Annotated in this window: 62 protein-coding genes, 1 tRNA gene and 4 riboswitches (2 of these 67 cut by a window edge); of the genes, 23 read left to right on the top strand and 40 right to left on the bottom strand. The window is 61.9% G+C overall.

Going from position 1 to position 54,942, the window contains the following annotated elements; all coding sequences use genetic code 11:
- The 10 genes from parC to rpoZ form a co-directional block, all read right to left on the bottom strand.
- Positions 1-1,747 carry the 5' portion of a DNA topoisomerase IV subunit A gene (gene parC, locus MTX23_RS16115; protein ID WP_280977659.1) on the bottom strand. It extends 509 nt beyond the left edge of the window, so only the first 1,747 of its 2,256 coding nucleotides appear in the window; it begins with the start codon at positions 1,745-1,747; its stop codon lies off the left edge, out of view.
- A 72-nt stretch (positions 1,748-1,819) separates the two neighbouring features.
- Positions 1,820-2,569 carry a DNA repair protein RecO gene (gene recO / locus MTX23_RS16110; protein WP_280977658.1) on the bottom strand — a complete coding sequence of 250 codons (750 nt, stop codon included), beginning with the start codon at positions 2,567-2,569 and terminating at the stop codon, positions 1,820-1,822.
- Positions 2,570-2,749: 180 nt separating this feature from the next.
- On the bottom strand, positions 2,750-3,130 hold the full coding sequence (locus tag MTX23_RS16105; protein WP_280977657.1) for a hypothetical protein: 381 nt from the start codon (positions 3,128-3,130) through the stop codon (positions 2,750-2,752).
- Between the two features lie 15 nt (positions 3,131-3,145).
- Positions 3,146-4,069: a GTPase Era gene (gene era / locus MTX23_RS16100; RefSeq protein ID WP_280977656.1), complete on the bottom strand. Its 924-nt coding sequence runs from the start codon at positions 4,067-4,069 to the stop codon at positions 3,146-3,148.
- Positions 4,062-4,883, bottom strand: a complete 822-nt coding sequence (gene rnc, locus MTX23_RS16095) for a ribonuclease III (protein ID WP_280977655.1) — start codon at positions 4,881-4,883, stop codon at positions 4,062-4,064. Before rnc ends, era begins: the two co-directional genes overlap by 8 nt.
- On the bottom strand, positions 4,880-5,638 hold the full coding sequence (lepB, locus tag MTX23_RS16090; protein WP_280977654.1) for a signal peptidase I: 759 nt from the start codon (positions 5,636-5,638) through the stop codon (positions 4,880-4,882). The genes rnc and lepB overlap by 4 nt, the downstream gene beginning before the upstream one ends.
- Before the next feature lie 286 nt (positions 5,639-5,924).
- Entirely contained in the window at positions 5,925-6,341 is a 417-nt protein-coding gene (gene acpS / locus MTX23_RS16085) for a holo-ACP synthase (protein ID WP_280977653.1), read from the bottom strand.
- Positions 6,338-7,108 (bottom strand): pyridoxine 5'-phosphate synthase, encoded by a 771-nt coding sequence (locus MTX23_RS16080; RefSeq protein ID WP_280977652.1) that lies wholly within the window; start codon positions 7,106-7,108, stop codon positions 6,338-6,340. Before MTX23_RS16080 ends, acpS begins: the two co-directional genes overlap by 4 nt.
- 156 nt (positions 7,109-7,264) lie before the next feature.
- Positions 7,265-9,556: a bifunctional (p)ppGpp synthetase/guanosine-3',5'-bis(diphosphate) 3'-pyrophosphohydrolase gene (locus MTX23_RS16075; RefSeq protein ID WP_280977651.1), complete on the bottom strand. Its 2,292-nt coding sequence runs from the start codon at positions 9,554-9,556 to the stop codon at positions 7,265-7,267.
- A 214-nt stretch (positions 9,557-9,770) separates the two neighbouring features.
- Positions 9,771-10,163, bottom strand: coding sequence for a DNA-directed RNA polymerase subunit omega (gene rpoZ, locus MTX23_RS16070; protein ID WP_024512695.1), 393 nt, complete (start codon positions 10,161-10,163; stop codon positions 9,771-9,773).
- 357 nt (positions 10,164-10,520) lie between these two features.
- On the opposite strand from rpoZ, the gene MTX23_RS16065 reads away from it, so the two are divergent.
- Together MTX23_RS16065 and MTX23_RS16060 are read left to right on the top strand one after the other, a co-directional pair.
- Positions 10,521-11,159, top strand: coding sequence for an NYN domain-containing protein (locus MTX23_RS16065; RefSeq protein WP_280977649.1), 639 nt, complete (start codon positions 10,521-10,523; stop codon positions 11,157-11,159).
- Positions 11,140-11,799, top strand: a complete 660-nt coding sequence (locus MTX23_RS16060; protein ID WP_280977648.1) for a uracil-DNA glycosylase — start codon at positions 11,140-11,142, stop codon at positions 11,797-11,799. The genes MTX23_RS16065 and MTX23_RS16060 overlap by 20 nt, the downstream gene beginning before the upstream one ends.
- Positions 11,800-11,888: 89 nt before the next feature.
- Here MTX23_RS16060 and MTX23_RS16055 read toward each other — a convergent pair whose 3' ends face one another.
- From MTX23_RS16055 to dapA, 4 genes are all read right to left on the bottom strand, one after another.
- Positions 11,889-12,470, bottom strand: coding sequence for a peroxiredoxin (locus MTX23_RS16055; RefSeq protein WP_280977647.1), 582 nt, complete (start codon positions 12,468-12,470; stop codon positions 11,889-11,891).
- 146 nt (positions 12,471-12,616) lie between these two features.
- A complete protein-coding gene (gene smpB, locus MTX23_RS16050; protein WP_066513928.1) occupies positions 12,617-13,093 on the bottom strand; it encodes an SsrA-binding protein SmpB in 477 nt (158 codons plus the stop codon).
- 1 nt (position 13,094) lies between these two features.
- On the bottom strand, positions 13,095-13,511 hold the full coding sequence (gene mscL, locus MTX23_RS16045) for a large conductance mechanosensitive channel protein MscL (protein ID WP_280977646.1): 417 nt from the start codon (positions 13,509-13,511) through the stop codon (positions 13,095-13,097).
- A 59-nt stretch (positions 13,512-13,570) separates the two neighbouring features.
- Positions 13,571-14,461, bottom strand: coding sequence for a 4-hydroxy-tetrahydrodipicolinate synthase (dapA, locus tag MTX23_RS16040; protein WP_280977645.1), 891 nt, complete (start codon positions 14,459-14,461; stop codon positions 13,571-13,573).
- Positions 14,462-14,753: 292 nt separating this feature from the next.
- On the opposite strand from dapA, the gene MTX23_RS16035 reads away from it, so the two are divergent.
- Both MTX23_RS16035 and MTX23_RS16030 read left to right on the top strand, forming a co-directional pair.
- A complete protein-coding gene (locus tag MTX23_RS16035) occupies positions 14,754-16,970 on the top strand; it encodes a lytic transglycosylase domain-containing protein (protein WP_280977643.1) in 2,217 nt (738 codons plus the stop codon).
- A gap of 272 nt (positions 16,971-17,242) precedes the next feature.
- A tRNA-Ser gene (locus MTX23_RS16030) sits at positions 17,243-17,336 on the top strand.
- A gap of 253 nt (positions 17,337-17,589) precedes the next feature.
- On the opposite strand, the gene MTX23_RS16025 is transcribed toward MTX23_RS16030, so the two are convergent.
- The 13 genes from MTX23_RS16025 to MTX23_RS15965 form a co-directional block, all read right to left on the bottom strand.
- Positions 17,590-20,019, bottom strand: coding sequence for a glycosyl hydrolase family 28-related protein (locus tag MTX23_RS16025; protein ID WP_280977641.1), 2,430 nt, complete (start codon positions 20,017-20,019; stop codon positions 17,590-17,592).
- 326 nt (positions 20,020-20,345) lie between these two features.
- Positions 20,346-20,639 carry a hypothetical protein gene (locus MTX23_RS16020; RefSeq protein WP_280977640.1) on the bottom strand — a complete coding sequence of 98 codons (294 nt, stop codon included), beginning with the start codon at positions 20,637-20,639 and terminating at the stop codon, positions 20,346-20,348.
- 12 nt (positions 20,640-20,651) lie between these two features.
- The gene (locus tag MTX23_RS16015) at positions 20,652-20,873 is read right to left on the bottom strand and encodes a hypothetical protein (RefSeq protein WP_280977639.1); all 222 of its coding nucleotides are present in this window, start codon (positions 20,871-20,873) and stop codon (positions 20,652-20,654) included.
- A gap of 28 nt (positions 20,874-20,901) precedes the next feature.
- Positions 20,902-21,081, bottom strand: a complete 180-nt coding sequence (locus tag MTX23_RS16010) for a hypothetical protein (RefSeq protein ID WP_280977638.1) — start codon at positions 21,079-21,081, stop codon at positions 20,902-20,904.
- Complete coding sequence (locus MTX23_RS16005) at positions 21,078-21,518, bottom strand: hypothetical protein (RefSeq protein ID WP_280977637.1); 441 nt, start codon at positions 21,516-21,518, stop codon at positions 21,078-21,080. The genes MTX23_RS16010 and MTX23_RS16005 overlap by 4 nt, the downstream gene beginning before the upstream one ends.
- Positions 21,515-22,234: a hypothetical protein gene (locus MTX23_RS16000; RefSeq protein WP_280977636.1), complete on the bottom strand. Its 720-nt coding sequence runs from the start codon at positions 22,232-22,234 to the stop codon at positions 21,515-21,517. Before MTX23_RS16000 ends, MTX23_RS16005 begins: the two co-directional genes overlap by 4 nt.
- Before the next feature lie 117 nt (positions 22,235-22,351).
- Positions 22,352-22,780: a hypothetical protein gene (locus MTX23_RS15995; RefSeq protein WP_280977634.1), complete on the bottom strand. Its 429-nt coding sequence runs from the start codon at positions 22,778-22,780 to the stop codon at positions 22,352-22,354.
- Between the two features lie 610 nt (positions 22,781-23,390).
- Complete coding sequence (locus MTX23_RS15990) at positions 23,391-24,596, bottom strand: AAA family ATPase (protein ID WP_280977633.1); 1,206 nt, start codon at positions 24,594-24,596, stop codon at positions 23,391-23,393.
- The gene (locus MTX23_RS15985) at positions 24,572-25,042 is read right to left on the bottom strand and encodes a hypothetical protein (protein ID WP_280977632.1); all 471 of its coding nucleotides are present in this window, start codon (positions 25,040-25,042) and stop codon (positions 24,572-24,574) included. Before MTX23_RS15985 ends, MTX23_RS15990 begins: the two co-directional genes overlap by 25 nt.
- Positions 25,039-25,317, bottom strand: coding sequence for a transcriptional coactivator p15/PC4 family protein (locus MTX23_RS15980; protein ID WP_280977631.1), 279 nt, complete (start codon positions 25,315-25,317; stop codon positions 25,039-25,041). The genes MTX23_RS15985 and MTX23_RS15980 overlap by 4 nt, the downstream gene beginning before the upstream one ends.
- 2 nt (positions 25,318-25,319) lie before the next feature.
- Positions 25,320-25,541: a DNA-binding protein gene (locus MTX23_RS15975; protein WP_280977630.1), complete on the bottom strand. Its 222-nt coding sequence runs from the start codon at positions 25,539-25,541 to the stop codon at positions 25,320-25,322.
- Between the two features lie 91 nt (positions 25,542-25,632).
- Positions 25,633-26,127, bottom strand: coding sequence for a hypothetical protein (locus MTX23_RS15970; protein ID WP_280977629.1), 495 nt, complete (start codon positions 26,125-26,127; stop codon positions 25,633-25,635).
- A 324-nt stretch (positions 26,128-26,451) separates the two neighbouring features.
- Positions 26,452-27,609, bottom strand: a complete 1,158-nt coding sequence (locus MTX23_RS15965) for a hypothetical protein (RefSeq protein ID WP_280977628.1) — start codon at positions 27,607-27,609, stop codon at positions 26,452-26,454.
- A 506-nt stretch (positions 27,610-28,115) separates the two neighbouring features.
- Here MTX23_RS15965 and MTX23_RS15960 point away from each other — a divergent pair.
- The 4 genes from MTX23_RS15960 to MTX23_RS15945 all read left to right on the top strand — a co-directional run bounded on the left by MTX23_RS15960 (position 28,116) and on the right by MTX23_RS15945 (position 29,759).
- Positions 28,116-28,382 carry a hypothetical protein gene (locus MTX23_RS15960; RefSeq protein WP_280977627.1) on the top strand — a complete coding sequence of 89 codons (267 nt, stop codon included), beginning with the start codon at positions 28,116-28,118 and terminating at the stop codon, positions 28,380-28,382.
- A 107-nt stretch (positions 28,383-28,489) separates the two neighbouring features.
- Entirely contained in the window at positions 28,490-28,861 is a 372-nt protein-coding gene (locus MTX23_RS15955; protein WP_280977626.1) for a hypothetical protein, read from the top strand.
- A complete protein-coding gene (locus MTX23_RS15950) occupies positions 28,858-29,160 on the top strand; it encodes a hypothetical protein (RefSeq protein ID WP_280977625.1) in 303 nt (100 codons plus the stop codon). Before MTX23_RS15955 ends, MTX23_RS15950 begins: the two co-directional genes overlap by 4 nt.
- Before the next feature lie 56 nt (positions 29,161-29,216).
- Positions 29,217-29,759, top strand: a complete 543-nt coding sequence (locus MTX23_RS15945) for a hypothetical protein (protein WP_280977624.1) — start codon at positions 29,217-29,219, stop codon at positions 29,757-29,759.
- Positions 29,760-29,925: 166 nt separating this feature from the next.
- Here the strand turns inward: MTX23_RS15945 and MTX23_RS15940 are convergent, their stop codons facing one another.
- The 4 genes from MTX23_RS15940 to MTX23_RS15925 form a co-directional block, all read right to left on the bottom strand.
- Positions 29,926-30,381: a hypothetical protein gene (locus tag MTX23_RS15940; protein ID WP_280977623.1), complete on the bottom strand. Its 456-nt coding sequence runs from the start codon at positions 30,379-30,381 to the stop codon at positions 29,926-29,928.
- Positions 30,374-31,003, bottom strand: coding sequence for a hypothetical protein (locus MTX23_RS15935; RefSeq protein ID WP_280977622.1), 630 nt, complete (start codon positions 31,001-31,003; stop codon positions 30,374-30,376). The genes MTX23_RS15940 and MTX23_RS15935 overlap by 8 nt, the downstream gene beginning before the upstream one ends.
- A 5-nt stretch (positions 31,004-31,008) precedes the next feature.
- A complete protein-coding gene (locus MTX23_RS15930; protein ID WP_280977621.1) occupies positions 31,009-31,752 on the bottom strand; it encodes a TIGR04255 family protein in 744 nt (247 codons plus the stop codon).
- Between the two features lie 83 nt (positions 31,753-31,835).
- The gene (locus tag MTX23_RS15925; RefSeq protein WP_280977619.1) at positions 31,836-33,161 is read right to left on the bottom strand and encodes a site-specific integrase; all 1,326 of its coding nucleotides are present in this window, start codon (positions 33,159-33,161) and stop codon (positions 31,836-31,838) included.
- Positions 33,162-33,646: 485 nt separating this feature from the next.
- Between MTX23_RS15925 and MTX23_RS15920 the strand changes: the two genes are divergently transcribed.
- From MTX23_RS15920 to MTX23_RS15900, 5 genes are all read left to right on the top strand, one after another.
- On the top strand, positions 33,647-34,156 hold the full coding sequence (locus MTX23_RS15920; RefSeq protein ID WP_280977618.1) for a hypothetical protein: 510 nt from the start codon (positions 33,647-33,649) through the stop codon (positions 34,154-34,156).
- A gap of 614 nt (positions 34,157-34,770) precedes the next feature.
- Positions 34,771-34,834, top strand: a riboswitch (Fluoride riboswitch).
- A 294-nt stretch (positions 34,835-35,128) separates the two neighbouring features.
- Positions 35,129-35,389: a hypothetical protein gene (locus MTX23_RS15915; protein ID WP_280977617.1), complete on the top strand. Its 261-nt coding sequence runs from the start codon at positions 35,129-35,131 to the stop codon at positions 35,387-35,389.
- A gap of 33 nt (positions 35,390-35,422) precedes the next feature.
- Positions 35,423-35,818 (top strand): fluoride efflux transporter CrcB, encoded by a 396-nt coding sequence (gene crcB / locus MTX23_RS15910; protein WP_348637560.1) that lies wholly within the window; start codon positions 35,423-35,425, stop codon positions 35,816-35,818.
- A 12-nt stretch (positions 35,819-35,830) separates the two neighbouring features.
- A complete protein-coding gene (gene crcB, locus MTX23_RS15905) occupies positions 35,831-36,271 on the top strand; it encodes a fluoride efflux transporter CrcB (RefSeq protein ID WP_280977616.1) in 441 nt (146 codons plus the stop codon).
- 2 nt (positions 36,272-36,273) lie between these two features.
- Positions 36,274-36,615 carry a DUF190 domain-containing protein gene (locus tag MTX23_RS15900; RefSeq protein ID WP_280977615.1) on the top strand — a complete coding sequence of 114 codons (342 nt, stop codon included), beginning with the start codon at positions 36,274-36,276 and terminating at the stop codon, positions 36,613-36,615.
- 170 nt (positions 36,616-36,785) lie between these two features.
- Here the strand turns inward: MTX23_RS15900 and MTX23_RS15895 are convergent, their stop codons facing one another.
- Genes MTX23_RS15895 through MTX23_RS15885 form a run of 3 tightly spaced genes read right to left on the bottom strand, consistent with a single transcriptional unit; the run spans position 36,786 to position 38,853 of the window.
- Positions 36,786-37,142 carry a DUF190 domain-containing protein gene (locus tag MTX23_RS15895; RefSeq protein WP_280977614.1) on the bottom strand — a complete coding sequence of 119 codons (357 nt, stop codon included), beginning with the start codon at positions 37,140-37,142 and terminating at the stop codon, positions 36,786-36,788.
- A 60-nt stretch (positions 37,143-37,202) separates the two neighbouring features.
- Positions 37,203-37,622, bottom strand: a complete 420-nt coding sequence (locus MTX23_RS15890) for a universal stress protein (protein ID WP_280977613.1) — start codon at positions 37,620-37,622, stop codon at positions 37,203-37,205.
- Between the two features lie 13 nt (positions 37,623-37,635).
- On the bottom strand, positions 37,636-38,853 hold the full coding sequence (locus MTX23_RS15885) for a cation:proton antiporter (RefSeq protein WP_280977612.1): 1,218 nt from the start codon (positions 38,851-38,853) through the stop codon (positions 37,636-37,638).
- Positions 38,854-39,177: 324 nt separating this feature from the next.
- A riboswitch (Fluoride riboswitch) is annotated at positions 39,178-39,239 on the bottom strand.
- A gap of 419 nt (positions 39,240-39,658) precedes the next feature.
- Here MTX23_RS15885 and MTX23_RS15880 point away from each other — a divergent pair.
- Complete coding sequence (locus tag MTX23_RS15880; RefSeq protein ID WP_280977611.1) at positions 39,659-40,282, top strand: histidine phosphatase family protein; 624 nt, start codon at positions 39,659-39,661, stop codon at positions 40,280-40,282.
- 58 nt (positions 40,283-40,340) lie between these two features.
- Here MTX23_RS15880 and MTX23_RS15875 read toward each other — a convergent pair whose 3' ends face one another.
- Together MTX23_RS15875 and MTX23_RS15870 are read right to left on the bottom strand one after the other, a co-directional pair.
- Positions 40,341-41,951, bottom strand: a complete 1,611-nt coding sequence (locus MTX23_RS15875) for a DNA mismatch repair protein MutS (protein WP_280977610.1) — start codon at positions 41,949-41,951, stop codon at positions 40,341-40,343.
- Positions 41,948-43,549 carry a DNA mismatch repair protein MutS gene (locus MTX23_RS15870; protein ID WP_280977609.1) on the bottom strand — a complete coding sequence of 534 codons (1,602 nt, stop codon included), beginning with the start codon at positions 43,547-43,549 and terminating at the stop codon, positions 41,948-41,950. The genes MTX23_RS15875 and MTX23_RS15870 overlap by 4 nt, the downstream gene beginning before the upstream one ends.
- Before the next feature lie 21 nt (positions 43,550-43,570).
- Positions 43,571-43,633: riboswitch (Fluoride riboswitch) on the bottom strand.
- A gap of 92 nt (positions 43,634-43,725) precedes the next feature.
- A riboswitch (Fluoride riboswitch) is annotated at positions 43,726-43,786 on the top strand.
- Positions 43,787-43,873: 87 nt separating this feature from the next.
- Between MTX23_RS15870 and MTX23_RS15865 the strand changes: the two genes are divergently transcribed.
- Genes MTX23_RS15865 through eno form a run of 4 tightly spaced genes read left to right on the top strand, consistent with a single transcriptional unit; the run spans position 43,874 to position 47,333 of the window.
- The gene (locus tag MTX23_RS15865) at positions 43,874-45,097 is read left to right on the top strand and encodes an MFS transporter (RefSeq protein ID WP_280977608.1); all 1,224 of its coding nucleotides are present in this window, start codon (positions 43,874-43,876) and stop codon (positions 45,095-45,097) included.
- Positions 45,094-45,564 carry a hypothetical protein gene (locus MTX23_RS15860; RefSeq protein WP_280977607.1) on the top strand — a complete coding sequence of 157 codons (471 nt, stop codon included), beginning with the start codon at positions 45,094-45,096 and terminating at the stop codon, positions 45,562-45,564. Before MTX23_RS15865 ends, MTX23_RS15860 begins: the two co-directional genes overlap by 4 nt.
- A complete protein-coding gene (locus MTX23_RS15855) occupies positions 45,557-46,051 on the top strand; it encodes an RNA pyrophosphohydrolase (RefSeq protein WP_280977606.1) in 495 nt (164 codons plus the stop codon). Before MTX23_RS15860 ends, MTX23_RS15855 begins: the two co-directional genes overlap by 8 nt.
- Before the next feature lie 4 nt (positions 46,052-46,055).
- A complete protein-coding gene (eno, locus tag MTX23_RS15850) occupies positions 46,056-47,333 on the top strand; it encodes a phosphopyruvate hydratase (protein WP_280977605.1) in 1,278 nt (425 codons plus the stop codon).
- A 1,026-nt stretch (positions 47,334-48,359) separates the two neighbouring features.
- Here the strand turns inward: eno and gcvA are convergent.
- Positions 48,360-49,262 (bottom strand): transcriptional regulator GcvA, encoded by a 903-nt coding sequence (gcvA, locus tag MTX23_RS15845; RefSeq protein WP_280977604.1) that lies wholly within the window; start codon positions 49,260-49,262, stop codon positions 48,360-48,362.
- A gap of 202 nt (positions 49,263-49,464) precedes the next feature.
- Between gcvA and MTX23_RS15840 the strand changes: the two genes are divergently transcribed.
- The 4 genes from MTX23_RS15840 to MTX23_RS15825 all read left to right on the top strand — a co-directional run bounded on the left by MTX23_RS15840 (position 49,465) and on the right by MTX23_RS15825 (position 52,859).
- Positions 49,465-49,974 (top strand): PaaI family thioesterase, encoded by a 510-nt coding sequence (locus tag MTX23_RS15840; RefSeq protein WP_280977603.1) that lies wholly within the window; start codon positions 49,465-49,467, stop codon positions 49,972-49,974.
- An 11-nt stretch (positions 49,975-49,985) separates the two neighbouring features.
- A complete protein-coding gene (locus tag MTX23_RS15835) occupies positions 49,986-51,227 on the top strand; it encodes an MFS transporter (protein WP_280977602.1) in 1,242 nt (413 codons plus the stop codon).
- Positions 51,228-51,307: 80 nt separating this feature from the next.
- Positions 51,308-52,027, top strand: coding sequence for an AraC family transcriptional regulator (locus MTX23_RS15830; protein ID WP_280977601.1), 720 nt, complete (start codon positions 51,308-51,310; stop codon positions 52,025-52,027).
- 70 nt (positions 52,028-52,097) lie between these two features.
- Positions 52,098-52,859 (top strand): sulfite exporter TauE/SafE family protein, encoded by a 762-nt coding sequence (locus MTX23_RS15825; RefSeq protein WP_280977600.1) that lies wholly within the window; start codon positions 52,098-52,100, stop codon positions 52,857-52,859.
- Positions 52,860-52,903: 44 nt separating this feature from the next.
- Here MTX23_RS15825 and MTX23_RS15820 read toward each other — a convergent pair whose 3' ends face one another.
- The gene (locus MTX23_RS15820) at positions 52,904-53,170 is read right to left on the bottom strand and encodes a hypothetical protein (RefSeq protein ID WP_280977599.1); all 267 of its coding nucleotides are present in this window, start codon (positions 53,168-53,170) and stop codon (positions 52,904-52,906) included.
- Between the two features lie 480 nt (positions 53,171-53,650).
- Positions 53,651-53,884: a hypothetical protein gene (locus tag MTX23_RS15815; protein WP_280977598.1), complete on the bottom strand. Its 234-nt coding sequence runs from the start codon at positions 53,882-53,884 to the stop codon at positions 53,651-53,653.
- Positions 53,885-54,241: 357 nt separating this feature from the next.
- Between MTX23_RS15815 and MTX23_RS15810 the strand changes: the two genes are divergently transcribed.
- On the top strand, positions 54,242-54,631 hold the full coding sequence (locus MTX23_RS15810) for a hypothetical protein (RefSeq protein ID WP_280990728.1): 390 nt from the start codon (positions 54,242-54,244) through the stop codon (positions 54,629-54,631).
- A gap of 66 nt (positions 54,632-54,697) precedes the next feature.
- Here MTX23_RS15810 and gatB read toward each other — a convergent pair whose 3' ends face one another.
- Positions 54,698-54,942, bottom strand: the 3' portion of a protein-coding gene (gene gatB / locus MTX23_RS15805; protein WP_280977596.1) for an Asp-tRNA(Asn)/Glu-tRNA(Gln) amidotransferase subunit GatB. 1,243 nt of this gene lie beyond the right edge of the window; only the last 245 of its 1,488 coding nucleotides appear in the window; its start codon lies off the right edge, out of view; its stop codon occupies positions 54,698-54,700.

Below are 54,942 nucleotides of genomic sequence, written 5' to 3'. Positions count from 1 at the left end.
GGCCGCGCCCACCCGGCAGCTTCGCGACGTCGAGCGAGTAGAACTTGCCGTTGGTGGCAAACAGCAACAGCTTGGACGTTGTCTCGGCGAAGAAGGCGTGATCGAGCTTGTCGTCGGTCTTGAAGGCAAGGCCGGAGAGATCGGCGACATGGCCCTTCAGCGTTCGCACCCAGCCCTTCTCGGAGATCACCACGGTGCACGGCTCGCGCTCGACGAAGGCCTCCTCGATCCCGGCGAGATCATGCTCCGGCGCGTCGGCAAAGGTGGTGCGGCGCTTGCCGAGCGGAGTCTTGGGCCCGAAAATGTCGCGGACCTTTGTGACCTGCTCGCCGACCTTTGCCCATTGCTGCGCTTCCGACCCGAGCAGGCCCTCGATACCCTTCAGCTCCTTCCGCAACTCCTTATCCTCGTTGCGGATCTCCATCTCCTCCAGCCGACGCAAGTTGCGCAGGCGCATGTTGAGGATCGACTCGGCCTGGATCTCTGACAGCTTGAAGGTCTTCATCAAGACCGGCTTCGGCTCGTCCTCGGTGCGGATGATCTTGATCACCCTGTCGAGGTTCAGATAGGCGATCAGCTGCCCGCCGAGCACTTCGAGCCGGTGCTCGATCTCGCCCTTGCGGAAATTGGAGCGGCGGATCAGCACGTCGCGCAAATGGTCGAGCCATTCGCGCAGGGCTTCGGCAAGGCCGACCACCTTCGGGATGCGGCCCTTGATCAGCACGTTAAGGTTCAGCGAGATCCTGCTTTCCAGCTCGGTCAGCCGGAACAGCGACTCCATCATCAGGGCAGGATCGACCGTGCGCGACTTCGGCTCGATGACGAGGCGGATGTCCTCCGCCGATTCGTCGCGGACGTCGCCGACCAGCGGCAGCTTCTTCTGCTCCAGCAGCTCGATGATCTTCTCGTGGAGGCGCGACTTCTGCACCAGCCACGGAATTTCGGTGACGACCACCACCCACGTGCCGCGGGCGCCCTCTTCCACCGACCAGCGCGCACGGGTGCGGAACGAGCCGCGGCCCGTCGTGTAGGCCTCGATAATCGCTTCCTTGGGATCGACGACGATGCCGCCGGTCGGGAAGTCCGGGCCCTTGACCCATTTCAGCAGCGCCTTCGACTTCGCGTCGGGCTTGTCGATCAGATGCAGCGCCGCATCGCAGAGCTCGGCGGCATTGTGCGGGGGAATGGCGGTCGCCATGCCGACGGCGATGCCTTGCGCGCCATTGGCAAGCAGGTTCGGAAAGCCGCCCGGCAGCACCACCGGCTCTTTCGACTGGCCGTCGTAATTGGCGCGGAACTCGACGCCGTCCTCGTCGATGCCGTCCAGCAGCAGCCGCGCGACCTCGGTCATGCGCGCTTCGGTGTAGCGGTAAGCGGCCGGGTTATCGCCGTCGATATTGCCGAAATTGCCCTGACCGTCGACCAGCGGATATCGCGAGCTGAAGTCCTGCGCCAGACGCACCATGGCGTCATAGATCGCCTGGTCGCCATGCGGATGGAACGAACCCATCACATCGCCGACGATCTTCGCTGATTTCTTGAAGGCGGTCCCTGGATCGAGCCGCAACAGCCGCATGCCGTACAAGATGCGCCGGTGCACCGGCTTCAGCCCGTCGCGGGCGTTCGGCAGCGCCCGATGCATGATGGTCGAGAGCGCATAGGCGAGATAGCGCTCCTCGAGCGCATCACGCAGCGGCACCTCATGGATTTCGGCCGGCTCTTCCGGCGGTAGCTGTCGTTTTCCCATGGGGAGGCGTTAAACCGGGACGGTGAATCGGGCAAGACGCGAATCAGCGGCAATTTAGGCCCCGAATCCGGCCTACGGAACCGGTGCCCTGGTCCGCCGCTTCGTCACCGCGTTGATAAACCCGTCACGGGCATCGGAATGGCCCTGCCCGCGCGGCTCCAGCACGTGGCGGAGCAGGAACAGGCCGGTGATCTGGAAGCCGTCGAGCAGGTCCTGCTCAGACCAGGCATTCGCACCGCCGTCGCCGTCGCGCAGGAAGGCCGGCAATGGCAGCAGGCGGTCGCGCCACGGCTCGCCGGCTGCGCGCGACACTGCGCCGCCGGATTTCGGCGAGACATAGACCAGCTCGGTGGTCGCGCCGGTGGCCGCGCAGGTCTGCAGATCGAGCCCGAAGCCGAGCTCGGCCAGCATCGCCAGCTCGAACCGGATCACATGCACCGCGGCGATGCCGGCATCCTCGAAATCGTCGAGTGTCCACTGCAGCATCTCGTAGATCTCTTGATGGGGATCGCGTTCCGGCAGTAGCCGCGCCAGCGCGGCCAGATGCGTGACGCCATAGACGCCGTGCGACGAGCCGAGCAGCGTCGCCGCGCGCAGCCGCGTGCCCTCGATCGCATACATGCCGAGATGCTCGTCGAGCCGCGCCCGCCACACCGCGGTGACGTTGTTACCGGGCTGCAGCAGCGGCCGCATCCGCGAGCTGGCGCCGCCGCGCACCAGGCCGAGATGGCGACCATGCTCGCGCGTCAACAGCTCGACGATGGCGGAGGATTCGCCATGCCGCCGCACGCCCAGCACGATGCCTTCGTCGGTCCATTCCATGAAGAAACTTTACAGGATTCCGACGGAACGCGCGCGTCCCCACCAGCGTCATTCCGGGGCGATGCGAAGCATGGAACTACGGCGCGGAGTTGCGCGCCTGAGAATCTCGAGATTCCCCGATGCACAATTGTGCATCTGCGGTCTGGTCCTTCGGACCATCCCGGAATGACGGTAGCAGCGCTACGCGTTGAACCAGCCCTGCGCATCGCCGGTGAAGGAGAAATAGAGCCCGGCCGTGGTTAGGATGCAGGACACCACCTCGATGCCGCTGTCGAGCTCCACGCCGCGGTCGCCGATCACCTGCACCAGGGAGATCACCGACAGCACCAGCGCCGCGGCCAGCGCCCAGCGCGGCCAGTTCTTGCGGTGCTGCGCGGCGAGCCAGACGAAATACATCAGCAGCAGGATCATGCCGCCAGCCATCAGCGTCGCCACCATGATCATCTGATCGGTCATCTCATTGTTCGGCGTGCGGTCCTGGAACGCCACCGACAACGCATCCAGCGTCAGCGAGAGATAGAGCAGCACTTCAAACCACAGCACGTTTCTAGGCACGTTCATCGCACACGCCGGTTCTTATTCCTTGGGGAAGTCCAGTCCCATTTCCCTGTAACGGTCCGGGTCGTCGCCCCAGTTCTCGCGCACCTTGACGAACAGGAAGAGATGTACGGGCACACCCATGATCTCGGCGATCTCCTTGCGCGAGTCCGCGCCGATCGACTTGATGGTGGCGCCGCCCTTGCCGAGCACGATCTTCCGCTGGCTCTCACGCTCGACGAAGATCGTCTGCTCGATCCGGATCGAGCCGTCCTTGCGGTCGGTCCAGCTATCGGTCTCGACGGTCGACTGGTACGGTAGTTCCTGGTGCAAGTGGCCGTAGATCTTCTCGCGCGTGATCTCCGCCGCCAGGTGCCGCATCGGCGCATCCGACATCTGGTCCTCGGGATACAGGAACGGTCCCTGCGGCACCATTGTCGCCAACGTCTGGCGCAGATCGGCAACGCCGTCGCCGGACAGCGCGGAGATCATGAACGTCCGTTCGAAGCGCAGCCGCTCGTTAGCCGCCTGCGCCAGCGCCAGCAGTTTTTCGCGCGGCACGAGATCGATCTTGTTCAGCACCAGGATCTTCGGATGCCCGACGGCCTCGAGCTTGTCGAGGATTGCGCGCGCCTCCTCGTCGAGACCCGACTTGGCATCGAGCAGCACGCAGACCAGATCGGCGTCGTGCGCGCCGCTCCAGGCGGTCGACACCATGGCGCGGTCGAGCCGGCGCCGCGGTGCGAAGATGCCGGGCGTGTCGACCAGGATGATCTGCGCATTGCCCTCGATCACGATGCCGCGGATCAGCGCGCGCGTGGTCTGCACCTTGCGCGAGACGATGGTGACCTTGGAGCCGACCAGCGCGTTGACCAGCGTCGACTTTCCGACATTGGGAGCGCCGATCAGCGCGACGAACCCGCAGCGCGTCGCGGACCCCTGCCCTTTGGCCTGATCAGTCATTGGTACCGACGCCCTCGCGCTCGATCATCGCCGAGGCCGCCGCCTTCTCTGCCGCGCGCTTGTTGCCGCCCAGGCCCTCGGCCGACGCCAATCCCGGCAGGTCGACGGCGACGCGGAATTGCGGATCGTGATGTGGGCCGGTGCGCTCGACCTCGCGATAGACCGGCGTCGGCAATCCCTTGCCCTGGGCCCATTCCTGCAGCACGGTCTTGGGATCGCGCAGCGGGCGGCGAGGCTTGTGCATCCGCTCGGTCCAGTTGCGCTCGACGAACTGACGCGCGGCCTCGTAGCCGCCGTCGAGATAGATCGCGCCGATCACGGCCTCGCAGATGTCGCCGAGCACCGATTTGCGCAAACGCGCTCCCTCGACCGCCTTCACCATGCCGAGCTTGATGTCATCGAGCAGGCCGAGCGATTTGGCGACGTCGGCGCAGCTTTCCTTGCGCACGAGGTCGGCGAGCCGCTTCGACAATTCACCCTCGTCGGCCTTCGGAAAGGCGCGGAACAGCATGTCGGACACGATCAGCCCGAGCACGTGATCGCCGAGAAATTCGAGCCGCTGGTAGCTGTCGGCGCGGTTGCGGGTGGCGGGCTTGAGCGCGGAGACGTGGGTGAACGCGGTGGTCAGCAATGCGGGATCGGCGAACTTGTACGCGATGCGTGCCTCCGTGCCCGCGATCGCGGCCTTTTCTTCCGCGGCCCTGGCGGCCTTGCTGCGCCGCTTCTTCGGCGCGGCCTCACCGCCGGCGGCAGGCGTCCGGTTCGGCTCACCGGGTGGCGGTTGATCCTTTATGGCTGATGTCTCGTCGTTCATCGCACGATAGAGAATATGCGATTCCACCGCACGGCAGTGGGCCAGCGCCAGAACATCCAGGCGTGCTCGCCCTCGGCGATCGAGAAGAAGATCATCTGGGCCCGGCCGACAATGTTTTCGAGCGGCACGTAGCCGACCGCCGACAGCACGCGGCTGTCGGTCGAATTGTCGCGGTTGTCGCCCATCATGAAGAAATGACCTTCGGGCACGGTGTAGACGTTGGTGTTGTCGTAGAACCCGTTGTCGACGCAATCGAGCGTCTCATAGCTGACGCCGTTCGGGAGCGTCTCCTTCCACCGCTTGACGCGGGCGGTGGCGTCCGAGCCGCAGGGGTCCTCGCCGACGAAGTCGCTCAGGCGCTCGCGCTTGACCGGGACGTCATTGATGTAAAGCAGTCCCTCCTTCATCTGGATACGGTCGCCCGGCAGGCCGATCACGCGCTTGATGTAGTCGGTGGTGTCGTCCTTGGGCAGTCGGAACACGACAATGTCGCCGCGATTCGGGCTGGAGCCGAAAACGCGCCCGGAAAACAGCGGCGGCGACAGCGGGATCGAATAGTGGCTGTAGCCGTAGGAGTATTTCGATACGAAGAGGTAGTCGCCGACCAGCAGTGTCGCCTTCATCGAGCCTGAGGGGATGTTGAACGGCTGGAACAGGAAGGTCCGGATGACGAGCGCAATCAGCAGAGCGTGGATGACGACGCGGATGGTTTCGCCCAAGCCGCTTTCAGATTTGGTCCCGGTGGTCGCGCTCATTGCTTTCCCAATTCCCGCGAGCTTTGGTGCCCACGCGGTGGCAGAACGTTCTCTTCCCGCGAAGCGTGCGATCCTCGCGTGAGGAAAATGGCCTTGATTCTGATCTTGAGGGCAAATTCCGGCGTAAACCCGAATCCGCGTCTCGCTCGATGCTAACCCTGCGGCGTTTTAGACGGTTGTTCGCACGCACGCAATCAATCGCCGCGCAAAAACTTCACAATACATTGAAATATCAATGATTTTTTAGTTTTCTGAAGGTTTCTGGTGCCCCCGCGGGCTGCCCCGCTTATTTGGCGGGGGCAACAGCCGAAATTATGACGAAGGCCTGAGCGAGCGGCCAATCATCGGTGATCGAGAGGTCGATCCTGGCCTCCAGGCCATCCGGCGTCAGCTCCTGCAGCCGCGCCAGCGCCCCGCCCGTCAGCTGCATGGTCGGCCGCCCTCCTGGCAGGTTCACCACGCCCATGTCCTTCCACCACACCCCGCGCCGGATGCCGGTCCCGAGCGCCTTGGAACAAGCCTCCTTGGCGGCGAAGCGCTTGGCGTAGGTTGCGACCACCATCTTCTCGCTCTTGGCACGGCGCATCGCTTTGGCCCTTTCCGCGTCGGTGAAGATGCGCTCGAGGAAACGCTCGCCATGGCGCTCGATCACCTTGGCGACCCGGGTGATGTCGATCAGGTCGGAGCCGATGCCGATGATCATGCGCCGACCGCGCCCTTCGCCTTCGCGCGTCCACGGTCCATCGCCGCGCGCATGGCGCGGACGGTCTCCGCAATGCCGACAAACAGCGCCTCGCCCATCATGAAATAGCCGATGTTGAGCTCGCGGATCTCGGGCAGCGCCGAGATGATCTCGGTGGTCTCATAGTCGAGGCCGTGACCGGCATGGACCTCGAGCCCCGCGGCATTCGCCAGCCTGGCGCCCTCGACGATCCGCTTCCACTCGGCCTCGGCCTTGTCCTTGTGGCCATCGACCACGGCGTCGCACCAGCCGCCGGTGTGGATCTCGATCACCGGCGCCTTCAATTTCGCGGCCATTTCGATCTGCCTCGGATCGGCGGCGATGAACAGCGAGACCCGGATGCCGGCATCGCTCAGCCGCGCAATGAAGGGCGCGAGCGCATTGTGCTGGCCGACCACGTCGAGACCGCCTTCGGTGGTAAGCTCCTGGCGCCGCTCCGGCACCAGGCAGACGGCGTGCGGCTTGGTGGCGAGCGAAATCCGCAGCATGTCGTCGGTCGCGGCCATCTCGAAGTTCAACGGCTTGGATATTTCGGCCTTCAGCCGGGCCATGTCCTCGTCGCGGATATGGCGGCGATCCTCGCGCAGATGCGCGGTGATGCCGTCGGCCCCGGCCGCGATCGCCGCAAGCGCCAAACGCACCGGATCGGGCCGCGCGCCGCCCCGCGCATTGCGCAAGGTCGCAACGTGATCAACATTGACGCCGAGGCGCAGCGGAGGAGCAGACATCAAAATGACCCTCTGACAAACCGGTTGAGTTATCCCTCATCCTGAGGAGCGGCGCCTTCGCCGCGTCTCGAAGGATGCGGGCCCGCCTCTGGCCGCATGGTTCGAGACGGCGCCAAACGCGCCTCCTCACCATGAGGATCGATGACGTGTGCAAGCCTACCCATTGACGCGCTCGACCCGAGCGACGACGGCCTTGGCGCGCAACTGGGCGATGATAGCGCTGAGATGCTTGAGGTCATAGACCTCGAGATCGATGGTCAGCTCCGTGAAATCGGGGGACCGGCGCGACATATGGATGTTGTCGATATTGCCGTCGTGCTCGGCGATCACGGTTGCGATCTGGGCCAGGCTGCCGGGCTCGTTGACGTTGTGGACCAGGATTCGCGCCGGGAAGCGCTGCGGCATGGTCTCGTCGACGTCCCAGCGCACGTCGAGCCAACGCTCCGGCTGCTCCTCAAAGTCCTTCAGCGCCGGCGACTGGATCGGATAGATCGTGATCCCCTCACCCGGCGTGACGATGCCGACGATGCGATCGCCCGGCACCGCGCCGCCATTCGGCGCAAACTTCACCGGCAGGTCGGAATTGATGCCGCGTACCGGGATCACCGACGCGGCGCGCGCCGGATGCGGCGCGGTCTGCGTCTTCAGCTTGGCGGCGAGCCCCTTCGAGGTGCCATAACGCACCAACCGCTCTTCCTTGTAGTCGGGATACATCGCGCGCGCGACGTCGGAGGCCTTGATCTCGCCGCGCCCGACCGACGCCATGACGTCCTCTATGGAGGTGCGCGCCAGCCGCGGCAGCGCACCCTTCAGCTTGTCATCGGCATATTCGATCTTGGCGCGGGCAAACAGGCGGTCGACGATACGGCGACCGAGGCCGGCATACTGGTCTCGCACCGCGTTGCGGGTGGCGCGCCGGATCGCGGCGCGCGCCTTGCCGGTGACGGCAAGCGCCTCCCAGGCCGACGGCGGGGCCGACTGCGCCTTCGAGGTGAGAACCTCGACCTCGTCGCCGTTCTGCAGCTCGGAGGACAATGGCGCGAACTTGCCGTTGATCTTGCAGCCGACCGCGCTGTTGCCGACGTCGGTGTGCACCGCATAGGCGAAGTCGACCACCGTGGCCTGGCGCGGCAGCGCGATCAGCTTGCCCTTCGGCGTGAAGCAGAACACCTGGTCATGGAACAGTTCCAGCTTGGTGTGCTCCAGGAACTCTTCCGGGTTGGCGCTGTCCGAGAGGATGCCGATGGTGTGGCGCAGCCAGGCGAAGGCATTGGACTCGTGTTTCAGCCGCTCGTTCGGCGAGCCCGCCCCCTCCTTGTAGAAGGCGTGGGCCGCGATACCGAACTCGGCGATCTGGTTCATCTCCTCGGTCCGGATCTGCAGCTCGACGCGCTGCTTACCCGGGCCGATCACGGTGGTGTGGATCGAACGGTAGTCGTTCTGCTTCGGCGTCGAGATGTAATCTTTGAAGCGGCCCGGCACGACCGGCCAGGTCGTGTGGACGATGCCGAGCGCACGGTAGCACGCTCCGATGTCGTCGAGGATGACGCGGAAGCCGTAGATGTCGGACAGCTGCTCGAAGCCGATCGACTTGCGCTCCATCTTGGTCCAGATCGAAAACGGCTGCTTGCGGCGGCCGAAGACCCGCGCGGTGATGCCGTTCTTCTGCAGGTTCTTGGAAAGCTGGGTTTCGATCTCGCCGATCAGGTTGCGGTTGCGGTCGGCCAGCGCATCGAGCCGCTGCTTGACCACCGCATAGGCCTCGGGATCGAGCACGAAGAACGAGAGGTCCTCCAACTCCCCGCGCATTTCCTGCATGCCCATGCGGCCCGCGAGCGGCGCATAGATGTCGAGCGTTTCCTCGGCGATGCGGCGGCGCGACGCCGGCGGCACAAACTCCAGCGTGCGCATGTTGTGCAGGCGGTCGGCGAGCTTGACCAGGAGCACGCGAACGTCGTCGGCGATCGCAAGCAGCAGCTTGCGCAGGTTCTCGGCCTGCTTGGCCTCGCGCGACACCAGCTCCAGCCGCTTCAGCTTGGTCAGGCCCTCGACCAGCGCGCCGATCTCGTGACCGAACACATGATCGATCTCGGCCCGTGTCGCCTCGGTATCCTCGATTGTGTCGTGCAGCAGCGCGGCAACGATCGTGGCATCATCGAGCTTGAGGTTGGTCAGGATCGCGGCGACCTCGAGCGGATGCGAGAAATACGGGTCGCCGGAGGCGCGGGTCTGCGCGCCGTGCGCCTTCATCGCGTAGACATAGGCGCGGTTCAGCAGGTCTTCGTTGGTGTCGGGGTTATAGGAGCGGACGCGCTCGACGAGGTCATATTGCCGCATCATCCGCGTCCTCGGCTTGGCCGGCTTCTCCACCGTGGACGACGCCGGCGCCACCGCGACCGTTTCGGTCGCAGCCTGCATCTGGCTGGAACTCCGGCGCCGATAAACCATGGACGCACTGCCTTTCGCGCGGGCCAGAGGGCCCTCTCTATCCAATCTAGTGCGCCTTGGAATGAAGCTGCACCCCGCATGGAGCCAGAACGTTCAATTTCCCGCGCCCCCATAGGACGCATCGTAACAGCAAAATTGTCAACAAAAGCAAAGGCCCGGAGCAATTTCCGGGCCTTTGGCAATCTGTCCGAAACCGGGGGCTGGAAGCCCGGGCCTACTCGTCTTCCTCGGGCTGCTCTTCCGGGGGCGCCAGACCCTCGAGGCCCTTCAGCAGCTCCTCTTCGGTCATCCGTTCGACGGCGACCTCGGTGTCGTCGGCATCGACGCTGGCGCCGGCGGAACCGATCAGCGGAACAGTGTCGGGCTCAGGCTCGTCGACCTCGACGAACTTCTGCAGGGAGTGCACCAGTTCCTCGCGAAGGTCTTCCGGCGAGATCGTGGAATCGGCAATCTCCCGCAGCGACACGACAGGATTCTTGTCGTTGTCGCGATCAACCGTGAGTTGTGAACCCGACGAGATCATCCGGGCGCGATGCGCCGCCAACAGGACGAGGTCGAAGCGGTTGTCGACCTTATCAATGCAGTCTTCAACGGTGACGCGAGCCATCTCAAGGCGCTCCGTGGTAAAAGGAACCGAATATGCTGATTATGAGCGTTAGTTATAGGTCCGGCCCCCGTTTCGCAAGGCAAATTTGTAATTTGCCTTCGGAACAGGCTCTGATACCCGTTGGCTGGGGCCAGAATGGCCGGAGCGTCTGATGACATGGCCTGGTTGCTATCCCAGACAAGTAAATCTCTTCATTGCAATGTCAAAAGTCTGGGCATTTTGCCCTCGCCTCACCATAATTGCGGTGGTGATTGTCGTGGGGAAAGATTCACCGAACTTTAGGCAGCAACGCAGGACATTGCGCGCGGTCAATCGCCGCAGCGCTAAAAACACTAACAACCACGCGAGAACACTTTGATGTCGTCACCTGTTTCCAACAAGATCGCGCTCTTCATCGACGGAGCGAATCTTTACGCAACCGCAAAGACGCTGGGGTTCGACATCGACTACAAGCGCCTGCTGAAGGAATTCCAGGGCCGCGGCACGCTACTGCGCGCGTTCTACTACACGGCGATCATCGAGGATCAGGAATATTCATCGATCCGTCCGCTGATCGACTGGCTCGACTACAACGGCTACACCGTCGTCACCAAGGCCACCAAGGAATTCATCGACGCCAGCGGCCGCCGCAAGGTCAAGGGCAACATGGACATCGAGCTCGCGGTCGATGCCATGGAACTTGCCGAACACATCGACCAGATGATTCTGTTCTCCGGCGATGGCGACTTCCGTTCGCTGGTCGAGGCGGTGCAGCGCCGCGGTGTTCGCGTGACCGTGATCTCCACCATCGCCAGCCAGCCTCCGATGATCGCCGACGAACTGCGCCGCCAGGCCGACGTCTTCACCGACCTGGTGGAGTTGCAGTCGAAGCTTGGCCGCGATCCGTCCGAACGTCCGGCCCCGCGAGAGCCGCGCCATCACTCCCCGCAATTCCTGCAGCGCGCGACCACCACCACCGTGGCCCCCCGGGGAGCCGATGACGATTTCGACGAGTAGTCTCGTCCCCTCATCCACCCGACCCCACAGCAACTGTCCGCTCTGTCCACGGCTGGCCGCCTTTCGCGCCGAGGCCCGTGCGCGCGAGCCGGGCTGGTTCAACTCGCCGGTGGATTCCTTCGGCGATGCCAACGCGCGGGTGCTGATCGTCGGGCTTGCTCCGGGGCTTCAAGGCGCGAACCGCACCGGCCGCCCCTTCACCGGCGATTACGCCGGTGATCTGCTGTATGCCACGCTGCTGGAATACGGCTTTGCCAGCGGCGTCTATCAGGCACGGCCAGACGACGGCCTCAAGCTGGTCGATTGCCGGATCAGTAACGCAGTGCGCTGCGTGCCGCCGCAGAACAAGCCGATGCCCGCGGAGATCAACACCTGCCGGCAATTCCTGAGCGCGACCATCGCGGCGATGCCGAAGCTGCGCGCGATCGTGCTGCTCGGGCGCATCGCCCACGAATCGACGCTAAAGGCGCTGGGGCTTCGCCTGGCTGCGTCCCCCTTTGCGCACGGTGCCGTGCATATGGCCGGGCAATTCAAGCTGTACGACAGCTACCATTGCTCGCGGTACAACACGAACACCGGCGTGCTGACGGCCGATATGTTCCGCAAGGTCTTCGCGAATGTGCGGAAGGAACTTGATTAACGGATTGGATTCCGATTTGCCCCGGAATCGAAGTTTGGGGATGTCGTGTCGACACCTCGCCTGCACGCGTAGCGATCTTGCACAACGCTTCAGACCGTCTGTAGATTGTCCTTCAACCAGTCCAGCACGTCGCCGGCGCTCCGGTCGGGTGGAAATACCGGATAGAACACGTACGTGATGCGCGCGTCGTCGATGATCAGCGCGAGCCGCTTGATCAGCGTCAGCCCGGCAACCGACATCGTCGGCAACTTCAGCGCGTGTGTCAGTTCCAGCCCCTCGTCCGACAGCACCGGGAACGGCAGATGCAGCCGCGAGGCCATCTCCGTCTGGTACTCGTTGCTTTGCGTCGACAGACCGAACACATGGGCGGCGCCGGCCGCCTTCAGCTCGGCGAACAGGTCGCGGAAGGAGCAGGCCTGCGGCGTACAGCCGCGGGCGCCGGGGATCATGTCCCAATCGTCGACCAGCCCGATCTTGCCGGGCTCGCCGGTGCGCGGATAGGCGAACACCACCGTGCGGCCATCGAGCGCCGACAGCGCTACTGACGTATCGTTGGTAGCGCGCAGCGTGACTGAGGGGATCGTCATGCCGGTCAGATGCGCCGCGCCGCCATCGTCCGACGGCGCCGGAATCTTGCTCCAGTCGACTTCGGTCAGGCTGTTCTGGCTCATCGCATCGATCTCCGCAGATCGTCATTGCGAGCGCAGCGAAGCAATCCATAGTGTGGCAAGGATGAAGATGGATTGCTTCGTCGCTTCAGCGCAAAATTCCTTTGCAATTTTGTCGCGAGCTCCTCGCAATGACAGACGAGTAATCCCTATCCCCGTGCCCGCATCAGGCGGCCCTTCTCGCGGCCCCAGTCGCGCTTCTTGACCGTCTCGCGCTTGTCGTGGAGCTTCTTGCCCTTAGCGACCGCGAGCAGCAGTTTGGCACGGCCGCGCTCGTTGAAATAGAGCTTCAGCGGAATGAGGGTCATGCCCTCGCGATCGACCGCGCCAAGCAGCTTGTTGATCTGCTTGCGATGCAGCAGCAGCTTGCGCGGGCGCTTCGGCTCGTGGTTGAAGCGGTTGGCCTGCAGGTATTCCGGAATGTTGGCATTGATCAGCCACAGCTCGCCGTTCTTGGAATCCGCATAGGATTCCGCGATTGTGCTCTTGCCGCTGCGGATCGACTTCACCTCGGTACCGGTCAGCGAGATGCCGGCCTCGATGGTGTCCTCGATGGCGTAGTTGAAGCGGGCCTTGCGGTTCTCGGCGACGACCTTGATCGGGCGCTCGTTCTTGTCGGCAGCCACTTTAGCTCTTCTTGAGGAGGTCGCGGATTTCCGTCAGCAGCTCGACCTCGGGCGTCGGCTTCGGCGGCTCCGCGGGTTTCACTTCTTCCTTGCGCTTGAATTGGCTCATCACGCGGATCACGATGAACAGCACGAAGGCGATGATCAGGAAATTGAGAGTCAGCGTGATGAAGTTGCCCCAGGCCAGCACCGCGCCCTGCTTCTTGGCGTCGGCCAGATTGCTTGCGGTCACCGACTTGGCAAGCGGCGTGAAGTAGTTGGAGAAATCGAGGCCGCCGGTGATCGCGCCGATGATCGGCATGATGATGTCGCCGACCAGCGAATTGACGATCGCGCCGAAGGCCGCGCCGATGATGACGGCGACGGCGAGGTCGACGACGTTGCCCTTCATGGCGAACTCGCGAAATTCCTTCAGCATGTCCATCCCCTTCTGTTCGACGTTACGCACAGGATTATTGGCGGCTATCCCCGCACGCCTCAGTTGATCAGCCCGGCATGCACCATGGCGCTGCGGACCGCCGCGCGAGTCGATTCTGAGACCGGGACCATCGGCAGGCGCAGCTTCTCATCCATCTTGCCGAGCAGCGACATCGCGTATTTGACCGGCGCGGGATTGCTCTCGATGAAGAGGTTGGTGTGCAACGGCATCAGCTTGTCGTGGATCTTCAGCGCGGTTGCCGCATCGCCCTTCTGCCAGGCGGTCTGGAATTCCGAGCACAGCCGCGGTGCGACGTTCGACGTCACCGAGATGCAGCCGTGGCCGCCATGCGCCATGTAGCCCAGGATGGTCGCATCCTCGCCAGACAATTGGTTGAAGTCTTCGCCCATCGCGGCGCGCTGCTGCGAGACCCGCACCATGCTCGCGGTCGCGTCCTTGACGCCGGCGACGTTCTTCAGCTCGAACAGCCGCTTCATGGTGTCGACCGACATGTCGATCACCGAGCGCGGCGGGATGTTGTAGATGATGATCGGAATGCCGATCGCGTCGTTGATCGCCTTGAAGTGCTGGTACAGGCCTTCCTGGGTCGGCTTGTTGTAGTACGGCGTCACGACCAGCACCGCGGTCGCGCCTGCCTTCTCGGCATGTTCAGCCAGCTCGATCGCTTCCTTGGTCGAATTCGAACCGGCGCCGGCGATCACAGGCACCCGGCCCCTGGCCTCCTCGATGCACCATTCGACCACCCGCTTGTGCTCATCGTGGCTCAGCGTCGGGCTCTCGCCGGTGGTGCCGACCGGCACGAGGCCGTGCGTGCCCTCGGCGATCTGCCAGTTCACGAGGCTGCGGAACGCCGCCTCGTCCACCCCGCCGTTTTTGAAGGGCGTCACCAAGGCGGTGAATGACCCCCGGAATTTTGTCTTGGCTGCCATGGACTTCCTCCAACGCTTCAGGCTGCGGCTGCGCCGACGATCTTGGTTCTGGCGTACTTCCCGCTCGCACGCCGCCACTCGGCACGCGCGAAAACGCCGTGAAGGGCAATTCATATCGGGTCTGGCGTAGGGACGAAAGGGCCGCATCGTACCTATCCCAGCCGCGATTTTGCCGTGGTGTTGGCGCAAACAGCCGCACCAGCGACGCTCTTTAGCATTTTGTCCACATATTCAATCAAATAAAGATCGATGGCCCGAGCGATCAGGTGATTCGGCGCCGCAGGGGACCTCCGTGATCCGTTCCGCCCGCGCAGGCACATTGCGATCGACCGCATTGGCGACCAGCCTGGCGCTCGCAGTCGGCTTCTCGGCGATTGTTGCCGATGCGTGGGCCGACGCAAAAGTTCCATTGCCCAAGCCGCGGCCGGTTTCCCGCAGCGCAATTCCGAAGACAACCCCAGCCATCGCGACCCGAGCCGCACCGAAGGCGGCGATGGCTCCGCCGATCTCGATCGCACCCGCGCTGGTTCCGGCGACCCGCCAGCATGTCGCACCGGCCGTACGCAGCAAGCCGTTGTTGCCGGCGGCGGTGGCCGCGACATCGTCAACGTCACAGTCGGACAAGGAGACGCTCAAGACCGTCGTCGAGCTCCTGCGCAAACGCAGGCCGGGCGACGCCACCGACGCCGAGTCCTCGATCTCCGATCCGGTGGCGCGCAAGCTTGCGGAATGGCTCATCCTGCGCAGCGAGGATAATGGCGCGTCGGTCGAGCGCTACCGCAGCTTCCTCGACGCCAATCCGAGCTGGCCATCGCAGACATTCCTTCGCCGCCGCATCGAGGCCTCGCTGTGGGACGACCGCCGGGACGACTCCGCGGTCTGGGCCTGGTTCCAGAATGAATCGCCGATCTCGGCCAAGGGCCGTCTCGCGCTGGCCAAGGTGATGATCGGACGCGGTGACCGCGCCAACGCCGAACGCCTGGTGCGAGAGGCCTGGCGCAACGACCCGATGAGCGAGGACACCGAGAGCACCGCGCTCGATCTGTTCGGGTCGTTCCTGACCGCCGGCGACCACAAGGCGCGCATGGACACCATGCTCTACGGCACCGAGAACGAGGCCGCCGGCATGCGCGCGGCAAGACGTCTCGGCTCCGGCTATGTGGCGCTGGCGAAGGCCCGCATCGCGGCCAACCGCAAGGCCTCGAATTTGCGCGCGCTGCTCGAGGCCGTGCCGCGCGAATTGACCGGCGACACCGGCTATCTCTTCGCCAGGATCCAGCTGCTCCGCCGCGAGGAGAAATTCGCCGAGGCCGCGCAATTGATGATGAGCGCGCCGAGGGAGCCCGCGCGTCTCCACAACGTCGACGAATGGTGGGTCGAGCGCAGGCTGCTGGCGCGCAAGATGATCGACGTCGGCGAGTACCGCACCGCCTATCTGATCGCGCGCGACGCCGCGATGCCCGCCCGCGGCATCTACAAGACCGAGCAGGAATTCACCGCGGGCTGGATCGCGCTGCGCTTCCTCAGGGATCCCGCGGTCGCCGCGCAGCACTTCGCGCGGATCGGCGTCGGCAGCAGCAATCCGACCGCGCTGGCGCGGGCCGGCTACTGGCAGGGCCGCGCCGCGGAAGCCGCCGGCCGTGGCCAGGAGGCCCGCGCCGCCTATGCGCGCGCGGCCGAGCAGTCGACGAGCTATTATGGCCAGCTCGCGCGCGCGAAACTCGGCCTGCCCCAGATCGAACTGAACGGCGTGCCGCGCGGCCGCGGCGCCGAGCGGCTGGAGATCGTGCGCGCGGCAGCGCTGCTCTATGACATCGGCGAGCGCGAGCTCGCGATCCCGATCTACAGCGACATGGGCGACAATGGCGATCCGGAAGCGCTGGCCGGACTCGGCGAATTGACCGCACGCCACGGCGATGCGCGCGGCATGCTGCTCCTGGGCAAGGCCGCGCTCAACCGCGGACTGCCGTTCGACCACTACGCCTATCCGGTCAACGGAATCCCCTCATTCAGGCAGGTCGGTCCGGAGGTCGAGCCGAGCATCGTCTACGCCATCGCGCGCCAGGAAAGCGCGTTCAATCCCGCCGTGGTGTCGCCGGCGCAGGCCTATGGCCTCATGCAGGTGACGCCGGAGGCCGGCCGCTACGTGTGCAAGCGGGCAGGCATCGGCTTCGACCTCAATCGGATGAAGACCGATCCGGTCTACAACGCGATGCTCGGCGCGGCCGAGCTCGGCGGCCTGCTCGAAGACTACCGGGGCTCCTACATCCTGACCTTTGCCGCCTACAATGCCGGGCGCGGCAGCGTGAGGAAGTGGATCGAGCGCTATGGCGATCCGCGCGACCCGAAGGTCGACGCGGTCGACTGGGTCGAGCTGATTCCATTCTCGGAGACGCGGAACTACGTCCAGCGGATCATGGAGAACCTGCAGGTCTATCGCGCCCGCTTCGGCGGCGGGACCAAGCTGCAGATCGAGGCCGACCTGCGGCGCGGCGCCAGCCTCGAATGAGCCGACGCCGAAGGTTTTCAACAGCCTATCCGGCAGACGCCCGAATGCGGCGCAAGATCGCCTCGTAAGCCATTGTCAGGAATAGCAATTCCGCGAATTTTGGCGTCCGGCGGGCGCCGGATCAGGCTGGCTGACTGGCAAGCCGGCGGGCCGTTTGCGCCCGATCCGGGCCCTCGGCCCTGACGTCAAGTCGAGCTGCCATCAAATCACCTTGCCGCAATCTGAATCTGCCGCTTGCGGCTCAGCGCCCTCTCGGGCATATCGGCGCCACTGGAGACGTGGCCGAGTGGCTGAAGGCGGCGGTTTGCTAAACCGTTATAGGCTTGTAAAGGCCTATCGAGGGTTCGAATCCCTCCGTCTCCGCCATATTTCTTAAAATTCCTAGGAAATTCGCAGGCATACGAATTTCTACCCACACATGGACCCACCAAAAAGGTGGAGGCGATCGCATGCTGAGCGCATGGACCGTCGCTGCTTTGGTGGTCGGACCCCTTTTGATCTGGTTTGTCGTCCAGGCTCTATCGGCCAAAGATCAGACAGGCCGCACTCACGATCAGTGATGTTCACCGCCGCGCCCGTTGCCGCACGCGCCGCGCGCTACCGCTTTTGCCGCGAGGTCCTATTTGGTCTCAAGGTTGCACGACACGTTGGTGAGCGTGCCGGTGCCCGCACCGACAAACACGCTGACGTCGGTCCAAATCGCTGTGCCTACCGTCAGGCCAGTGATGATACCGTCCATTGACCACGGAAATTGCGCGTTGGCGCCGGCGTCGAATCCCTCGACCTGGGAGCCGACGGCCGTGCCGATGGAGGATGATCCGTTGGATGGAGCGGTCCCGGTGCCGTATTGAAGCCGCAGAACAGTGCCGGCCGATGCCGTGTTGTTCGACATCGTACCATGCATGTGGACACGGACACGGCTGGTAGTCGGCGTAATTGTGCAGGTCGACCCAAGACCCATGGCCACAGCGGTCGCTGACGACGTGCCGGTCGGATTGAGAGACGAGCTCGACTGAAATAGCGTCGGCGTACCAGCGAGACCTCCTGAGCCGTTCAGGGCATTGCCGAGTGCGGTCTGCACACTGGTGCCGAGCCCGGAAATCGCGTTGAGCGTAATCTGGGAATAGGTGGGCGGCAGTGATGCCCCCTGGCTGATCAGCGGAAGACTGGAGTTGCCGACAGTGCCGGCGACTGAGCCGAAGCCCGAAGCTCCAGCATATAGGGCGCCATTGGTCGTGTATGATGTCGCCCCCGTGCCGCCGTTGCCATAGGGTAGCGTACCGACTACGCCAGTCGATAGCGGCAATCCGGTTGCGTTGGTCAATGCGCCCGACGATGGCGTACCAAGCGCACCACCATTGACCACGAAAGCGCCCGCAGATCCAACCCCGACGCTCAATGCACTCACCACGCCCGCACCGGTCGGCGTGCCGGTGATCGTATTGGCCGTGTTGTACTTCGCCAGGTTGCCGGCCGTGCTGACGCCGATGCTGGCGCCGCCGCCGGTCGGGTACTGGCTGAACTGGGACGCGCCGACCTGGAAATTTCCGCTGCCGTCGGTGGTCGCCGAGCCGATATAGGTCCGGGTCGTGTCGCCGTTCTTGACGAAATAGCCGGAGACGGTGTCGGTGATCGGCGAGGTCGCGGAGACCTCGATCGCGCCGGCCCAGGGCGCGTTGGCCGGTGCGGAGTTGTAGAGATAGAAATAGTAGGCCGTGTTGGCCGAAAGGCCGCCGATCCCGGTCCTCGTGATCGTGGTCGAGGGGATCATGTACTCGACCCACTCACCGGTCGCAGCCAGATGCAGCGGCATCGCGAAGCCGTAGCCGATGCCGGAGAGCTGCGCGGTGTTCAGCGCGCTGATCGAGAACTGTGCCTGCCCGGTGATGCCGGCGAAGGTGAAGCCGGAGAACCGCGTCTGGCCCGGATTATCGAACGTCTGCCAGTAGACGTTCTTGACCCGGATGGTATCGACCAGCGTGTTCGATCCGGTCGCCTTGAACGCAGTGTAGGTGTTGTTTCCGGATGTCGCGCGGACCTCGACCTTGTCGAGCAGGATGTCGCCGATCGGCGCCGCTGCCGAGTTGATCCAGAAGCAGCCCTGCCCGACATTGCTGTCGTTGTTCAGGCACTCCGAATTGGTCATCAGGAAGCCGCGCAGGCCGCCGTCGACATAGATGTGCGGCAGCACGGTCGAGATGTTGTTCTCGAAATCGACGCCGTCGATCGTGATCTGGAGCGAGGTGTCGGTGCCTTGGATGTAGAGGTCGACGTTATGGTTGATCGTGAACGCGCTGTTCTCGATCTGCGCGATCAGGTTCTTCAGCCGCATGCCGCCGGTGGTCGGCGGGACCGACGTGCTGGCGGTGCCCGCGCCGTTGATCGAGGTATTGATCAGCCGAACGTTGGAGCCGAAATAGCCGCCGGTCGGCGCGCTGAGATCGAGGCCCCAGCCGGCGACGTTGTCGACGCGCACACGATCGAGCACTCCGACAAACGCCGCATCAGGATCACCGGCGCTCGCGGTGCCGACGATGGCGCTCCCGGACAGGCCGGTGATCTGCAGGTCCTCGAGCTTGAAGTTCGCGGCGCGGTGCAGAAAGATACCGCTGGATGCCGCTGGCGGCGAGGTCGCCAAGGTCGTGATCTTGAACGACTTCAGGACGATGCCGGACTGGAAGAAGCCGTTTGCGGTAGTGTCCGCCGAGAACAGGTAGCCGTTCGCGACCCGGTTGTCGAAGATGGTCTTTTCCCGGCCTTGGCCACGGATCTGCAAGCCCTGTGTGAACAGAGTCGTCCCGGTCGCGACATAGGTCAGCGGCTGGCTGATGAGGCAGGTGCCAGCCGGAAACACAACAGGCCGGCCGGCCGCAACATTGATCGCGAGCTGCGCGGCGGCGGAATCGTCCGTCGTGCCGTCGCACTTCACGCCGTAGGTCGTGGCATAGACTTCGGGCTGGCTGGCGATGCCGAGTGTTGCCAGCAGCGTGTTGAACGGGATTGCCTGCGACGGACCGGATGATGTTCCGGTCCCAATGCGCCCGATCACGCTCCGATCCGGGACGGTGGGGAATTGCTGCGAGAACGCTGGAGTCGATCCGGCGATTAGCAGCATCACTGCTGCCAACTTCAAGGATTTGAGGCCGCTCATCAGATGAAACCGAGGTTCGATATTCGGCGGTATCCTCGAGCGGGGCGCCGTCTCCTTTCTGCCGTGTCCCTTCCGGGGGGCGCTAAACTCTCAGCCGTGTCCTTGCGGGGGCTGCACTCAACCGGTACGCAACAAACCTCATCATCAAGAATGTTGGACCCAGTTCTCCCCGCGCTGGGTCCCCCGCGGATGAAAGGCGCCCGCCGACGCCCTGGAGCTTGTTGTCATGTTATGACGTTCGTGTTGATCGCGTGCCCAAGCGGCACCGTCCACCGCATCGTCAAGCCCGTGCTCGGCGCCCTCGCAGACTTTTGACCGCCTTTTTCAAACGCATTGAATCGCAGCGGCGGGTCGAAGCTCAGCCACTGGCCGTTGACCAAGTACTGTAGCTCGGGCGCATCCACACTATCCGCAAGCGCGCCGGATACGTTCGCCGAAACAAGCGTCGACGCCATGGCCGGGGCGAACGGCGGAGAGTGAGTTTTCAGGTTGGTGTGCGAGGTCGTGGTAACGGCCATTTTCTCATCTCCTCAATTCACTGGCACCGGCGAGTGAAGATGCTTCCACTCGAGCGCGTCCAAATCGCGATAGGCCGAATGCAGAACGATCGCGGCAGCAGCCGACGCGGCGGCTTCGTTACCGTCGGTCTCCCTGGCGCGTTCGACGTCAGCGATTTCACGGGCATCGAGCGTGCAAACCAGGTCCTTCAGCTCGCCTGTCGTCCTGTTTTCAAACCGGCACGAAAACTTCATCAGTGCCTCATCACTTTGCGAGCGTAAATCACGGCGTGCCGAAGCTCTCGTCGCAGAACATGAACCCCGCGGGCAGCAGAGAGCGAAAGGCCTCCGGATCCAGGCGCGAACGCTTTGCCTGCACGAACTGATGCCTGGTGAGCAGCACCGAGGCGGCCTTCATCTCACCGGTCTTGGGGTTGATCATTGCGATTTCGTGCTGCGTCATTTTCCATTCTCCTTCGCTTTTGCCTCTTCCACCGGCGCGATCCTCATCGCGGAGGCGATGTTGAGGAGGCGCGTCGCCTCAGGATCCCCTGAGAGCAGCTTCTTCGTGAATTCGATGTCCCGCTTCCAGGATTCGACCTTCGCGTCGACGGCAGCACGTAGCGCCGGCGTGATCGAGCGCTTGCCCTGGATGTACTCCTGAACCTCGCGACCGGCCTCGCTGATCTCGGGCGACAGCCCAGCCTTGATGAGATGATCCAAGGTCTCCGCCGCGTCACGCCGCTCGGCCGCTGCGCGGGTATGGGCAGCCAGCTCCTCGACCGTCGGCTGCGGGAGTGCACCACCGCTGGCGGATGCGACCGCATATTCCTTGGCCATATCAGCCAAGCGTGCGGTCGCCTGTTCTGCAGTCATGCTGAAGATGTCGATGTCGGTCACGCTGCTTCCTTCCGAGCTGCGCCGGCGAGGTCCGCCGCGTTCAAGGCGTCGATCTGCTTCTCGATGTCGTCGACGACGACGCGGGCGGCTGCCCGGTATTCATCGAGAGCTGCCGGCGTCGCGGAGGGATCGAGAGTGTCGGCCGGCCACAGCGGCCGCGCGAAGGGCAGCGCGACGAAATCGTTCGTCTTGGGCTGCCGAAGCGGCGCCAGCCGGTGAAGCTCGGCAAGGATCAGCAGGTCGAGAGGACCATCGCTGCGGCCGCCGAGGCCAAGGGGCCCGATTCCGACAAGGGGAAACGCGACACCAGCGGGCAATGTCTCCTTCGCGCCCCGGGTCGCCTCAATGTAATCGCCGAAGGCTGCCGCCATCGTTGCCGCGGCGGACATCAGCGCTTCCACCGCCTGATCGCGGGCCGCCATATGGGACTTGAAGGCGGTCAAGCGCTCCGCCCGCTCCGACGCCGCCACGGACGCAACGCTCTCGCGGTCGAGCCGAACGGCCAGGTCCAGCGCCGACCGCATCTCCCGCACGCGGCTCTCCGCCAGCGCGGTCTTCTCGCGGTGCACAGCGAGTTTGCCGGCTGCGCCTGGCTTGTTTTCGGCAGCCGCAAGGGCGAGTTCGGCGGTCTCGGTCTCGAGCACGGCAACCGCTGCCAGCGCACCGTCAAGCTTGGCATGGACCGACGGCGCGCGAGGGATCGGGGGCGGGTTCATGCAGCGCTCCGCTGCTCCGGTACGCTCGTCTGCTTGGACGACAGCGCGTCCTCGACCAGATTCGACAGAAACTGAGCGGTCGGCCTGCGATCCGAGGCTGCGGCCGCCTTGATCGCGTCAGCGACCTCCGGTCTCGTCCTGAAACTGAAAAGTGGTTTGCTGGACATCAGCGTCTCCATTGGATGTCGCCAATGTCTCTTGCTGGCGATCACCCAGCAACGCACTCAGTGCGCGTCGGCGCGCACCGCGCGTGTTCTCAAAGCGCGGGCGTTTACGCGGCGTCCACCGCGGCCGCATGCGATCGGCCTGCTCCGGATCCTCCACCAGCTCGATCCGCACGATCTTCAGCGCCAAGGCGCCCAGCATTGCGCCGAGCGACACCGCGCCCAGTTGCTTGATTGGCACCGGAGAGAGCAGCTTGCCCGTATAGCCGGACTGCAAGCCAGATATGTCATCGATCGTCTCGTGCGTGATGTCGAGCTCGTTCCGCCGCTCACGCAGCAGCTGGACCAACTCGGCGCACGTGCTGACAACTTTCGGCGTCATCGTGGACAGAAGCTTCCGGAGCCGGCGCGAAAGGAGAGCGGGAGCTTCGATTTGGAATCGTGTCCGGCGCTTCCCTGCCCCCCACACCCGCCCCCCGTCTTTTTGGTGGAAATACTGGAGAATTCGCGCAGGTCAGCCGTTTCGCCAGCGAGATCGCGCGCTCGCCGATCTCTCAACCAGTGCGAAAGACGTGGAAGCATCGCGCGCGAAAACCCTCGCCGACGGACATGCCTTCCGCCATCAAGCAGTGGTTTGCGCCAGATTTGCGAGGATCCCTGCTTGGCTACCCACTCGCGCACCCACAGTAACACGTTACGTGATCGCCAAGGCGAGCGGAATATACCCGGCGAGAACGCGTCGACGCCGAGCGTTATGTGTTGATGCGTCGTGACGAGCTTTCTCAGAGCTCTTGCTCCTCTCTTCCCTTCATGGTGGTGGAAGCGACAGCGGCCTCCATGGCCGCGGCGGGCGCTTCCAACGCCAGGGGGGTATGGGGGGTTGGAGAACAGGCGTTGGAAGGGGTGTTGGAAGGCGTTGGAATACCCGTTGGCACCCTCGTTGGTAGGGGCGTTGGAAGTGTCGGGGGAGCGTTGGAAGGGCGTTGGAAGGCTCACGGCGCCACCGTTTCGATGTGTTGGCGCCGCTTGCTGTTGGGTCCAGTCTCGACGGTTCTGATCTTGCCGGTACCGAACAGGCGCTCCATCGCTCGACGAAAGGCCTCGGCGGTGGTGCCGTTGGCTTCGGGGTCCAGAGCGAATTCTGCCGGTGCGCTGCCCTTGGCGGTGTTGGCGTGAACCCGACGCCCTTGCGCGTTGCGCTTGTCGAGCAGCCGCAGGAAAAGCTCTTCGACGTCGCGCTCCGCAGCCGCGCGATATGGCGAGGCCTCCCCGGCCATCGCGGTGGTGAAGGTCAGGCCGCCCCAGCGGAGCGTCACCTTCTCGCCGGACCGGCCATAGTTCGATTTCTTGACCTCGAGCTGGCGGCTGTCCTGGTCGTTCTTCTCGGGGTCAGACAGGTGCAGCAGGGAGCGCACCGAGTTGCGCCAGTCGACGCTGTTGGCGGTGCCGCTACCGTCCGCCATGCCGCGGACGCTGGGGTGATCGAGCAAAACGATTGCGATGTCATGCTCCCGGGCGATCTTGCGCAGAATCGCGAGGAACGCGCGCACCTGCCGGCGGGCAATGGCGTCGCCGTCGAACACCGCGGCTATGGAGTCGATTGCAACCAGGCGAGGCTTGTTTATCGCGACCCATTTCTCGATCTCAGCCAGCAGCGGCGTTTTGGTCACCCTGCCCGTCCGGCTGTCGGCGGACGCCAGCCACGTGCTCTCGAGGTCGGGGAAATGGAGGTGCAGATCGGGCAGCCGATAGGGATCCAGACAGCGGTGCTTGCAGATGCGCTCGATCCGATCCCGGACGTTTGCCTCGGGCTCCTCGCACGAAACAAACAGCGCCGGTCCAGCCTCAACTATGCTACCGAGCCAGTCACCGAGCTCCGCGGCCACCGACACCAGGAGCTGCACAGCGATCTCGGTCTTGCCGGCGCCACCATTCCCCGAAAGGATCGTGAGGTCGCCCGACGGTATCCGACCCGACGCGAGCCACCGCTGCTGTGGCGGCTCGGTCCCTCGCCATTCGCAAGGTGTGATCGGTGCGAAGTGGGCGGCGGCAATCGGTTCCTGTTCGTCAGCCGGCATCGGTTCGGTCGACAGGCCGTAATCCTCCGGCCCCGTGGGAAACGGTGGCTCGTCGTCTGCTTGAACGCCGATACCGTTCCTGGCAAACGCCAGCGCTACGCCGCTGCTGCGATCGAGCATTTGCGCCTCCAGATTTTGTGCAGATGCTCGGCATCCAGCGGATGCTCCGCGAGCCATTCCGCCAGGTAGTCCGGATCGTCCTTGTCGACCACGATCCAAAATGCATCGACGGTCGCGGCCGGGGTGCGGCAGGTCGGCTCGGAAGCCTCTTCGACGGGTGGCCGCTTGGCGTCCTCAGCTTCCCAGCGCGCGATGATCTGGCGCCCGTAGTCGGGATCGTACGCGAAGTCGGCCTCTGCCTCGGCGTGCTCATGGGCCCAGATGAAGGCGGCCGCGATAACGTCCTGGACGCGGTCTTGACCGAGCTCGTCGAGGAGACCAGCGCGCGCAGCGTAGTACTGCAGCCCGTCAACAGCGGCCTGGACCTCCATCTCGCCATAGGCGCAAAGGAGTGCCCTCTTCTCGGCCGCGGCGGTGAGTATTTTGATAGGCGCGGCCGCAGTCATTCCGCGACCTCGTCGCCATCGATCAGGCCGAGCTCGCGCGCCTTCTCGATCGCTTTGGTGATGCCCTTGAGGAGATCCGGGAGCCGGGTCACCTTCATCGCGATGCCCTTCGCGGTCGGCACCAACTTGCCTTCGCGATTCATCGCATGCTTGCGAACGTCGATCAGATTCTGATCTTTGAACGTTGAAAGGGTGACGACGAGGGCGTCGTGGCGCCGATTGAGCCAAGCCTGATGGACGATTACCGGCTCGGAGAGCTTGGGGCATACCGTCATGATCAGGCCGCCCGCTTGTTGCTTGCCTCGAGACGCCGCTGGACGTAGTCGAGCAGCGAAGCCACAACGACCTGACGCCGGGCCCCATCCATGTAGGACCGGATCTCCTTGGCATTCAGCAGTTCGTAGAATTTGGTGCGGCCCGCGTTGATCGCGCGCATGCCGTCTTCAGGGCTGCAAACAATCCTGCCCTTCAGGAATTCGGGAAGTTCGGGATTTGACATGTGACCGTCCGTATCCGTGTGCATTCGGTACGGTCAGGATCGGTGATTTGCGACAATCTGTCGGACGGTAAGGGCCGATAAAGGCCGCTAATTAATTTCCGGCCTCAATGCGTTTGAGCATCTCGGCGATCTTCTCCCGGACGCGGGATTCCTTGATCGGCTCTTTGCGCTGCTCCAGCAATTCGGCAGCCCAGGTCTCAACGTCTGCCTGTAGCCGCCATGCAGGATCATCATTCTCTAGGTTCGGAAAGCCGCGCTTCCTAATCTCCTCCCGAAGGGCAAGTTCAACTGCATCCCAATCAGCAGTAGACCGTCGCCCTCGCCTTCCTACGCTGGCAACAACCGCGACTTTTGGAGCTCCGTGGTTGCGGCAGAGCCAATCGGCGAGATCATACTCGCTGAACTGCTGGCCTCTGCTGCCGATACTGGCGATGCCGTCATCCGCAGCAAACATAGGCCTGTCGTCGCGGACTTCGCCCGAGTGTAGAGCGGCCTTTAGGATCGCTTCGGCGCGCCCACTGCTACAGCCGACATGCTTCCGGACAACGTCGACCGCATCCGCGCGGGTCAACCAACGGTCATTCATGGATTTCACCGCGCACCGCAGAGACTCGCGCGGGACAACATCGCCGCGGTGACGAGCGATGCGACGGATGGCCCTCCGGCCCCGCGCGAACTGGATTCTGAACCCGAGAGCACCCAAACCAAAGGGCGCTCGCGCGATATCCACTGTTCTCGTTACAGCGTTCCCGGCGCAGGAATGCGCGGCCAGCCTAAACCATTGATATCGCCCGCACCTGGTCCTCACGGTCCCGGAGCGCGAGCGATCAACTCATTGAATCTGCTGAGCGTCGTCAGTCACCGATTTAACACTGCGCGACAGCAACAGATCGCGATCGGAGCGTGAACGTCAGGCGGCGCGCCTCGCAAAATCTCGGATCTCAGCCAAGAGTGACTGGTCCGGTTCGAAATCCAGTACCTCGTCGCAGACCTCGATTGCCCGTACGCGCACCAAGAGGCCAGCCAGCGTCAACGCGGGAATCTCGAATATCTTCTCCACGACCCGGGCAGTCCTTCTGCGCGCTCGGCTGAAATTAGCAAATGCCTTGCTATAGCCGGTCTCATCAGACGCAGGGTCCCAGGCTTTGCTCCATTCCTTCCAGCGTGCTCGGGCCGCAAAATAGCACGCGTTCTCGTCATCGGGATCGATACCCATTTTCTCATAGCGCACCCGGTCCGTAAGCTTGTGCAAGCGAGAGGATTCCTCGCTCAATGGTCTCTCGAATGCGAGCAACCGCTCAAGTTCTTGGCCGAGCTCGAGCAGTTTGGCGTCTGGACGAGATGCCGCAGGCACCTCCCGATCCAGCTGCGGCACCGAGCACATGCCCGTAAGATCATCGGCAAGGGAAACGGCGACCTGCTGATGCTGACGGTAGTCTCCGATCAAATCTTGCAGCTGCAAAGCAGATGCCTTGGCGCGATAGCCCTCCTTTGACGTGGCGGGCCGCTCGATAAGGCTCGCAATGTTCGCGTTGCAGCGATCGAGCAATGCCGCGTATTCATCCGTCTCCTCCGCCTCTTCGCCGAGGTCCCCAAGCATCTTGTTGACGGCTTGGTAGCAGGCGGCAAGAGCCTGCGCGGCGTCGATGAGTGCGCGGTCTTGCAACATTGGCTCCGCCGGCCCGACGGGAGGCGACCAAGGATGCAGGCCACTCATTCCTCGGACAGCATCGTCGATCGTCGCCGCAAGTGCAGCGAGGTCTTGCGACTTCCAAACGCTGCCGTTTGCATGCATGTCGTCAACTTCGTTCCGCACCCAGGCGGTCAGAGCCGAGAGGCCGGCCGGGGTCGACGGTCGCGTCCGCATTACGCGGCGTGTAGCCGCGCCCAGTCGATCGGCCGCCTCATCCGGGACGTCCTCTCCAACTTGGGATACGCACGCTCTGTCGGCATCGCGAAAAACTTCGAGCGCAGCGAAGATCGGATCGGCTTCAGTGACGGCAGCAATCGACGGAGTAGCAACGGGCAAAGCAGCGGCGATAGCCGCGGTGGACACGATCTTATTCATCAGGGATCTCCTACTCAGGACAACGCTCTCGGCGCGCGGCGTACAAGTCGGCTCGGCCGTCGATGGTTCGAGCGGTGTGGGCGGTGCCTGCAATGCGCCCGGAGGGCTAGCTGAGATCGGAGGTGATGGAGAAAATTGAACGGCGCCGGCGGCGCTGATGCTGTCGGTGGTCATGGTGGTGCTCTCGGTTGTCGGCTTTCCAAGGCCGTTGCCGGTGACGGACCGGCAGCCGGGAGTTGGAAACCACCCGAGAGAGTGGCGGCGGCGCTTTTAAGGGTTTCCCCTCTGGACATGGCGCGGCCCTCCCGGCCATAATGGCCAGGTCGGAGCGCACGCCAATGCGCTACCCACATTCAGCCGACGTCATCCCGACGCCAATCGGGACACATGCTGACCAAGCATGAAGCGGCTTTATCTCGGTCCGGGTTTCCAAGCCCACGGACAGCATCCACTGATTTGCGTTAAAAATCCATCCCCTTTTGGGGGCGCCATGGTATTGGAGCCAAATGAAAGAGCGCCCCGCCGTCAAACCGCACGACTGGATTCGAGTCGATGGCGTTTCCTGTGTCGTCGCCGTCGTGCGCGATCCAACTGATCCTCTCGGTGATCTTGAAGTCGTGTTCGATCGTCAAAAGCCGGCCAATGTCGACGTAAAATGGACAGGGGAAGAGTGGGCCTTCTGCAGACCTGGCGACCTTGGCGGTTATGCAGACCGCTATCCCAGACTTAGCTCGTTCGTTCGCACGCTCAAAGCCGGCCCACACGTGCGCTGAGGTCCCACGACGCGCGTAGCTCGCCGCCGCACCCAGCCCCCGTCTATTTACGGGCTTGCCCTCCACCAGTGGTTGCGCTTAGTACCTCGCGGCTGGGGAGGCGTTTTATGAGAAATTTGGGAATGGTGGCGTTTGCCGCCGTGTTGGGCGGTTGCGCGTCGTCGGCGGCGGACATCACGCCGAACTACGTTTCACCTGTGATGTATCAGTCCTACACGTGTCAGCAGCTCGCGCTCGAGGCGCAGGGCGTATCCGCGCGTGCGGCGGCTCTCTCAGGCGCTCAGGACAGCCAGCGAACGAAGGACACGATCGCGACGACAGCGGCAGTTATCGTCTTCTGGCCCGCGGCGTTCCTGGTCGGTGGTGACAAGCAGACCGCAGCCGAGCTTGGTCAGATGAAGGGACAGATGGTCGCGATCGAACAGGCCTCGATCGCCAAGAAGTGTAACATCCAATTTCAAGATAAGCCGCCCCAATGATCTGGCTCAAGAAACGATTCGAGTTCGCCGAATATGCGCCGGCCATGGACCGGCTTGAAAATCTCCTGATGTCGATGCCTGCACGGTATGCTGAGTTTCTCATGGTCAGCGTTAAAACCGAGAAGCCGCTCATCTCCGATTACTACATTGGCGTTCCGACAGCGGAGGTGGCAGATGCATTCCCCGAATTCGAACGGATATCGGAGGGTGATCTGCCGAAGGAGATCGACACCTTTCACTTGGGTGACCAAACCAAACAGCCGTTCACCAGTCGGTTCAAATTTCGAGAACGTTGGTAACGCTGGGAGGCTTATGCAAGGTGAGGGACAACCGCAGTCACAATTGAGCGCACGAGATGGCAGGGCCGGTCGACACGTTCTTGAAAATCAGCGTTGCTGTCTCGCTTCTGGGGGCAGCCGGTAGCGTTGGCTATTACTACGCAGTCTATCTGCCCGCACGTGACGCACAGATGGACCGCGATCGCAAACTGGAATCAGCAAGGGCTGAATACGCGAGGCAGGCAGAGCAGAATCGGATCGCAGCAGAACGGCGCGACGCAGAGGCTCGCCAAGCTGCTGAAAGGCGTGAGGAGGAAGATCGACAAGCCGCCGCGCGCGAGGCAACGCAAGCGAAATACCGAAATTGCTTACGCAATGCGCGAGAGGACTATTCCGCGAATTGGGCGCAGGCCTGCAAACGGATATATGACAATGCCGTGAGAGGGAATAAAGACTGCCTTTCGGCAGGCACGGCAAAATCAACGTGTGACCTGATCTACAGCACTAAGAATTACTCGCCCGACTGCACTCTTTCTAGGCTCGTTGGAACGGACATCGAGGATACATGGGATAAAGCAAAAAAGCGGTGCCTCGATGAGAGCCGCGCAGGATTGCAGTGAACCGGATCGGCCGACGCACCGCGATCTGCATGCTGGCAGTGCTCGTGGTAGCTGCGGCGTGGGCGCTGCTACGATAGTCCTGATTGCGCTCGGCTTCCGGTGCGCGCCTTGCCGCCTTGGCTGCCTCCATCGCGCCGGCTTGCATTTCTCGATTTTCATCGGGAAGCTATGGTGAGCGCGGCCACGGACCAATTAGATCGATCACGTCTTTTGCATCGGTCGTGTGGGACCATGCCTCAGTGGCCAACAGTTCGAGCAACTCAATATTGTCACTCTGATATCGGCGAATCGCGGTGTACGCGAGATTGTCGTCCCCAGGTTCGTGGACGACCCGGATCTTCTGATCAAACTGCGCGCACGCTTCTTTGATGTCGCCAACACGGCCGCAGGCAAAAGCCTGCTTTACAGTAACCTTCCGGGTCTTCGCCAAGAAAGCTGCCACCGCGGCGACACGATCGTGAGTGGAGCCTGCAAAAAACTCGAGCCAGCTCGCTGACAGGTACCCTTGGTCCTTCGGGTACAAGATAAACGCTTGCGGAAAAATGCCGCGAATTGCTCCGCTGTCATCCCTATCGATTTGCTGGAAACTCACATGTCTGACGACATGATGGTCGTCAGACAAGGATTTTGTCGTCATCTTGGAACAAATGATCAGGCTCGTATGGACTAATTACATCGGGCACGCGGTAAATCTTTGTCTTGCCGGCCGCGCTTTCCCTGAGATCCCCCCTCGTCCGCGAAATCACCCAGCGAACCTCATCATCGTTCAAGCTCTCGATTACGACGCGACCATCCTCCCTACTCCACGAGGCTAAGAAATGCCCCGTCGGAGAAATCCCCAAGCCTGGTCGCTTGGTAGGATGCAAATAGATTACCAGTCGGAGAAACGTCGAAAACGACTTCTCCGACGGCATTGTAAACTCCGGAGCCCATTCTTCCGGATCCATGAGGGCATCTAAATTCGCGAACAGACGTGCTCGCCAGTTGGGATCAAGATGCATCCCCACCGATGCGGCAAGTCGCTTTAGCGCGACCTTCTTCTCGGAGAGCTGGCCAGCCAACGTGTCGCTTTTCGGCTGGATGTTCTGTATTTCTGAAATTTTTTGAGCTGACCCGGTCAGGATGCGCCGCATCGCGCGCAGTCGCGCGCTGGCGCCCTCAGCGTCGACTCCCGAGCCGGCTGATGGCGGCGGCACAACGATCCGCAGATCCTCTGAGAACGACGGGACCTTGAAATCCTCCACCCTTATCATGACGAGAACAGCTTTCTGGAATTATCCGTGATGGAGGCCTCAAATACTCGATTCTTGTGCACGCGCATCTGATCGACCAATGACCAAATTGCTTCATCGTTTCGAGGAATATTTCCCTCTTGGCTGATGTCGATATCAAGCAAGAAGGACGTTGTGCGAACCAGCGGGCTGGGCGCACTGCCCGCATTCAATATGAGCCGAAAGGGGCTATTTGCAATGGCAATTACACCATTGATAGCAAAGGTTTCCACCCCCTCGTTACCATCAAAACTGGGAAACAGAGGCCTAAACTCAAGATAATCTCCAATCGGTATAGCAACTTCATGGGGATTCGGCACATCAATTCTGTTGATGTAGCGGACGCCGATACGGCCGATCTCTCGATTGCCGGCTACTTTGCGCCAGACCTCCCAGTTTCGCCGGACCGTAGCGATAAACTGATCCCAGCCGCTATAAGGAGCCAAACGAGACGTCGAGAAGTTGTGACGAGAGACGACAACGATTTCGGTTGCATCAGCCGACGTTAAGCGCTGGCCGATCGGCTCAATGCGCGCCTGTTGCGGCGCGCCGCCACCGGTCGTCGCCATGACCTGAAAGTTCTGTATTATCCCTGCAGGAATAGGATAGGTGTCGACGAGCCGGTCCTTGATCTTTTCAACGAGCTCGATTTCCACGGGCTGGGCAAAGCGAAGCTCCACGACCGCCTCGGTGATGGGGGCACGCTTATAGGCTTCATTCATGGTCTCAGCCGATCCGGGGGGTGCATCGATCCCTACTCTAAAAGGTTAAAGATTCAGCCTCGTGCCCGCAAAGCATTAATTCGTCATGCCCTCATCGGGACCACGTTGTCCTTCTTCGCCGCCGGCGGACTGCAGCAATAGGCCGCCCAGTCGGCCATAAGCCGGCGCCGCTTCTCCCGCATGTCGCCGCGGCGGTAGGCTGCCTCCACCTTGTCCGGCACCGTGTGTGCGAGCGCCATCTCGGACATCTCGTTCGGGTACGCGGTCTGCTCGGCGCACCAGTCCTTAAAGGTCGACCGGAAGCCATGGACGGTCAGGTCCTCGCCAAAGCCCATGCCCTGCAGTAGCTCAAGCATAGCCATGTTGGACAGCGGCTCGCCCTCTCCGTTCTCGAACAGGTACGTCGTCCCTTCCGGCTGCTCCTCCAGGATCGCCAGCGCGCGGTCTGAGAGCGGGATGAAATGGTCGCGCTTCCGAGAGCCCTTCCTGCCCTTGAGGCGCCCGCCTGGGATTGTCCAGGCCGCCTGCTCTCGGTCGACCTCGGACCGGACGCCGCCGATGGTGTCGCTGGTGCGGACGGCCGTCAGGATCGTAAATTCCAGGGCCCAGGCGCTGAGGCTGTTGCGGCTGCGGAGCTCAGCCATGAACCGCGGCAGGTCGGCGTACGGCAGCGCCTTGTGGTGTTCCACCGGCGAAACCGTCGACTTCGCCGGCAGGAGCTTGTCCAACAGTCCCTTCCAGCGAGCCTGGTTGTCGCCATCGCGCAGCTTCTTGGCCTTGGCCCAATCGAGCACGTTCTCGATGCGGCCGCGGACGCGGCTGGCCGTCTCCGTGCGAGCGGTCCAGAAGTTCGGCCCGTCCGGGTCGGCCTTGTCGATCGGCTGCTGCAGCACCTTCAGCACGAGGTCCGTGTTGACACCGGCGACCGGCAGCTTGCCGATGATCGGATAGACCCATGTCTCCAGCGTCGATGCCCACTGATCGGCGTGCTTGGCGTTCTTCCAACCCGACCGGTGCGCCTTGATGTAGTCCTTCGCGCACTCCTCGAATGTCCGGGTGGTGGCCTTCGCGATCGCTGCCGCGGCGTCCTGAGCCTTCCGGACCGCAATGGGGTCGAGGCCTTGGTCGAGCAGCTGGCGCTGCAGGCGGGCCCGCTCGCGGGCCTCAGCAAGCGTCCACGTGCCGCTTGGACGCCCCTCGCACTTGACCGAGCCGAGCCCCATCTCGCGCGCAAGCGGCTTCCCTGCCTTGCTGGTGTGGCCTTTGAACCGGTACCGGAATATCCACGACTTCGCGATCTTCTTCTCGCCGTCGCCGGTGACCTGGAGGTAGAGCCCGCCCCCGTCGCCATACATGCCAGGGGTCTTTGCCTTGGTGACCCCAAGGGCCGTCAGCTTTCCACCTGCCATTGTACCCGCCCACGTACCCACATCTGACAGCCGAATTTAGGCGAATGGCGTCGAACGCACAAGAACGACAGAATCCGAGAAGTGTGCTATTCACAGGCACTTTTCGAACAGAACCGAATGAGGGCGAACAATGAAGCAGAGGACTCCGTCTCCGCCAGCATTTTGCTTTTTCCGCTCCGCCCTTTCCCACCTGCCAATAGACAAGAAGGACTTTGAAGCCTTCGAAATCGTGATTTTGAATGCCGCGGAATCGCATCCCGACCGTCTTCGAAGAAAATCGCCGAATTTGCGGAGTGGTTTCACAAGCGCCGTCGCCCAGCCAACCCGCCTGATTCTGGCTGATAGGCCGAGGGGGACCAAAAGCGCGTCAAGGGTCCTTCTCCACACCCGTGACGCACAGCAGCTCAGTGGGTGTCTGATCGGAGATTGATCGTCTCAGTGCGTAACGCTAGGTATCTCGGTGCGTGCTCGTCTTAAGGCCCAAAATGACCGTTTCGTTCGCCGCTGCCCGCCAATCCTGGAAGGTAAAGGCCACCATTCTCGCAATCGCTGCGGCGCTTTATTCCTCCGTTGCGCTGTATCTCGAAAGGACTTGGAAAGACCCGACACCGCGCGGGCGTCTAGTTGTGCCGCTCCACCCACCCTTCGAAGCTGAGGGAGGTCATGCGTTCCTCGCATCGAGCATGGCGCCAGCCGAGCGCGCTGCCTTGTTGGACCTTTCCGATGATCCCCACATCAAGCGCGGCACGTCACCGATCGGAGTGGTTGAAGAGGGCAAGCCGATCGGGCCGGCCCATAGCACCTTCTGCGAGATCAGCAAGTTCGGTAACGGTCACTTTGCCAGCTGGAACACCGTTGGGGTCGTCTTCTCCACCAGTGACAACAGCGATCCCAACACCAATGGCCGCCACTACTGGGCCGTCGTTCCAACCGGTAATTCGCCACAGGGGCCGGGGACCGCCTGGCCCACCACGGTATGTGACCAGCCGGGATAGGTCACGGTGTATCATCACTTCCTGGCCATGATCTGCCGGCCGACGGCGCCCCGCTCCCGGGGCCGCACCCGCTCGCCGTCAGTTTGCGGCCATGATCTGCCAAGCCGATCCTGTGCTCTGAAGCAGCGCCCATTTGCCGGCGGTCGCCGACAGGATTGCGGTCCTAGCCGACCCACCGGAGGCTCGCGCACCTTGGTTGCGATCGAGGACATCGACGCACTGCTGCAACAAGAGACGCCACGCGCGGAAGCTAATCCAATCGCGGCTGAGCTCTTGGCGACGTGCATTCGGCGCGAGAAGAGCTGGACGCGCTCCGAGCGCGCCCGGCAGCTCATCTCGCTTTGCCAAAGATTGGTTGCTGTTAGCGGCCGCAGACAATAGACCCTTTGCGGTCGGGCTTGCAGCAGCCGTCCATGCGTCGACAGATTGTGGCGTGCGGCTGCTGCGGTAGGTACCCTCCCTGTGCACGACGATCAGCGACGGCTCAGATACCACCGATCTCTACAACGCGATGCGCGATGGTCTCGGCAACTTTGTCGAGCTCACCAGCATCCCCAAGATCTTTCTCGTGGCGACTGAGCTTCCCTTTCCATTGTCAATCGTGTTAGCCTTGAAATGAAGATGGGGATGGGGTTCCCCGATACCCGCCCGACGTGGGCTGATAACTCCTGCTGAGATGAGGCGGCAACGCCTCGCTGCGGCGGAGCGTTGTGGATCCGTGCGTGGCGAGTTTTGTTGCCTGGACAGGAATTTGGGCAACACATGACCGCATCAACCCAGCAGCCTCGATCACTCCCTCGCAGGCGGATGACGACAGCGCAGTTCGTGAATAATGCAGTGGGAGCAATTCACGAGGGTAGCTGTGCGTCTTCTGCCGTGCCTCATCGAGGCAGTGCTTGCATTCGGCCTGGTGCATCCGATCCCTGGTAGTCTCCATTTTACCCTCCGGCATGTCGGCGATGGAAGACGCGAATGCATCCAGGGGCGATGCGGATCATCAAATTGCACAAGCGCTGGGCGGACCGTCACATGGTGCTCCGGCAAGCTTTCACGCTGGCGCTTCTCGCCGGCTTTCAGTTCTTCCTCGACAACATCGGCGTTCAAACACTCGATCGAGCGGGCATCGAGGTGCTGCTCGCCACCATGGTCGTGATGGCCGCGATATGGCAGGCCGCTGGCCTGGCGATTGCACGGCTGCACATGATCTTGAAGGATATCGAGCTTGAGCGCTGACTACCGTCGAAAATCGAGCGCAGAAAGGAGTACGTGCAATTGCTAAGCGGATCCATTTGTCTACTGGTCGGATGCATATTGGGAGGCATCTCGCGCTACTTTGTGTCGGGTGTGGTAGCCCGGCATATGGGTGAAACGTTTCCGTGGGGAACGATGACTGTCAACGTCAGCGGGGCGTTCGTCATCGGCATCGTCGGGGCCATGGCAGTGAACAGCACATCTCTGATGGCATCGCCGGCGCCATGGCTGTTCGCTGTGACGGGCTTTCTCGGTTGTTATACGACCGTGTCATCCTTCAGCCTGCAAACTCTCGCACTCGCTCGCGATGGTGAATTCTCCCGTGCGGCAGGCAACATTCTTTTGTCGGTCGCACTTTGCCTTGGCGCAGTCACCTCCGGCTTTTGGCTGGCCGAACGGTTGACCGGCTGAGGGGCGCCCGCGATGACGATATCGAAATCATCGAAATCCTCCGGTCAATGGCGGGGCACCGCAGCGCTTTATGCCTGCGTGGCGGCCGGTAGCGTTCTGGGCGGCGTGGCCCGTTTTCTTGTCGCGCTGGTGATTCAAACTGGCCCCGATTTTCCTTGGTCAACGCTCTTTATTAACGCAACCGGCTCATTCGTAATCGGCTTCTACGCGACACTCAGTGGTCCGGACGGTCGGATGTTTGCCGGTGTTAGGCAACGGCAATTCGTCATGACGGGGTTCTGCGGAGGCTATACGACCTTCTCGACCTTCAGCCTTGAAACATTCAGACTGCTCCATGCCGGCCTGACGCACACGGCGCTCGCCAACATCCTCGCCTCTGTCCTCTGCTGGCTGCTCGCCGTGTGGCTCGGACATACGCTCGCTGCTCGTCTCAATCGGCTGAAAAGGACCTAGTTATGCAAATTCCGAAACACGCGCTCCTGCTCCGGATATTCATTGGCGAGAACGATCAATTCGAGGGACACCCCCTGCATGAAGCCATCGTGATGAAAGCGCGCGAGCAACACCTCGCCGGGGCCACCGTGCTTCGGGGCCCGATGGGCTTCGGCAAGTCGAGCCGTCTTCACACGGCCAAGATCCTGCGGCTTTCGGAAGATTTGCCTCTGGTCATAGAGATCGTCGATAGCGAGGATAACATCAATCGTTTCCTCCCGGTGCTCGACGACATGATGTCCAGCGGGCTCATCACGCTTGAGAAGGTCCAAGTGCTGCAATATGGAGGAACTGCCGTAACATGATCGAGCTCTCATGCACTCGATCTATGGCAGACCTTGGGCTTGAGGTTCTAAAGGAGCGTCCGATTGTCTTCGAACACATCGCTCATCAGATAAGCAATTCTCGCGAGGCAATTCGCTGCGCGGCATCGATCGACGGATCCTGACGGCTGACGGCTCTTGCCGCGAGCACCTCATGCCTTCGTCGCCGGGGGCGCCATTTCGGAGCCATATTGCAGGACCTGCACCTTCTCGATTGTCACAAGTCCGCTGCTCATCAGCTGGTCAAGGACGGGAAGGAAGCGGTCAATCTGTTCCTGCGTGTCGACGATCTCCACAATCACTGGAAGATCCTCCGAAAGGCGCAGTATCTTCGTTGTATGCAGCCGTGTCGAATGACCAAACCCAAGATGTCCTCGCAGCACTGTAGCACCAGCTAGATGCATCTCCCGCGCCTTGAGCACGATCGCCTCGTATAGGGGCAGATGGTTCGCTCTGTCTTCTTCTCCGAAGAAGATTCTCAACAAGACCGCGTCTCGCTGAAGTTGCATTTCTCTAATCCTGCTTTTGTCGAGCAACCCTGCTCGGTTCATCCTCTGCGGCACGCACATCTACTTCACGACCAGCACCGGGCAACGCGCGAGTTGCACGATGCGATCGGCGCGGCTGCCTATCAGGCGTTCATAGAGCGCCGAATGCCCGGTCGCCCCAATGACCAGGAGTTCGGCCCTGATCTTGGTCGCGAAGTCCACGATGTCGCGAACAGGATGGCCAGCCACGACATGGGCGTGAAGTTCAACCTGGCTTTGGTTGGCCAAGCCCCGTGCCCGCTGGATGACCGTGTGATATCGGCGCGCTGCCGTGCCAGATTCCTCCCGCACCTCCTCGATAAACTCGGGCATGTAGTCTATCTCTTCAACGGAGATCATATGAAGTTCGGAACAATTCTGTTTGGCCATCGCAATAGCAAATGTAAGCGCATGGAAAGCGTGCTCTGATCCATCATTCGCATGCAGAATTTTTCCGAACATAGCTGTCCTCCGGTCATTCGGCGCGACGCGTGGCGGGCCGAAGTGGTCTTACCGGCTCCTCTTCAGCCTGCTGCATACTCACGTCCGGTAGCAGATGGCGAGGAAGATAGAATGCATTGGCAATTATCGTGGGCATCACGGCGCTGCCGATCACCGCCGCGACAAGCGCTGAATATTGACCCTGGTTGATGATACCGTGCGACAGACCAAATAGCGACGAGATCGTCCCGAAGGTCAGTCCGGTTGACATCAAGAGGGTCGTGTACATTGCTTCCGTGCTGGGAGAGCCGAAGGCTTTCGTAACGGGATAGACGCCGACGACCTTCGTTACGATCTTGATCACCAGGAAGAAGATGAAGGCTGCCGGCGCAGTGATCAGGGCGGGCACAGATACAAACGACCCTGCTCGGATAAAATAGAAAGGCGTCAGCAGTCCGAAGGTTAGTGTCCGCAACCGTCGCACCAGAGCGTGGTCCTTGCCGACCGTACCTGCCAGCGCCATCCCGATCAGGTAGGCGGGAAGAACCGCTTCGCTATCGGCCCAGCTTGCCAAGGCGCCCATGCCAAATAAGCAAAGCAGTAGAAACTTTGTCTCGAGCTCCGACGGCCGCCCCCCATACAGCCGAAAGAAACGAGGTGTGGCCCAAGGGAGAATGCCGAACACGACCGCACCGGCGCCGAGGAATATCAGCGTCTTCATGGTGAAGGGAGAAAATATGAGGCCAAGCGCGACGACCGTCCCGAGATCCGTGACAAAGCAGGCAGCAAGGACTGTCTTGCCGTACTCGGTGGTATTGAAGCCGAATTCGATCATCACGGCGTATACCACGGCAACCGACGTGGTCGACATGGCCACGCCCGCAAGCCAGCTCGGCATCACCTCCCAATTCAACAAGTAGTGTGCTGCGGCGGCGCAGCCAAGGAACGGAAAGAAGAAGCTTGCGAGGCCTACCGCCGCCGCCTCTTTCCACTTCAGCCTGAACACAACAGGATCGAGTTCGGCCCCAGCAAGAAATGTCAAAACGATCGCTCCAATCCCGGAGAGAAATTTGATCCAGGACTCGTCCGTCCCTAGGACGGCCGATCCCACAACCGCTCCAATAATCTGTTGAGCGATGGTTCCAACCACGATTTCCGACAACGCAGTCGAGATACGAAGCCAAATCGACAGAAGGCTGGCGACAAGCGCGAGACCCAACCAAAGTGCAGCGAGAGCCCAAACTCCAGTCATTAGCGGTGTCCTTTCGAAGCTAGCGATTTGCCTAGACCCCCTGTGTCCGCCTCAGGATTGTCGTCGCGCCCGCATGGCGCACTCAGCAATCGCGGTTGCTGCGCCGATCGCGAGCATGCTCACTACGAGCTCGAATGATGCATCGAGAAGAAACGCAAAAGCGGCAGCGATCGATGCCGCGAGAAAGTGAAGCAAAAATTCGAAAAGAGCATTCGCACCGGGGCCTCTCCCGCACCACGACAGACTCGCCCGGGCGGCGCTCGGACGCGGATGAATGAACTGGATGCCTGGAGGAAGGAGGCAACAACGATCCCCGACGCCAAGCGCCCGGTAGGAGTTATCAGCCTCATCGGCGGTTACGGGGGAACCCCATCCCTAATATCGTAATTCTAGTCCCGCATGAGATGTCCGCAAGAGAGAACACCTTTGACCGTGCAGCGCAACATGCGACTTATTGGGAATCCTGTTCAGCACGAACAGCCACTCATATCCGCTCGTCGTCCGCTCTCCTGGACATCGCTGGATCGCGCTAACGGGTCTATCATCCCCACCGCAATTGATAGCATCGCCTCCCAGATCCTCCGCAGCCGACGGCTGTCGAGCAAACGCATTCGACAGGAGAAGCTATGCGTGCTGCGTCGATCGATCCGTGTCCGGGCGCTCAGACGGGGTTGTTACCTGTCGAACTGCCTCGCATCCGACTGCATCGAAGAGGTCGCTCATCCGGTAGCAGAAAGCATTGGCGCTCATCTTCCGGGGCGTCCGGCACTGCAGCTTCGCATTCAAGACCACGGAGACTTGCCCCTTGACCAAGATCCTTCTCGTTCGCCACGGCCACGTCGAAGGCATTCGCCCCCCACGATTTCGCGGCCGCGAAGACTTACCGTTGACTCCACGAGGAAAGGTGGAAGCGCTGGCCGTCGCGCGCCATATCGCATCCAAATGGCAGCCGGCGCGGGTATACACGAGCCCGCTCTCACGATGCGTCGAGACCGGCACAGCAATCGCGAGGGCCTGCGGTGTCGAGGTGGAGCGCATCGATCAGCTCAACGATATCGATTACGGCGCTTGGCGAATGAGAAGCCATGAGGAGATGGCCGCCGCTGAACCGGTACTTTTTGCGACCTGGTTTACATCGCCGCATCTGATGCGATTTCCGGGCGGCGATTCCATGCAGGATCTGGTGTCGCGATCAGCCGATGCCATGCGCATTGCTCACGAAAGGCATCCTGATCAAACCGTAGTTCTCGTCTCCCATGACAGCGTCAACCGAGCGCTGCTTGTTCAACTGGCTGATCTTCCGCTTTCATCCTACTGGAGGTTGACGCAGACTCCCTGCTGCGTCAACGAGATCGATGTCACTGGCACACAGATCCAGATCCGAGGAATCAACGATACCTCCCACCTCAAGGATATTGAAACGGTGTGAAACCGTACTTGCACCGGCGATTGTGAGAGCGTGCAAGTGGGATCGATTGAAAAAGGCCTTACGAATCTGAGTTAGCAAGCGCGGTTTCTCGGACCAGCGGCGTCGTTGACACCCCTGGACCAAAGACCTTCTCATAGAGGTCTTCTCCATAGCTCGTCTGTAGAGGCTCCCCTTCGACAAGGCGAAACGTGCGCGTACCGTCCGGCAGGCGCTCCGCTCGAAGAAACTTGCAATCGGTTAACCGGCTTTCGTGAAGACGACAGGCGAATTCGTAGAGATGCGTCACGTAGCAGATCTTTATCCCTCTCTCCAACAACGCGGTCGTAATTTGCCGCGCGATCTCCGAACCCTCCCGCTCATTTGTCGTCGCAAATGACTCGTTCAAAAGCAGCATTGAGCCGGGCCTCAGGTGCTCCACGAGCTCATTCATTCGGCTGAGCTCCTCGTCCAGCTTACCGCTCTCCATCGCGGCATCCTCCTCTCGCTTGAAATGGGTAAAGACACCATTGCGCACCTCGGCGCAGAACGCACTGGCCCCCACGAACATTCCGGCTTGCAGCATCAGTTGGGCGAGGCCCAGGCTGCGCAGAAACGTGGACTTCCCGCCTGTGTTGGCGCCAGTAATGACAATGAGCTGCGCGCCAGTTGCAAGCAGATCGTTGCCGACGGGCCTGCCATTCATGCTGAGGGCGAGGCCGACATCATAGAGGTGCGAGAATGACAGTATCTGCCCTCCCAAGGGCTCAGCTTCGGGAAGACAACTCGGTACGCTCAACTCCTCAAGCCGCTCGTGGAGATTGAGACAACCAACGTAGAACGCCAGCTCGGTTCGCAGCATCTGGAAGAAGCTCGAGATGTGGTCCATGGACTGGGTAAGCGCGTTAGCGACCAAATTAACGCCCTGGTCCTTCAACTCCGACAAGGCCTGGGTGCCCGCCTCGTCTCGAGGATGCAGGTGAAAGGTGTAGCCTTCCGAGCGAGACAGCACGCGAGCCAACCAGCCACGACCGTCACGGTGCGGCCTGCGCAGAACATACCCGGTCGCTTTGCTGCCCCTTCCGAGCGATGTACTGATCAGAATTCCGCCCTTGAACTTCAGCCGCTTCAAGTGCTGATCAATGAGGGCGAAGTAGCGGTCATCGAGCTCAGACTGCAACATGGCAAATAGTCTTGAGAACCCTTCTGAGTGACATTTCGCGACATGCTGGTCGGCAAGATTGCGGAGCTTTCGCAAGCTCGCGACGAATACTTCGAGCACCTCCACGGCGTGATGCAGCGTGCCAGTGGGATAGCGACCAAACGATACCCAATGATGCGTTCTCTCGCCCTTTAGTGCCTCGACCGTGATATTGTACATTTCCCTTGCGACCGCGCGTTGCTTGAGGACGTCGCGCAGTACATCCTGCCGATACCTGATGGTTTGCGTATCAGACGTGCCGCCCAGCAGACCTACCATGGCCGCTTCAAAGACAAACTCATCGTCTGCCGACATGGCGCGCAGCACGATATCGAGTCCCAGATCTTGCGTAATATCGGCATGATTCCAAGGCAGAGCATGCCGCAGATCGAGCGCGGGATCCTTGTGCCGCTGATGCGATGCCTTGTCTCGCCGCGACAGCAGCAACGTCGGATCGAAGTCACGATCAGGGTACAATAGGAAAGCCTTCATGCCGGAATGCGCTCCCTTATGCGATCGTGGGTTAGCCCATACATCTCGGCAATTGCCATTGCATAAGCCAGGCCGTTAGCACGGCGTCGCTCAATTTTGAAAGTTCGAAGTGCCGGCTGGTCAGGGACGACCGTGCTGACCATCGAAACGGTCCGCTGGCCGTAGCTGGCAAGCTCATCGACAAATGTCACCCAGACGCAGAGAAGATCGAGCTCGGTGATCGTCTCCATGATCCTGTTGCTCAGAAAGAGCTCATCCTGGACCGTTGTGGAGCCGAAGATCTCATTTAGAATTATAACGGAACTCGGCGTCGCACATTTGAGAATTCCACGTATCCTGACGAGGTCGTCCTCAAGCTTGCCCCGCAGGTTCTCCACTTTCTCTTCGCGTTCGAAATGGGTGAAGAGACGGTCGGCAAGAAAGAGCCTCGCTTCCCGGGCCGGCACCGGGCATCCGAGACTGGCGAGATAATGCAATTGCCCGAACATGCGAGCAAAGGTCGTCTTTCCGCCCTGGTTGGGTCCCGAGACAACGATAATCCGTTCACCGCCTGCCAGATCCAAGTCGTTGCGAACGATGGCCTTTCCCTGAGCCACCAGCTTGAGCGCCAATGCGACATCGAATCCGTCTCGGCAATGGACATTCTTCGACTTATCGGAGACTCTAGGAAGACAGAACTGCAAGCCCGCGCGCTCGAGCTTCGTCGTCATATCCAAATAGGAGATGTAGAACTGCACTTCTCTGTCGAAGACGGCAATCCAGTCTTCGACGAAATGGATACGACGCACGCAATAGTCCAAGAGACGCGAAAATGGCTCCGGATTGAGGCGCGCAACAAATTCAAGAACCTTCGCCTCTATGTGGTTCATGTCTTCCGGTGCGTTGTCATATTTTGCGAGATAGTCCGCAACCGCGCCTTGCTTGAACTTCTCGAATGTCGCCTCGACCTCCGCGCTATAGTCCGCCTCCCCGTGGAAGTTTCGAACAGTGAACGACCCTCCATGTATCAGAACGCTATACGTTATCTGGGATAGCTCCGCTGTGATCCGTTTCGCTTCATCTCGCAGGGACATGAATTCAGTGCTCGCAAGATATCGGTAAAGGCGATCCCGAAACGAGCGCAGGCCGCGCGAGGTAAGGGACGCACTGGCCAGGTCTTCGGCAAATTTCTCGACCGCGGCGCAGTAGAGCTCAACGGCGTGAACAAACCAGCTTTCCTTGTGAAATCGGAAGTAGAGCTTTGAGGAGAGTGACGTATGGACACGGACATCTCTCATTGACCGCGCGAAGCGCTGAACGTCAGCAAAGAGCTTTGCGTCGGTCAGATCCCTGAAGATCTCGTGCCGATAGCGGATTGTCTCGAGGCGATGCTGCGGGGATTGGAAGATGGGCTTCAGATTGTATTCCGTCGAGCCTCCGACAACCGCATCGACGACCTGATCGAGATTGAGATCAACGAAGACGTCTGGCGCATCGGCCTGTTCTGCGAGGACCGCTTCCGCAGAATCGAACAGGATACTCGGAGAATCGCCAGCCGGGCGCGACGGGTCACACCAACGGGTCGTGGGCGAGGCTTCGGCTTTTGATCGAGATGTCATCAGGCGACTCCACCAAAGCTATCTTCGGTAGGAGTCATCAGCCCAAAAAGGGCAATTCAGGCGAACTCCATCGCCACTGGACAGAACAATTATAGATCTGATCTTGTTCCCGTCAACGAGCAGGCTAAATCTCGGCTCAGCCGGCTTGCTCGAGGCCCGCGGCGCAATTACATTAACTGGACGACGGGGATGGAGTGCCCCCGAAACCGCCGATTGGCTGATGACTCCTACTGCATAGTGTCACGCGGTAGGAGAGCACGAAATGGCGGGCGATCCTATACAACCAGAACCTTATGCCCACGGTGCTCAAAAATGGAGCGCGCGATGGACGTAACATCTGCAACCTCGGCCCAGGCCAGATCGCCTCAACCCGCAGCAATTCGATTCATTGTCCTCCTCGGATTTGTGAGCCTGTTCGGCGACATGACCTATGAGGGGGCAAGGAGCATTGTCGGGCCGTACCTTGCTGTGCTTGGCGCATCCGCCACCGTTGTCGGTGTCGCCGCAGGCTTCGGCGAGTTCGTCGGCTACGCCCTCCGGCTCCTTTCGGGCTACATCGGCGACCGAACGGGACGCTACTGGACTGTCACGATCGCCGGCTATTTCCTGAATCTATTCGCTGTCCCCCTGCTCGCTATAGCGGGCAACTGGCAAATTGCCGTTCTGCTGATGGTCACTGAACGCATCGGGCGCGCTCTGCGAGCCCCGACGCGCGACGCAATGCTGTCACACGCCGCAACCCGTACCGGCGCGGGCTGGGCCTTTGGTCTGCACGAAGCCATGGACACGACCGGGGCGGTGATCGGGCCTCTCGCCATCAGTGCGGCGCTCTATTTCGGACACGGCTATGCCGCGAGCTTTGCGATGCTGGTCGTGCCTGCAATACTGTCGATTGCCGTCCTGCTGATCGCGCGCCAGCAGTTTCCTGCTCCGCGCGACCTTGAAATAGCTGCGCCGATCCGTCAGCCGGCAGCGCTACCCCGACAGTTTTGGCTCTTTTCCTTCGCCGCGGCTTTCATCGGAGCAGGCTATGCGGACTTCTCTCTCCTCGCCTATCACTTCGGCAAGACAGGCGTGATCGCGGCCCCATGGGTGCCCCTCCTCTACGCGGTCGCAATGGTGGCCGCCGCAGTCGCTTCGCTGGCGCTCGGTCCGGTGTTCGATCGAATTGGCCTTGCGCTGCTCATTCCCGTTACCTTGGTTTCAGCCGTCTCCGCGCCACTGGCCTTTCTCGGCGGCGGCACATTGATAAGCTTCGGCATCATCTGCTGGGGCATCGGAATGGGAACCCAGGAGTCGGTGATGCGTGCGGCTGTCGGTTCGATGACTACGCGCGACCGCCGGGGCACGGCATTCGGCCTGTTTCATACCATCTTTGGCGTCGGGTGGTTCGCGGGCAGCATCATTCTTGGAATGACCTACGACCGCTCCGTCACAGCTGTCGCCATACTCGCATTCGCGCTGCAGCTTCTCGCCTTGCCGTTACTATGGATCGCCCTGCACGCAAGCGTGCCGCGGCACGGCCAAACGCGGAGCCGTGCATCGTGAAAAGCCTCGCACGGCCGTCATTCTTCCGGATGTTCGATCTGCTGGTAGGCAGCAGCAACCCTGGCATGAAACGATCTCGCTGGACTCACGACGGCGTCGAGTTTGAGCGCGAGCGTCACAGCTTCACGAGTTCAAGGCATGGCATCGTCATCGAAATCTTCACCTTGACTCGGCCTGGCCGCCGCGGCTGGTCGCTCATGGTCACAAAAGAATATTGGTGGGCGGGTCCCGAAGCCAAACCATTCAAGAATTTGCGCTGGGCGCGCGCCATGAGCGGCCAGCGTGGCGACCTGTTCACTTGGCTGCGCGCGCAGGAGGTCGCCCAGGAACGGTTGCTTTCGTTCGAGGCGGATGATCACAGAAACACAGCCGATACGCCCTCAACGCAAGCGGATGCTCAGGACTCATCATCCCTGGAGTGGCATTTCGAAGAAAACGAGGACGATGTAGGAGGTACAAATGGCTGAACATAATGCGCAACTGACCTCATCTGGCGATCGGTACCGTCTCGGCGTCGGAATCGTACTGCTTAACACTCATGGCGAAGTCTTCGTTGGCCGAAGAGCCGACCTAAAGGATGACGCCTGGCAAATGCCCCAAGGTGGCATCGACAACGGAGAAACCCCTCAACAGGCAGCCCTACGGGAACTCAAGGAAGAGATCGGCACGGACAAAGCCGACGTCCTCGCGGAAAGCAGAGGCTGGTTCCGCTATGAGGTACCGGCGGAGCTTGCGCCGAAGAAGTGGGCGGGACATTGGAAGGGGCAGCGGCAAAAATGGGTCGTGATGCTGTTCCGGGGCACTGACAGCGACATCAATCTGGCCACCAAACATCCGGAGTTCGACGCTTGGCGATGGGTCCCGATCAGAGACCTTCCGGAGCTTGCGGTGTCCTTCAAGCGTCAGCTCTATCTCGACGTCATTGGAGAATTCACCACCATCTTCCGGGACTAGCCAAATGACCCCTGTCCTCCAATCACTCGACGCATTCGAAATACTGGATTCGCGCGGATATCCCACGCTGCGGGTTGTCGCAAAACTGGATAGCGGCCACGTCGGCACCGCGTCTGTGCCATCCGGGGCCTCGACGGGACGGCACGAGGCGCTTGAACTTCGAGACGGCGACATGTCCCGATATGGCGGAAAAGGCGTGCTCAAGGCGGTTGGACACGTCAATGGTGTCATCCGAGATCGCCTCGCAGGCATGACGGACACGCGCCAAGAATCGATCGATGCGGCCCTGATCGCACTCGATGGCACGGAAAACAAAGCCAATTTGGGCGCTAACGCAATTCTCGGCGTGTCGATGGCTGTTGCTCGCGCTATGGCCTCATCATCGGGTGTCCCCCTTTACCAGTATCTCGGCGGCAACGCGGCTGCGAGGCTGCCTGTCCCCATGATGAACGTCATCAACGGCGGTCGGCACGCTGAAAATTCCCTCGACTTTCAGGAATTCATGATCGTACCGCACGGTGCCGCGACTTTTGCTGACGCCCTCCGATACGGTGCCGAGACCTTCCACGCACTTCACGATCTTCTCCACAAGGCCGGATATTCGACGGCGGTCGGCGACGAGGGAGGATTTGCGCCAAACCTGAGAACAGCCGAGGAAGCCTGCGAACTCATCGTCGCAGCGATTTGCGGCACGGGCTTGCGCCCTGGCGCCGATGTCGGTCTTGCCCTCGATCCTGCTGCCAGTTCCTTTGCGGATCGTGACAAGTACGTCTTCGCGAAATCCAGCAATGCGACCATCTCGCGCAAAGAGCTGCTCGCGATCTACAATCGCCTGTTGGATAGCTACCCGATAGTTTCGATCGAGGATGGCTTCGCCGAGGACGATTGGGACGGCTTCCGGATGCAAACTGCAGCCTGCGGCGATCAAATTCAAATCGTCGGCGACGATCTCTACGTAACTAACCCTCGCTTCATTCAAAAGGGCATCGACAGCCGGGCAACGAACGCCGTTCTGATCAAACTCAATCAAATCGGCACAGTTTCGGAGACGATCAAAGCCATAGAAATGTGCCGGCAGGCAGGCTGGCAATACGTCGTCTCGCACAGATCTGGCGAGACCGAAGACACGTTCATTGCTGATTTCGCAGTCGCAATGGGCGGCGGACAAATCAAGGCAGGCTCGCTGTCACGCAGCGAACGACTCGCCAAATACAACCGCCTGCTCGAAATCGAGCGGGAGCTCGGGTCAGTGGCAATCTTCAAAAGCCCTTTCCGAGAATAAGGAGAGCGAGCATGGGCGTGACCGAAGGCGTGCCGCGCGCTCGGGATCGGACTCCCCAGACACGTGACAAAATGGGGTGCTGTCCACACGTCGGCTGTGAGGGCTCGACCAGACATGACCGGGCGCGGCCGACTCGACACGAATGCCCCTTCTCGATCTCTACAAGCAGCTTCCTGCAACCTTTCACCGGGGAGCACGTAATCCGCCCACCCCGCCGCTCCCGGTTCGGGAAGATCAATCGGCAGTCCGAACGCGCCCTGGAACACCGGGAACTTTCGCAAATAGTCCTGTCGTATCTCCCGCCAGCCGCTCAAGAAATTCCCTAGCGCGGGACGGCCGCACAGCCTTGCCACGGCGCGCGAGCGTCAGAGGTCGAAATCCAGCAGACCCAGGATATATCCGAGCGTGAAGTCCAACCCGATTGCGCTCACCAGCATCGCGAGAATCAACATCTTCCCGGTCATGACCGCCTCCGTGCGATGTCTTCACTGTCCAACTGCCATGGTTAACGCATGGTTGCACACCATTCGTGCGGACCAGATTGCCGCCCTCGGAACGTGATCCGCCTCTCCAGGATGCGCTACCTCGGGAAACAGGCGCGCATCTGCGCGTGCCAGACATAGTCCGCCGGACACGGCGGGCGAGGATGGGATCCCGCAGGGCATTCATTCCAGACGCGCGCCCCGGCGCCCCAGCCGTCCACGACGCACGCACCGTTGATCGTGGCATGGCAGCCGGGCCCGCACTCGTTTGTCGCTGCCGCTGGGCCGATACCGAGCATGAGCATCGACACCGCCATCAACAGAGCTTTCATCTGCCCCTCCCGGGCTGGTGAATGTGACGTCGAGGCCGTCACGCCGTTCGAAACCGACAACGGCGCCTGCACGAAAAGAGTTCCAAAACGTCTCGGCGGATACCGGTTCGCCGGCTCGATTGACGTCAACCGCTGCCACGGGTGGATGGATCTAAGTTTCTGTTTTCCCCCGGAGGGATGGGCTTCCAGCCAGGAAAGGTGGACATTGATAACTACTGCTCCGCGGCGGCCGGTTGCGCGATCGGCCCCAATATCCATTCCCTGAACGCTGCGATCTTCGGGAGCCCCTGCTTGTTGTCCGGGCAGACCAGGTAATACGCGAACTCTTCCATCTGCGTCGTTTCCACCAGCTGGATCAGTTCGCCGCTGCGGATTTCGTTCTCGACCATCGCCGCCGGCAGCAGGCCCGCGCCCTGCCCTGACAGCACGGCTTTCAGAAGCAGGCTCGTGTCGTCGAATGACGGTCCGCGCGGCGCGCGCACCTCCTCGACGCCATTGGTTTGAAACCACAGGCTCCAGCCCTTGCGATCGGCGTCGTGCACCTGCGGCCAGCGCGCGAGATCGGCGGGTGATGTCGGCCGCCCAAGCCGCGCCACCAGCGAGGGCGCCGCGACGACCACCATCTCGACCGCGACAACCCGGTCGCTGCGCAGCCCCGGATAGCGGCCGAGACCGTGGCGCACCGCGACGTCGACGCCGCTGCGCGAAAAATCCACCAGCGCGCTGCTGGTGACGATCTGCAGATCGATCTCGGGATGCGCGTGCTGAAACGACGCCATACGTGGCACGAGCCAGGCGGAGGCAAAGAACGGCGTCACGCTGACCGTGAGCGTGCCGACGTCGTTTGACGCGGCGACGCGGCGCGACGCTTCGGCGATCTGGCGAAAGGCATTGCGGATCGACGGCAGATAGTCGCGCCCTGCATCGGTGAGATAGATGCCGCGCGGCACGCGTTCGAACAGGCGCACGCCGAGATGGACCTCCAGCGTCTTGAGCATCTGGCTGACGGCGCCCGGCGTCACGCACAGCTCCTCGGCCGCGAGCTTCACCGAGAGGTGGCGCGCGGCGGCTTCAAACGCCTTGAGCGCATTCAGCGGCGGAACCTTCTGATCCATGCGTTAGATTTTCTAATCCAATTTAACCAGCAATACTGGTTTGTGAGCCTCGGCTTCTCGCTCCATATGAGGATAACCCGCGAGCCAAAACCGCGTCAACGCGGAGAGAGCTCCACGACGAAGCTTAGATTTTCTACCTCATACGCTATGCCTAAATCACCCGTTCCCGATGGGCATTTGCGTGGCTGATGGAGCGCCAGAAATGACCGATGCCCCCGACAAATTCGCCGTCCACGGTCCGAGCGGGAGTGACCGCGCGACCACGCTGGTCGACCGCATCAACGCGTCACAGGCGGGCAGCTTGCCTGCCCTGCTGGAGTTTCAATGGATCGAGGCAGAGAGAGGCCGCGTGCGCGGCCGCTTCAACGTCGCGAAGAAACACTTCTCGCCGCACGGCCTCCTGCACGGCGCAACCATCGTCGCGCTGGCTGACTCCGCATGCGGCTTCGGCTGTCTCGCCTCCCTGCCAGAGGGCGCGACAGGCTTTGCCACCGGTGAGCTGAAGACGAATTTCATCGGCGCCGCGCGCGAAGGCATCGTGAGCTGCGAGGCGCGTCTCATCCATGCAGGGCGCACGACCCAGGTCTGGGATGCGGAGATCCGCAGCAGCGAGGCGGCAGGAAAGGCTATCGCGCTGTTTCGCTGCACCCAGATGCTGCTCTATCCGCCCGCCGACGCTGTCGGCCGCCTGGCGCCAACCCAGCAATCATGAGGAGCGCCGTCATGCATGCCGTGCAACCAAGGCTGTTCTACGGCTGGTTCGTCGTGGCGGCCGCCTTCGTCGTGACGTTCGTCGGCTTCGGCAGCGCCTACACCTTCTCGTCTTTCGTGGAATCGCTGCAACGCGATTTCGGCGCCTCGCGCGGCTCGGTGTCGCTGGTCTTCTCCTTCGCCGGCTTCCTGTATTTCGGTCTCGGCGTGATCTCCGGGCCGCTTGCCGACCGCTGGGGCGCACGCAAGCTCGCCGCGCTCGGCATGGCGCTGGTCGGTCTCGGCCTCATGCTGGCAAGCCAGGCGCAGACGATCGTTCAGGTCTATGCCGCCTACAGCATCGGCATCGGGGCCGGCGTCGGCTGCGCCTATGTCCCGACGCTCGGCGCGGTGCAGCGCTGGTTCGTCAGGCGGCGTGGCTTCGCGTCGGGACTGGCGGTCAGCGGGATTGGTGTGGGCACGTTGGTGATGCCGCCGCTCGCGACCTGGCTGATCGCAAGTCTGGGATGGCGGGACTCCTATCTGGTGCTGGGCGTCCTAGCCGCCATCACCGGCATCGGCTCATCGCTGCTGATCGCGGACGATCCGCGCTGGCATGGAACCGGGCCGGACGGCGATCCGCTCGATTCCATGTCGAGCGGGCCGGTCCGCCGGGGCGTCTCGATCGGCGAGGCGGTGCGGACGCCGCGCTTCGCCGGCCTCTATGCGGCGTGCCTGATCAGCGCGTTCGGCGTGTTCGTGCCCTTCGTCCATCTGGTGCCCTTTGCCGTCGATCAACACGTGACGCCTGCCCTCGCGGTGCTGCTGCTCGGGATGATCGGTGTCGGCAGCACGGCCGGCCGCTTCTTCTTAGGGAGCATCGCCGATCGGATCGGCCGCGATACGTTCCTCATCGCGATGTATGTCGGGATGGCCGTTTCGCTGGCGATCTGGGCGATCGCAGGCGGGTTCTGGTCGCTGACGGTCTTCGCGCTGCTGTTCGGCGTGTTCTACGGCGGCTGGGTCGCGATCCTGCCCGCCGTCGTCACCGACCATTTCGGCGGCCGCAACGTCGGCGGCATCATCGGCATCCTCTACACCAGCGTCGCGATCGGGACGCTGCTGGGGCCGAGCGCGGCGGGCTTTGCGTTCGACGTCAGCCACAGCTACTTCATCCCGGTGGCGATCAGCGCAGCGGCCAACGTCGCCGCCGCCGTCATCGCGATGGCGACACTGCGAACCGCCTCGCCAATCACTGCGGTGGCAGTGCCGTAAGGCTTCGCATAACGTTTCCGCGGCGTGGTGTGGTACGCTCGGCCGCTCACCCGACATGGTCCCCGGTTCAGTAGTTCGCGATGACAGGCTTGGCCCCGGCCACGACATGGAATTACCGGCGCACGGACGTCGCCGGTATCCTCGAGCTCGCATCCTGGCGCGGTGCAGGCTCGCTCGGTCTCAGGCCGCACTTCCATGACGAGACCCAGATCGTGCTTGTTCTGTCCGGCTCCCGCGCCTATCGCGTCGACGGCGCGACGGTGACTGTGCCGGCAGGCCACGCCGCATTCATGCCAGCGGGATTGCTGCATGCCCCAATGGCAACGTCAGACAAGGACACGGTGTGCCTGAACGCCTATGTTCCGGCCAGCCGCTCCCCGTCGACGCTTCTGATCTCGCGCATCGCGCAACGCTGGCGGGATGCCGCCGACATATCGGCGGAGCATATCCTGGCAATCGCGGACGAGGTGCTGTCCGGCGAACGCGTTCGGGTGTCCGTGACAACCGACAAGGCGATACTCGGTCACCACTTGACCGATAGCGTGGAGCGGATCGGCGACATCGCCGCAAGGCTTGGACGCAGCCGGGAAGGATTCACCCGCCTGGTGACCCGCGAGCTCGGCATCGCACCACGTACGTTCCGGATGCTAGCCCGGCTGAACCTGGCCCGGCGATTGCTCAGGCAAGGCTGGCCGATCGCCGCGGTGGCGGCCGAGGCTGGATTTTCGGATCAGAGCCACCTCACCCGGCACTTCCGCCGAACGTTTGGCACGACGCCGGGCGTCTACTGGCGCGATTGATACGCGGTCACAGACGTTCCAGACGGACCTGCATGCGCCCAGCTATCCCTCACCCGACGGGAGGTGAAGGATGGATGGGCAGACAGGCGTGCTGCTGGTGACGGCCGGTGTCGCGGGAGGCTTGATCAACGCGCTGGCAGGCGGCGCGACGCTGATCACCTTTCCGGCGATGCTGGCTGCGGGTTTGCCGCCGGTCATCGCCAACGCATCGAACGCGGTTGCGATCTCGCCGGGGCATTTGATCGCGGCGCTCGCCGATCGCGGCAAGCTGCCGCCGCCAAGCCTGCGGGCGATGGTCTTCGTCATCGTCGCCCTGCTCGGCGGAACGGTTGGCGCCGTCGTGCTGCTGCTGCTTCCGGAACGGCTGTTCACCCTGCCGGTGCCGGCCCTGATCGCGTTTGCGACCTTGCTGTTCGCCGTCGCACCGCAGATCCAGGCCTGGAGCGTCCGGCGTCAGAAGGCCGCCCTGTCGTCGACAGGCTCGAGCAGTGCTGTCCTCGGACTGGCGTGCGTCTATGGAGGCTTCTTCGGCGCCGGCCTCGGCGTCATCCTGACCGCGGTGCTGTCGATCTCCGAGCCGAACGATATCAGGGCGATAAAGGCGCTGAAGAACCTGCTTGCGACCTGCGTCGCATGCTCTGCCACCCTCATCTTCATCATGCAGGGAGCGGTGCGCTGGCCCGAGACCGGAGCGATGCTGGTTGGCGCGATGGTCGGCGGATATGCCGGCGGTCACCTGATCCGGATTCTTCCGGGCCACATCATCAGGCAATTCGTGATCGTGGCCGGCGCGGTGATGACCGTGATCTATGCGGCGCGATATTGGCTTTAGGGTATCACGAGGGGGCCGATGGCCCCCGCATCAAGACCAAACCGTTAGTTCGTCGTCATCCAGGCGCGGGCTTCGCGCTGGGCGGTAGCGATCTCGACGTCGGACATCTGCTCGGCGACCTCGCGGCGCAGTGCGATAGCGTCGGTGCGCCCCTTGAGGGCCGCCAGGTTGAACCATTTGTGCGCTGCGACGAGATTGACCACGCCGGAGCGGCCGCTCGCCCAATACAGTCCGCGTTCGAACAGCACGTCGTGGATCGCAGTCGCCGCGACCGGAACGGCCGTGTCCTGATCGATGACCCCCTGAAACACTGTCGCAACTCCCCTTATTATTGTTGACCGCCCTCCCCCGAGCGCGGCCCCCGTCCACTGTCAAAACGCCCGTCTGTCTCCGCGCTGATCCCGCGGATCATGCGCTCGCCGTTTGCCGGCTTGTTGGGGTGATCATGGCCCATCAAGTTTGAAGAGCGGTTTAAGTATCGCGATGAACGGGATGTAAATTCGGGGCGCGCGCCGCGATCTGGGAAAGCGCAGAAGTGCCTGTGCCACAGGCACTTCTGCGCATTCGTGAACGCTGGTTTACCGTGGCTTTTCGGACAACGATAACCATTGCGGACAATGGCAGCACGCCACTGCATGCCGCGGCCATGGCCGCGCGTGATCAGTTTGGAGTTTGACGAGAGGCCGCCCAGGAACGGCCGACAGTTCATCGTCGTGGATGCAGCTGGCGCGCGCACTCAGAAAACGCGAATCGCCGCGGGCCGATGACGATCAGAGCTGGACTTTGGGGAACTAGGCCGCCAAGGCGCAGACTGCGCGGGCCGCCGGAACGAGGGGGTCGGCGAACACGTCAGGGCCAGATTTCACCTGGGCATTCCCGCCGGTGAAATTGCGGAACCAGAAGGGTTCCGCACCGAACGAAGAAATCTCTCGTTTCTTCTGCCGGACCGGTTTTGGAAAGCGAAGCTTCCCGAAATACGATCCAGCCGTTTGACCTGATGTCTCGCCGACACCCTCTTTCGTCAACCGGAGCCTCGCGTGGGATTTGCCTCTCAGCAGTCCGCCCGGTGGCTCTCGTGACGTGCCGGCATCAAGCTGCCGGCAATCCTCTCGAGGCGAGAGGCTTACTTCTTCTTCTTGGCGACCTTGCGGGTCTTCTTCGCAGTCTTCTTCACTGCGCTCTTCGCCTTCTTAGCCTTCTTAGCCTTCTTAGCCATGTTGCCCTCCAGTATGTGAGATGGCTCTTACTTCGCTGCGTGCACTCGGGAATCGAAATGCACTTCTTTCCGAATACACCAACAGGCCAAAAAAAACAGTGTCCCGCTTAAGGAAGTGTTGACGCAGCGATGGGCGTACGCGCAGCGCGCGTCATCGATCAAATCGATGATGCGCAAGCGCGACGATGCAAGAAGTGCAGCAGCCGTCGACATCGGCATTTGTCAATATCGCAGGAAACGCCCGTTTTGCAGGCACTTCTTGAATTCGCATTCCCATGATCGAACCGCGATCGTCGTCGCGTTGAGTCGCCGGCGATATCGAAATGCGGCGCGTCGCGGCCTCCGAGTCGCAAACTTTGGCAACGAAAAAATTTTCGTGGGAAAGACGCTTTTCGCCTCGTTTCAGGTCGTGAAGGCCTGGTTCGAGCACGAATCGCGGCTCGGACGATTCGGGAGGACAGCCGTCATCGCGACGACGAACGGCGGGTGTGAGGCGCAATCACAGTGCAATCACGCGCCCGCGACGACGCCGAAAAGAGACGTTGCGAGAGCATGATCCGGAAGCGCAAGACTGCTTTCGGGAAGGATTATGCTCCGGAGACGGCGTCGTCGCGTCGTTGGCTCAGATGCCGAGCTTGAACTTGAGCAGGTCGTTCACCGCCTGCGGGTTCGCCTTGCCGCCGGACGACTTCATCACCTGACCGACGAACCAGCCGACCATTTGCGGCTTCGCCTTGGCTTGCGCGACCTTGTCCGGATTGGCCGCGATGATGTCGTCGACCACCTTCTCGATCGCGCCGAGGTCGGTGACCTGCTTCATGCCGCGCGTCTCCACGAGCTCCCGCGGATCGCCGCCTTCCTGCCAGA

This window comes from Bradyrhizobium sp. ISRA436 (assembly GCF_029910015.1).
Lineage (GTDB): Bacteria > Pseudomonadota > Alphaproteobacteria > Rhizobiales > Xanthobacteraceae > Bradyrhizobium.
The sequence above is the reverse complement of the archived record's forward strand: the minus strand, read 5'-3'. Positions and strand labels throughout refer to the sequence as shown.

Coding starts and splice junctions, on each gene's coding strand:
- recO (WP_280977658.1), bottom strand. CDS start 2,569: ATGGAATGGACCGACGAAGGCATCGTGCTGGGCGTGCGGCGGCATGGC.
- MTX23_RS16105 (WP_280977657.1), bottom strand. CDS start 3,130: ATGAACGTGCCTAGAAACGTGCTGTGGTTTGAAGTGCTGCTCTATCTC.
- era (WP_280977656.1), bottom strand. CDS start 4,069: ATGACTGATCAGGCCAAAGGGCAGGGGTCCGCGACGCGCTGCGGGTTC.
- rnc (WP_280977655.1), bottom strand. CDS start 4,883: ATGAACGACGAGACATCAGCCATAAAGGATCAACCGCCACCCGGTGAG.
- lepB (WP_280977654.1), bottom strand. CDS start 5,638: ATGAGCGCGACCACCGGGACCAAATCTGAAAGCGGCTTGGGCGAAACC.
- acpS (WP_280977653.1), bottom strand. CDS start 6,341: ATGATCATCGGCATCGGCTCCGACCTGATCGACATCACCCGGGTCGCC.
- MTX23_RS16080 (WP_280977652.1), bottom strand. CDS start 7,108: ATGTCTGCTCCTCCGCTGCGCCTCGGCGTCAATGTTGATCACGTTGCG.
- MTX23_RS16075 (WP_280977651.1), bottom strand. CDS start 9,556: ATGGTTTATCGGCGCCGGAGTTCCAGCCAGATGCAGGCTGCGACCGAA.
- rpoZ (WP_024512695.1), bottom strand. CDS start 10,163: ATGGCTCGCGTCACCGTTGAAGACTGCATTGATAAGGTCGACAACCGC.
- MTX23_RS16065 (WP_280977649.1), top strand. CDS start 10,521: ATGTCGTCACCTGTTTCCAACAAGATCGCGCTCTTCATCGACGGAGCG.
- MTX23_RS16060 (WP_280977648.1), top strand. CDS start 11,140: ATGACGATTTCGACGAGTAGTCTCGTCCCCTCATCCACCCGACCCCAC.
- MTX23_RS16055 (WP_280977647.1), bottom strand. CDS start 12,470: ATGAGCCAGAACAGCCTGACCGAAGTCGACTGGAGCAAGATTCCGGCG.
- mscL (WP_280977646.1), bottom strand. CDS start 13,511: ATGCTGAAGGAATTTCGCGAGTTCGCCATGAAGGGCAACGTCGTCGAC.
- dapA (WP_280977645.1), bottom strand. CDS start 14,461: ATGGCAGCCAAGACAAAATTCCGGGGGTCATTCACCGCCTTGGTGACG.
- MTX23_RS16020 (WP_280977640.1), bottom strand. CDS start 20,639: ATGGCCGTTACCACGACCTCGCACACCAACCTGAAAACTCACTCTCCG.
- MTX23_RS16015 (WP_280977639.1), bottom strand. CDS start 20,873: ATGAAGTTTTCGTGCCGGTTTGAAAACAGGACGACAGGCGAGCTGAAG.
- MTX23_RS16010 (WP_280977638.1), bottom strand. CDS start 21,081: ATGACGCAGCACGAAATCGCAATGATCAACCCCAAGACCGGTGAGATG.
- MTX23_RS16000 (WP_280977636.1), bottom strand. CDS start 22,234: ATGAACCCGCCCCCGATCCCTCGCGCGCCGTCGGTCCATGCCAAGCTT.
- MTX23_RS15995 (WP_280977634.1), bottom strand. CDS start 22,780: ATGACGCCGAAAGTTGTCAGCACGTGCGCCGAGTTGGTCCAGCTGCTG.
- MTX23_RS15990 (WP_280977633.1), bottom strand. CDS start 24,596: ATGCTCGATCGCAGCAGCGGCGTAGCGCTGGCGTTTGCCAGGAACGGT.
- MTX23_RS15985 (WP_280977632.1), bottom strand. CDS start 25,042: ATGACTGCGGCCGCGCCTATCAAAATACTCACCGCCGCGGCCGAGAAG.
- MTX23_RS15980 (WP_280977631.1), bottom strand. CDS start 25,317: ATGACGGTATGCCCCAAGCTCTCCGAGCCGGTAATCGTCCATCAGGCT.
- MTX23_RS15975 (WP_280977630.1), bottom strand. CDS start 25,541: ATGTCAAATCCCGAACTTCCCGAATTCCTGAAGGGCAGGATTGTTTGC.
- MTX23_RS15970 (WP_280977629.1), bottom strand. CDS start 26,127: ATGAATGACCGTTGGTTGACCCGCGCGGATGCGGTCGACGTTGTCCGG.
- MTX23_RS15965 (WP_280977628.1), bottom strand. CDS start 27,609: ATGAATAAGATCGTGTCCACCGCGGCTATCGCCGCTGCTTTGCCCGTT.
- MTX23_RS15960 (WP_280977627.1), top strand. CDS start 28,116: ATGAAAGAGCGCCCCGCCGTCAAACCGCACGACTGGATTCGAGTCGAT.
- MTX23_RS15955 (WP_280977626.1), top strand. CDS start 28,490: ATGAGAAATTTGGGAATGGTGGCGTTTGCCGCCGTGTTGGGCGGTTGC.
- MTX23_RS15950 (WP_280977625.1), top strand. CDS start 28,858: ATGATCTGGCTCAAGAAACGATTCGAGTTCGCCGAATATGCGCCGGCC.
- MTX23_RS15945 (WP_280977624.1), top strand. CDS start 29,217: ATGGCAGGGCCGGTCGACACGTTCTTGAAAATCAGCGTTGCTGTCTCG.
- MTX23_RS15930 (WP_280977621.1), bottom strand. CDS start 31,752: ATGAATGAAGCCTATAAGCGTGCCCCCATCACCGAGGCGGTCGTGGAG.
- MTX23_RS15925 (WP_280977619.1), bottom strand. CDS start 33,161: ATGGCAGGTGGAAAGCTGACGGCCCTTGGGGTCACCAAGGCAAAGACC.
- MTX23_RS15920 (WP_280977618.1), top strand. CDS start 33,647: ATGACCGTTTCGTTCGCCGCTGCCCGCCAATCCTGGAAGGTAAAGGCC.
- MTX23_RS15915 (WP_280977617.1), top strand. CDS start 35,129: ATGCATCCAGGGGCGATGCGGATCATCAAATTGCACAAGCGCTGGGCG.
- crcB (WP_280977616.1), top strand. CDS start 35,831: ATGACGATATCGAAATCATCGAAATCCTCCGGTCAATGGCGGGGCACC.
- MTX23_RS15900 (WP_280977615.1), top strand. CDS start 36,274: ATGCAAATTCCGAAACACGCGCTCCTGCTCCGGATATTCATTGGCGAG.
- MTX23_RS15895 (WP_280977614.1), bottom strand. CDS start 37,142: ATGCAACTTCAGCGAGACGCGGTCTTGTTGAGAATCTTCTTCGGAGAA.
- MTX23_RS15890 (WP_280977613.1), bottom strand. CDS start 37,622: ATGTTCGGAAAAATTCTGCATGCGAATGATGGATCAGAGCACGCTTTC.
- MTX23_RS15885 (WP_280977612.1), bottom strand. CDS start 38,853: ATGACTGGAGTTTGGGCTCTCGCTGCACTTTGGTTGGGTCTCGCGCTT.
- MTX23_RS15875 (WP_280977610.1), bottom strand. CDS start 41,951: ATGAAGGCTTTCCTATTGTACCCTGATCGTGACTTCGATCCGACGTTG.
- MTX23_RS15870 (WP_280977609.1), bottom strand. CDS start 43,549: ATGACATCTCGATCAAAAGCCGAAGCCTCGCCCACGACCCGTTGGTGT.
- MTX23_RS15865 (WP_280977608.1), top strand. CDS start 43,874: ATGGACGTAACATCTGCAACCTCGGCCCAGGCCAGATCGCCTCAACCC.
- MTX23_RS15855 (WP_280977606.1), top strand. CDS start 45,557: ATGGCTGAACATAATGCGCAACTGACCTCATCTGGCGATCGGTACCGT.
- eno (WP_280977605.1), top strand. CDS start 46,056: ATGACCCCTGTCCTCCAATCACTCGACGCATTCGAAATACTGGATTCG.
- gcvA (WP_280977604.1), bottom strand. CDS start 49,262: ATGGATCAGAAGGTTCCGCCGCTGAATGCGCTCAAGGCGTTTGAAGCC.
- MTX23_RS15840 (WP_280977603.1), top strand. CDS start 49,465: ATGACCGATGCCCCCGACAAATTCGCCGTCCACGGTCCGAGCGGGAGT.
- MTX23_RS15835 (WP_280977602.1), top strand. CDS start 49,986: ATGCATGCCGTGCAACCAAGGCTGTTCTACGGCTGGTTCGTCGTGGCG.
- MTX23_RS15830 (WP_280977601.1), top strand. CDS start 51,308: ATGACAGGCTTGGCCCCGGCCACGACATGGAATTACCGGCGCACGGAC.
- MTX23_RS15825 (WP_280977600.1), top strand. CDS start 52,098: ATGGATGGGCAGACAGGCGTGCTGCTGGTGACGGCCGGTGTCGCGGGA.
- MTX23_RS15810 (WP_280990728.1), top strand. CDS start 54,242: ATGATGCGCAAGCGCGACGATGCAAGAAGTGCAGCAGCCGTCGACATC.